This window comes from Pseudomonas lini (assembly GCF_001042905.1).
Taxonomy (GTDB): Bacteria; Pseudomonadota; Gammaproteobacteria; order Pseudomonadales; family Pseudomonadaceae; genus Aquipseudomonas; species Aquipseudomonas lini.
Window position 1 is genome coordinate 111,791 of sequence record NZ_JYLB01000007.1, and the last position, 56,256, is coordinate 168,046.

The following is a 56,256-nucleotide window of genomic DNA, read 5'->3' on the forward strand; positions in this document are numbered from 1 at the left end:
CGGCGAACAGCTGTATCGTGCCTGGACAGTGTTGTCCGGCCACCCTTACCACAAGTAGTTCTGCCCTCATGCCCCAGCCGATCCGTATCAAGGACCACGAAAAAGACGCCCGTCTGGTGCGTGGCCGCGTCGTGTTCGGGGCAATTGCAGTGGTGGCGCTGATTGGCGTGCTGATCGCTCGGCTGTATTTCCTTCAGGTGATCCAGTACGAGTACCACTCGACCCTGTCGGAAAACAACCGCGTCCATGTGCAGCCGATTCCGCCGACGCGCGGGTTGATCTTCGACCGCAATGGCGTGGTGGTGGCCGACAACCGGCCGAGCTTCAGCCTGAGCATGACCCGCGAACGCTCCGGTGACTGGCAGCAAGTGCTCGACGTGATCGTTGAAGTGCTGGAGCTGACGCCCGAGGACCGGGTGATCTTCGAAAAGCGCATGCGTCAGGGGCGCCGACCGTTTGAGCCGGTGCCAATCCTGTTCGAGCTGACCGAAGAGCAGATCGCCCGCATCGCGGTGAACCAGTTCCGCCTGCCTGGCGTGGAAGTGGTCGCGCAACTGGTGCGGCATTACCCGCAGGGCGCGCACTTTGCGCACTCGGTGGGTTACATGGGGCGGATCAACGAGAAAGAGCTGAAGACTCTGGATCCGGTGGGTTACAGCGGCACCCATCAAATTGGTAAAACCGGCATCGAGCGGTTCTACGAGCCCGAGCTGCACGGTCAGGTGGGTTACGAAGAAGTTGAGACCAACGCCCGCGGCCGCGTGCTGCGGGTACTCAAACGTACCGAACCGATTTCCGGCAAGGACATCGTCCTGAGCCTGGACATCAAATTGCAGGAGGCCGCCGAAGCCGCGCTTGGCGGTCGCCGTGGCGCGGTGGTGGCGCTGGACCCGAAAACCGGCGAAGTGCTGGCGATGGTCAGTCAGCCGAGTTTCGACCCGAACCTGTTCGTCACCGGCATCAGCTTCAAAGCCTATTCCGAGTTGCGCGATTCCATCGACCGGCCACTGTTCAACCGCGTGTTGCGTGGTCTGTACCCGCCGGGCTCGACGATTAAACCAGCGGTGGCGATTGCCGGTCTGGATGCGGGCGTGGTTACGGCGTCGACCCGGGTCTACGACCCCGGTTACTACCAACTGCCCAACTACGATCACAAATACCGTAACTGGAACCGTACCGGCGACGGCTACGTGGATCTGGACACGGCGATCATGCGCTCCAATGACACCTACTTTTATGACCTGGCCCACAAGCTGGGGATCGATCGGTTGTCGGCCTACATGAGTAAATTCGGCATTGGCCAGAAAGTCTCCCTCGACATGTTCGAAGAGTCGCCGGGGTTGATGCCGACCCGGGAATGGAAGCGCGCGACCCGTCGTCAAGCCTGGTATCCGGGCGAAACGCTGATTCTCGGGATCGGTCAGGGCTATATGCAGTCCACTCCGTTGCAGTTGGCGCAGGCCACGGCGCTGGTGGCCAACAAGGGTGTCTGGAATCGTCCGCATTTGGCCAAGACCCTCGAAGGCGCGAAGCCGGTGGACGAAAATCCAATGCCGGACATTATCCTGCGCGACCCGTCGGACTGGACCAAGGTCAACCACGGCATGCAGCAGGTGATGCACGGTGCCCGCGGCACCGCGCGTAAGGCCGCGATCGGTTCGCAATACCGGATCGCCGGCAAAAGTGGTACGGCTCAGGTGGTCGCGATCAAGCAGGGCGAGAAATACGACCGCTCCAAGGTTCAGGAGCGCCATCGCGACCACGCCTTGTTCGTTGGCTTCGCGCCGGCCGAAAACCCGAAAATCGTAGTGTCGGTGATGGTCGAGAATGGTGAGTCCGGCTCCGGTGTCGCCGCGCCTGTGGTGCGTCAAGTCATGGACGCCTGGCTCCTGGACCAGGACGGCCGACTGAAAGCCGAATACGCCAGCCCTATCAGTGCGGAGGCTACGGCCCGTGAAGAGTAATTTCGATCGCATCCTCTCCAGCGAGGATGTGATGCGTCGCCGTGCGACGCTGTTGCAACGCATGCACATCGACGGCCCGCTGCTGATCCTGCTGCTGACCCTCGCGGCCGGTAGCCTGTTCGTGCTGTATTCGGCCAGCGGCAAAAGCTGGGATCTGCTGGCCAAGCAAGCGACTTCCTTTGGCATCGGCCTGGTGTCGATGATCGTCATCGCCCAGTTCGAGCCGCGCTTCATGGCCCGCTGGGTGCCCGTCGGTTATGTGATCGGCGTGCTGTTGCTGGTGGTGGTGGACGTCATGGGCCACAACGCCATGGGTGCCACGCGCTGGATCAACATTCCCGGGGTGATCCGCTTCCAGCCCTCGGAGTTCATGAAGATCTTGATGCCGGCAACTATCGCCTGGTACCTGGCCAAGCGCTCCTTGCCGCCACAGCTCAAGCATGTGGGCGTCAGTCTGTTTCTGATCGGGTTGCCATTCATCTTGATCGTGCGCCAGCCCGACCTCGGCACTTCACTGCTTATTCTCGCCGGTGGCGCGTTCGTGCTGTTCATGGGCGGCCTGCGCTGGCGCTGGATTCTCAGCGTAATTGCTGCCGCCGTGCCGGTGTCTGTGGCCATGTGGTACTTCGTGATGCACGATTACCAAAAGCAGCGCGTCCTGACGTTCCTCGACCCGGAGAGCGATCCGCTGGGTACCGGCTGGAACATCATTCAGTCGAAAGCCGCCATTGGTTCCGGTGGCGTGTTCGGCAAAGGCTGGTTGCTTGGCACTCAGTCGCACCTGGACTTCCTGCCGGAAAGCCACACCGACTTCATTATTGCGGTGCTGGGCGAAGAATTCGGCCTGGTGGGCATCTGCGCACTGTTGCTGATTTACCTGCTGTTGATCGGTCGCGGACTGGTGATTACCGCCCAGGCGCAGACATTGTTCGGCAAATTGCTCGCGGGCAGCCTGACCATGACGTTTTTTGTTTACGTTTTCGTCAACATCGGTATGGTCAGTGGCCTGTTGCCGGTTGTGGGAGTGCCGTTGCCGTTCATTAGCTACGGAGGAACTTCGCTGGTGACGCTACTGTCAGCGTTTGGGGTTTTGATGTCGATCCATACCCATCGTAAGTGGATCGCACAGGTTTGAATAAGGTGAAGATTTCAATGCAAGTAATGCGTGGCTGGGCGACTCGATACGCACCGTGGGTCGGCCTGGTAAGCATCCTTGGTACCACGCAGCAAGCGTGGGCCGGCGATTACGAAGGCTCACCCCAGGTGGCCGAGTTCGTCGGTGAAATGACCCGCGACTATGGCTTTGCCGGCGAACAGCTGATGGGCGTGTTCCGCGAAGCCGAGCGCAAACAGTCGATTCTGGACGCGATCTCCAAGCCCGCCGAACGGGTTAAACAGTGGAAAGAATATCGCCCGATGTTCATCACCGACGCGCGCATCGCTCGTGGTGTGGACTTCTGGCGTCAGCACGAAGCGGTCCTGGCTCGCGCCGAGCAGGAATACGGCGTGCCGGCGCAGGTGATCGTCTCGATCATCGGCGTCGAGACCTTTTTTGGTCGAAATACCGGCAATTTCCGGGTAATCGATGCCTTGTCGACCCTGGGTTTCGACTATCCTCCCCGTGCCGAATTCTTCCGCAAGGAATTGCGTGAATTCCTGCTGCTGGCCCGCGAGGAGCAGGTCGACCCGTTGACCCTCAAAGGCTCCTACGCCGGAGCCATGGGTTTGCCGCAGTTCATGCCGAGCAGTTTTCGCGCTTATGCGGTGGATTTCGACGGTGACGGTCACATTAATATCTGGACCAACCCGGATGATGCCATCGGCAGCGTCGCCAGTTATTTCAAGCGTCACGGCTGGGTTGCCGGCGAACCTGTGGTCAGCCGCGCCGATGTGCGTGGCGATCAGGTAGACGAGGGTTTGACCGCCGGCATCGAGCCGACGAAAACCGTCGGGGAGTTGCGGGCGCTGGGCTGGTCGAGTCATGATGCGCTGCGCGATGATATGCCAGTCACGGCTTTCCGTCTGGAAGGTGACAATGGCCCTGAATACTGGATGGGCCTGACGAATTTTTACGCGATCACGCGTTATAACCGCAGCGTGATGTACGCCATGGCCGTACATCAACTGTCTGAACAGCTGGTCCAAGCACGGGGCGTCAAGTAATGCGGGCATTGCCTATGAATAAACCCCTGAAGCTCATGGCGTTCGCCGCGTTGACGGTCCTGGTCGCCAGTTGTTCGACCAGCCGCGCGCCGGCTCAGAAGTCTCCGACCGCCGTTCGTTCGGCACCTGGCCTGGATATCAACCGGGCTCACAAGGATGGCGCACCCTGGTGGGACGTCGACGTATCGCGTATCCCGGATGCCACGCCGACCCTGCACAGTGGTCCTTACAAAGCCAACCCGTACACCGTGCTGGGCAAGACTTATTTCCCGCAGCAGGAATCCAAGACCTACGTCGCGTCGGGCACGGCGTCCTGGTACGGCACCAAGTTCCACGGCCAGAACACCGCCAATGGCGAGGTGTACGACCTGTACGGCATGAGTGCCGCGCACAAGACCTTGCCACTGCCCAGTTACGTTCGGGTGACTAACCTGGACAACAACAAAACCGTGATCCTGCGGGTCAACGACCGTGGGCCGTTCTACTCTGACCGCATCATCGACTTGTCCTATGCTGCCGCCAAAAAGCTCGGCTATGCCGAAACCGGCACGGCGCGGGTCAAGGTCGAAGGCATCGACCCGCAGCAATGGTGGGCAGCCAAAGGCCGTCCGGCGCCCTTGATGCTTAATGAGCCGAAAGTCGCGCAAAATAGCGCCCCGGTGATTACGGCGTCGGCCGGCACCGTCGAACAATGGACGCCACCGCCGCAGCAACACGCCGCGGCCGTAGTGCCCGTGCAAATCGATGCAAAAAAAAACGCTTCTGTACCAGCCTCTGGCCAGTATCTGCAGGTGGGCGCGTTCGCCAACCCGGACGCTGCAGAACTCCTGAGATCGAAGCTCAGCGGGATGGTGAGCGCTCCGGTGTTCATCAGCTCGATCGTGCGTAACCAGCAGACATTGCATCGAGTGCGCCTGGGGCCGATCGGCTCGCCGGGTGAAATTCAGCAAGTGCAGAACAGCGTGCGGCTGGCCAATCTCGGTTCGCCGAGCCTGGTCAGCGCCGAGTAATACCTGGTTCTTGTTTGACGGTTCGCTTGCGGTTTTGGGGGGGGAACCGGGTTGTTGGCTCGTTGAAGAACAAAAGCCCGGCAAGGGTTGCAGAGTGAGCAACTGAACACGCGACAACTTTTTAGAGAGTTGTCTGATTAGTTTTGCCCTAGGGCAGTTTCCATTAGCGATTTCGAGAGACGGATGAACATCACCACCTTTGCCAAACGCCTGTGCCTGCTAGTCCCGCTGCTCCTCTCGCCTGCCGCATTCGCGGTCGAGATGATGCCGTCGCCACCGCAACTGGCCGCCAAAGCCTACGTACTCATGGACGCCAGCAGCGGCAACGTGCTGGTAGAGAACAACGGTGACCAGCGTCTGCCACCGGCCAGCCTGACCAAGCTGATGACCGCCTACATCGCGACCCTGGAAATCCGTCGTGGCCAGATTGGTGAAAACGATCCAGTGACCGTCAGCGAGAACGCCTGGCGTACCGGCGGTTCGCGGATGTTCATCAAGGTCGGCACGCAAGTGACTGTCAGCGACCTGCTGCACGGCATCATCATTCAGTCGGGCAACGACGCCAGTGTTGCGCTCGCCGAGCACATCGCCGGCAGCGAAGACGCATTCGCCGACATGATGAACAAAACCGTTGGCGATCTGGGCATGACCAACAGCCACTTCATGAACCCGACCGGCCTGCCGAACCCGGAGCACTACTCGTCGGCTCACGACATGGCCGTGCTGGCTCGCGCGATCATTCACGAAGACCCGGCTCACTACGCGATCTACTCGCAGAAAGAGTTCTTCTGGAACGGCATCAAGCAGCCTAACCGCAACCTGCTGCTGTGGCGTGACAAGACCGTCGACGGTCTGAAAACCGGTCACACCGACGAAGCCGGCTACTGCATGGTGTCTTCGGCTGTACGCGATGGCATGCGCCTGATCGCCGTGGTGTTCGGCACCAACAGCGAAGTGGCCCGTGCTGCCGAAACCCAGAAGCTGCTGACCTATGGTTTCCGCTTCTTCGAAACCCAGACCTTCTATCAGAAGGGCGCCGAGCTGGCTCAGGCACCTGTCTGGAAAGGCACGACCAATCAAGTCAAGGCCGGTCTGGCTCAAGACCTGACCATGACCCTGCCAAAAGGCCAGCTGAAAAAGCTCGCTGCCAGCATGACCATGACCCCACAACTGGTCGCGCCAATCGCCAAGGGCGATGTGATCGGTAAAGTCGAAGTGAAACTGGACGACAAGGTGGTGCACAGCGCCGACCTGATCGCTCTGGACGCGGTCGACGAGGGTGGTATCTTCCGCCGCATGTGGGATAGCATCCGTCTATTCTTCTACGGCTTGTTCAACTGAATTAGTGTGGACCTGCATGGCCTCGTTCCAATCCGGAGCGGGGCCATGTCCGTTGCCACGGCTTACGAGGCCGTTACGCCATGACAGACACTGAAGTAAAGGCGCCAAAAATCGAATTCCCCTGCGCGGATTACCCGATCAAGGTAATTGGCGACACAGGCGTGGGTTTCAAGGACAAGATCATCGCGATCCTTGAGAAACACGCGACCGTTGACCACAAAACCTTTGCCGAACGGCAGAGTACCAACGGCAAGTACACGACCATCCAGTTGCACATCATCGCCACCGGCCAGGAACAGCTGTACGACATCAACAGCGAGTTGCGGGCTACCGGTTTCGTGCACATGGTGCTGTGATGTCTGGCACGCTGGGCTTTCGCGAGCTCGGTCAGATGGCTTACGAGCCGGTCTGGCATGCCATGCAGCGCTTCACCAACGAGCGCGGCAGCGATGCCGCCGACGAAGTCTGGCTGGTGGAACACCCGCCGGTGTTCACCCAGGGCCAGGCCGGCAAGGCTGAACACCTGTTGCTGCCCGGGGATATTCCGGTGGTTAAGGTCGACCGCGGTGGTCAGGTGACTTATCACGGTCCCGGCCAATTGGTGGCCTACCTGTTGCTGGACGTGCGCAAGCTGGGGTTCGGCGTGCGCGACCTGGTCAGCCGCATGGAGCAATGCCTGATCGAGCTGCTGGCCAGCTACGGCGTGACCGCGGTGGCCAAGCCGGATGCGCCGGGTGTCTATGTCGATGGCGCGAAAATCGCTTCTCTGGGTCTGCGGATCCGCCACGGTTGCTCCTTTCATGGCCTGGCCTTGAACGTGGATATGAACCTGGAACCGTTTCGACGGATTAATCCCTGCGGCTACGCCGGGCTGGCGATGACCCAGCTGAGCGATCACGCAGGATCGATTGAATTTGCCGAGGTAAGTGCCCGGCTGCGCGCGCAGCTCGTCAAACACCTCGACTATGCTGAGCAGACGACCCTAACGGGCGGAATCGACTGATATGACTACTGATGCAGTGCAAACCATGATCCCGACGCTCGATGTCACCGAGCGTCCGGCCCCGCGTGCCAAGGTTGAAGCCGGCGTCAAGCTGCGCGGCGCCGAGAAGGTTGCACGCATCCCGGTGAAGATCATCCCGACCACTGAACTGCCGAAGAAACCCGACTGGATTCGCGTGCGCATCCCGGTTTCCCCGGAAGTCGATCGCATCAAGGCCCTGCTGCGTAAACACAAGCTGCACAGCGTGTGCGAAGAGGCGTCCTGCCCGAACCTGGGCGAGTGCTTCTCCGGCGGCACAGCGACCTTCATGATCATGGGTGACATCTGCACCCGTCGCTGCCCGTTCTGCGACGTTGGCCATGGTCGTCCGAAGCCACTGGACGTCAACGAGCCGGAAAGCCTGGCCATTGCCATCGCCGACCTGAAACTCAAGTACGTCGTCATCACTTCGGTAGACCGCGACGACCTGCGTGACGGCGGTGCCCAGCACTTTGCCGACTGCATCCGCGAAATCCGCAAACTGTCGCCGAACGTGCAGCTCGAAACCCTGGTCCCGGACTACCGTGGTCGCATGGACGTCGCGCTGGAAATCACCGCCGCCGAGCCGCCGGATGTGTTCAACCACAACCTGGAAACCGTACCGCGCCTGTACAAGGCTGCGCGTCCGGGTTCGGATTACCAGTGGTCGCTGACTCTGCTGCAACGTTTCAAGCAGATGATGCCGCACATTCCGACCAAGTCCGGTTTGATGCTGGGCCTAGGCGAAACCGACGAAGAAGTCATCGAAGTCATGAAGCGCATGCGCGAACACGACATCGACATGCTGACCCTGGGCCAGTACCTGCAACCGTCCCGCAGCCACTTGCCGGTCCAGCGCTTCGTGCACCCGGACACTTTCGCCTGGTTTGCCGAGGAAGGTTACAAGATGGGCTTCAAGAACGTCGCTTCCGGCCCGTTGGTACGTTCCTCGTACCACGCCGACGAGCAGGCGAAGCTGGTCAAGGCCGAGCTGATGTCGTCCTGATCTGCTGTGAAAAATGAAAAAACGCCCGCAAGGTTTTCAGCCTTGCGGGCGTTTTTTTGCCTTGCTCACGGCAATTACAGACTTTTCCTGCAACCTGCGGGGCGACGGACCCTCTTCTGTTTGTCCCCGTTCCTGACTACTGTGTATTGAAGCTTTTACACAGGGAGATTCATGGATGACCGCTCGACCGACCCACACCCTTTGTCCTCACGCCCCCGTTCCGGCCTTATCGTCGCAAGGGCTGATCGGCGTGATCGCGCCCGCCGGCCCCGCAGCACTGGATACCGACAAAGCCATTGCCTGGATGCGCGCTCGCGGCTATTCATTGCGGGTGTTTCCCGGCGTTTACCAGACAGATGGCTACCTGGCCGGCAGCGACGAGGTGCGGCTCAATGACTTGCACGCGGCATTCGCTGACAGCGAGGTCGACGCGATCATCTGTCTGCGTGGCGGTTACGGTACGCCACGTTTGCTCGATCGCATCGATTTCGAATTACTGCGCAACAACGCCAAGCCGTTCGTCGGCTACAGCGACGTCACTGCACTGCACTCGGCCATCAGTCGTTATGCAGGGTTCGTGACCTTCCATGGCCCGATGCTCAACGCTGACCTGCTGGGTGACAAGCAACAACCCACCGAGTTCTCGTTTTTCAACATGCTGCGCGGGCAGGTGAAGGCGGGCAGTGTGCTTTCTCACCCGGTGGCCTGGCCGTTGACCACAATCGAGCCCGGCATCGCTCATGGGCGTTTGCTGGGGGGCAATCTGTCGATGATCGCCGCGACCATGGGCACGCCTTACGAGATCGATGCCGAAGGCGTCATCCTGTTCATCGAGGACATCAACGAACCGCTGTATCGCATCGATCGGCTGCTGACTCATTTGCGTCTGGCCGGCACGCTGCACAAGCTGCGTGGGGTTCTGGTGGGGGATGTGGCGGGGGTTGATGCGATTGCGCTGGAGAGGTTGCTCAAGCAGACCTTTGCTCCTTTGCGCATACCCGTGCTGGCCGGATGGCGTAGCGGGCATTGTGATCCGAATTTGACGCTGCCGATGGGCGCGCTGGTCAGGCTGGATGCGGGGAACAAGGTGTTGGTGTTGGAGCAGGATGTGGTGATCGAGCGGTAGTTCGTTAGCGTCTGTTAGTCAGTCTTCGCGGGCAAGCCTCGCTCCTACAGGGGAACGTTGATCACGCAATCTCTGTAGGAGCGAGGCTTGCCCGCGAAGCTTTTAGCGGTTACGCAACCCTTCCAGCAACTTGTGCGTCGGATAACCATCTGCTGGCCAGCCAAACGACTGCTGGGCGCTGCGGATCGCTTTGCGGGTATTGGCGCCGATAATCCCGTCGGCGGTCCCTGCGTCGTAGTTCTGGGCGCTCAGCAGGTTTTGCAGTTCGATTCGCTCGGTACGGCTCAGCGGCAAGTCATCTTTTGGCCATAGACCGCTGATCAAGCCGCCGCCATTGAAACGCTCGGACAACAGACTCACGGCCAAGGCATAGGACGAAGAGTTGTTGTACTTGAGAATCGCGCGGAAGTTATCGAGAACCAGGAACGCCGGGCCGCGATAGCCGGCAGGCAGCAGCAGGGCGGCCGACAGGTGTTCGGAACCTGCTGGAACCTGGCCGCCATTGGGCAGGGTCACCCCCAGTTGCTGCCACTCGGTAACGCTCTTGCGAATCGTGCCATCGGCCAGGGCGTAATTGAAGCCGCTCGGCAATTGCGCTTCGAAGCCCCAGGGCTGGCCTTTCTGCCAGCCAGAGCTTTGCAGGTAGTGCGCGGTCGAGGCCAATGCATCTGCGGAGCTGTTCCAGATGTCGCGGCGGCCATCGCCGTCGAAGTCCACAGCGTGGGTATTGTAGGTGGTCGGAATGAACTGGGTCTGACCCATGGCGCCGGCCCAGGAACCGAGCATGTTCTCTGGTTCGATATCACCCTGCTGCAGGATTTGCAGGGCAGCGATCAGTTGCGCATGAGCAAAGCCCGGACGTCGACCTTCATAAGCCAGGGTCGCCAGGGAGTTGATCACCGACTTGCTGCCCTGGAACTGACCGAAGTTACTTTCCATGCCCCACACCGCGACCAATGCCTGGCGGTCGACGCCGTAGCGCTGCTCGATGCTTTGCAGGATGTCGGCGTACTGGCTGACCAGCGCCTGACCTTTGCGCACCCGTAGCGGCGACAGCGCCCCGTCGAGGTACTCCCACACCGGGCGAGTAAATTCCGGTTGGCTACGGTCGGCACGGATCACACTGTCGTCCACGCTGACATTGGCAAACGCACGGTCGAACAAGTCGGCGCGAATCCCGGCGGCGAGGGCGTCTTTGCGAAAACCCGCCTGCCATTCGGCAAAGGTCTGGGTAGGCTGGATGTCGAGATTCTCACCGGTTGGCACCACCGGCGGAATGATCGCGGGGGCCGTCGCAACGGTGCGGGTCTGAAGCGGTTGGGCGTCGGCGGCGGTGGGTTTTTCCGCACAGGCGACAAGCAGAACGAGGCTGGAGGCAGCTATCAGTTGGCGAAGGTGCCAACGACGGGAAAGACAAAGGGGCATGCACAGGTCCAGAGGATACGAATCAGGTGCAGACCTTAACATGCCTGTGGAATGAATCGGGCTACACAGGAATGGATTTTGAGGGCGCTGATCAGCCGGCTTGCCAAAATAGCGCCATTGTTCTATTGAAATCAACTGTCATTTATGACAGCTATCCGGGCTATGGTTTGGCGTATTTAATGAGTGTGACGACTTATTGGGCGGGCTTGCAAGTGTTGGCTCCGCTCTTATTAAGCACGTACCCATGAGGGCGCTGAAATGAAATGTGTACTGTGGATGTTGATAATTGGGTTGTTGGCTGGCTGTTCGTCACAGCATCATTCGGATACGAGCCTGCTGTCGGATGGAGCTGTAGTTGCCAGTGCTACAGAGTCTATCGATGCCAGTTCGACGGGGCCGCAAGTGGCCGCGGAGTTGACTCGGCGCTATCGAGACACCCGAATTAATTGTGGAAAGGAATCGATGCCGGCTTTTTTATGTTCAGGCATTTTATTACGGGGCACAGCACTCGCTGCGGGATTTGATGTATGGGATCCAAGTCCGACGGCGATCAGGACTGGAGGTACATCTTTTTCTTATGTCAGATCCGACTACAAAATGAAGCGTCTGGCGTTTACTTATAACAAGGGTCTTATCTTTTTTCCGATACTGAGCACGCCCGCGGGCAAGGCAAATATCGAAGTGCTGTGTTTCTTTCCGGTGGATGGTACATCAGATTCGCGCACCAATAATGGTTGTGGTGAAGTTCCAGGCTATCCAAGTAGCATTGCTTGCAATTCGCAAAATATTCGCACGGGTGAGCAATGGGCTGCGAACTATCGCAAATATGCGTCTACGGGGCACCACTTTCGCGCGGTATGCAGTTTTGATGTGAGAGATGCGGTTAACAATCTCTCCGGGCCGAACTTCTATCAAGGGATGATAGGAGGGCGTGCGATTTCGCCTATAACCTTTAATATTCCAAACGACGTAAAGCTTAAGACGTGGCAGGCGGGTCTGGCGAAGACATTACCGATTGAAGCGTTTTTTTATTATGTTCGGGATGGCAAATCCGGATTGGCGGACGTTCAGGTCGATCAGCGTCGATTCAAGGTGTTGACTGGGGTTGCGATCCCGATCATCAAAGTCACCATGCCTAGAACGCTTGAAGAAAGCACTACATTCGCCTATCTGGAGGCTGATCAAGCGGTCAACTGACGTTCATTTCAAGCGGCCAGAAAGCAAGAAGCCTCCCAGCTTTTAGACTGGAAGGCTTCGCGGCGGTAGCTGCCTTTGCCCTTGGTTGGCCGTTCCTGGCGGCTGCGGAACAGGGGTTGGGCGATGATGGATTTGGCCTTGTTGGGGCGTTTTTTGCTCATGGTGGTCTCCTGTAGAAGGGGGGAGTATACAGCGTTCTTTCAGTAGCGTAATCCACGCTTGATATGAGTTAGGGGTAACTCTGATTGCCTTGATATGCCTGGAACTGAATACGGATTTTTAGTGGTCGCCCGATGAAGCAGTACGGCTGATTTCATAACGACTATGCCGCATTAAGGATATTAATCATGAAGAAAATCATCTTGTTAGTTTGGGCCTTTCTGTTGGTTGCCTGTTCTACCCAGCGAGAAGAACAGGTGCCGCTTCAGAGCGTATCGAATGAAGAACAACTGGCCCCCTTGGCGCAAAGCCGAAATAATGGCGCTGCAGTCGCTGCCGATCTCAATGTCAAATGGAGTCAAACATCACGCAATTGTTTCAATAGTGAAACTGCACCTAGCTTTTTGTGTTCGGGTGTTGTGATTAGAGGAACAACTTATGGGGATGGCTACAATGTTTGGGATCCAAGTCCGGGTGGCGTGAAAAATGGATTTGTAGCATTTTCCTATATGCGCCAGGATTCAAAGTTTCCAGCTCTTTATGGCCATGCAAATAATGGTTATATAGCGACGCCGATTTCTGAATTGACTGCCGGGCAATTAAGATTTCAGTACCTTTGTTTTTTTCCAATAGATGGCGCGACAGAATGGCGTTCGGATAATGGCTGTGGGCAGCACAGTCTTCACGGTGCCATAAGCCGCTATTGTTCTTCGCAAGGTATTAGTAACGCGGATCAATTCGTGGCGCACTATATGGCTAATACACCGGTCCGGGAGCAGAAGCAATGTAGCTTCGACGTTCGTGACACATCGACTTATCAAACGGCAGCCTTGTTCCGTGAGGGATTACTGGCGATGCGAAGAATTCCTAAAAATAAAGTAAACGATGAAAATGAACTTGTGGTTCGGGTTTGGAATAAGCAGGCGCCTGCCAATATGCCCATAAAGTCATTTTTTTATACAGATGCATCAGGTTTGAATCAAGCGAAAAAGAACCAAAACTCTTACTACAGCCAAACCGGCGGAAAAATTGTGCCAATCGTAAAGCTGACAATTAACAGTTCAACTTGGGCTGCCTTGTTCAGCTACTCCGCTGCTGATCAGGTTTACCCTTGAGGCTTCGTGCATTCATCGGTTATCCGAACCCGTAGCGAGAGGTGGCCCCCCGGCGGTTGGCGTTACTCGGCTGGTAATGCCAATCGTTGGCCAGCCATCAAAAGTGAGAGTCGGCTCAGACTCATCCACGGCGAGCCCGCCGCCTGGCCCTTGATCTGCGCATCAATTCGCTGCGCTTCGAGCAACAACTGCGCCCAGCGTTGCGCCGAGTAGCGTTGCAGCGCCTTGCTCATCAGCGGTTTGCGTTTGTCCCAGATTGGCGGTCGGGCCTGGCTGAAGGCTTTGTCCAGTGGCACGCCCTGGCTGTATTGCAGCGAGAGGTTGGCCAGCAGGCGCAGCTCCCGGGCCAGCGCCCAGAGAATCACCGGCGGTTCGACGCCTTCGCCGCGCAACCCTTCGAGCATGCGCAGGGCGTGAGCAGCCTCGCCATTAAGAATCGCATCGGTCAGGCCGAAGACGTCGAAACGCGCACTGTCGGCCACTGCCGCTTGCACGGTTTCGACGGTGATCTGGCCACCCTCGGCCATCAGCTTGAGCTTTTCGATTTCCTGGGCGGCAGCCAGCAAGTTGCCCTCGACCCGAGCGGCGATCAGTTCGACGGCGTCCTGACTGGCGGAAAGCCCGGCCTGGGACAGGCGTTGGCGGATCCAGCTCGGCAACTGGTTGGTGTCCACTGGCCAGATCTGCACGAACTGGGTTTGCGGACCTTCGATCAGTGCCTTGCCCCACTTGGTCTTTTGCGCGCTGCCGTCAAGCTTGGGCAGGCTGATCAATAGCACCGTGTCTTCAGCCGGGCGCGAGCAATACTCGATGAATGCCGCGGCGCCTTTGTCACCGGGTTTGCCAGAGGGCAGACGCAGTTCCAGAAGACGTTTTTCAGCGAACAGCGACATGCTGGCGCCGGCCTGTAGCAGCGTACCCCAGTCGAAACTGGCGTCGGCGGCGAAGACCTGGCGTTCATCGAAACCTTGTTGGCGGGCAGCCGCGCGGATGGCGTCGGCGGCTTCCTGGCACAGCAGTGGGTCATCGCCACTGATGACGTAGACCGGCGCGAGGGCGCCTTGCAGGTGTTTACCGAGTTGGGCGGGGGCGAGTTTCATAAGAAGAGGCGAACGGGGCGCCTGAGCGCCCCGTAAGGCTTATTGCTGCGGCAGTTCGACAGGCGACTGACGCGGAGTTTCCGCTTCAGCCTTCTGCGCCGCTTCCAGTGCGTCGGCTTCAGCCTTGGCCCTGGCGTCTGCGGTCTGTTGCAGATGTTCCAGCTGAGTCGGGGTCAGCTGTTGCAGGCGCAGCATCATGCGTTGAACCAGTTCACGACGCATTTCCTTGCGGGCATCGTTGGCTTCCTGGTCAGAACCCACCAGGTTGTTGCCGTCATGGATGAAGACTTTCTGTACTTCGAGCTTGTCGCTCAGCAGTTGCAGGTTGCCTTGACCCCGGATGTCGTAGCTCAGCACCGTGCTCATCTGGTACTCGCCAGTACGACCGGCGCCCGCGTAACTGAGGATGCGCTGGCTTTCCTGCTCATCGGCCAGAAACAGCTTGTAAGGCGCGCCGCTGTAAACCTTGACACCACTGCTTTCCAGCACCTGACGCAGTTGCGTCACGGTTTCGCCGTAGGCATTGCGGGCACTCAGATCGAGTTCCTTGATCGCCAGTTCAGTGGTGCCGGTGCCGCGCAGCTGGAAACCGCAGGCGCTCAGCAGGACTGCAAGGCCCATCACCAGCAAATTGCGTTTGATCATCTTGTTGCTCCCCTTGAAACCATGTGGGCCGGTCAAGCGGCCCGAAAGGTTTTACTCGGCGCCAGGCATGACCTGGCGCCCGATCCAATTTAGCTGGCGACGATATTGACCAGTTTCCCGGGCACTACGATCACTTTGCGAATAGTCAGGCCATCGACGAAGCGCAGGACGTTTTCGTTGGCCCGTGCGGCAGCTTCGACTTCTTCGCGGCTGGCGCTGGCCGGCATTTCGATGTGGCCGCGCAATTTGCCATTCACTTGAATGACAAGCTGCAGGCTGTCCTGCACCAGGGCGTTTTCATCCAGTACTGGCCAACCGGCATCGATTACCGGGTCAGCATGGCCCAGTCGATGCCACAGTTCGTGGCTGATGTGCGGGGTGATCGGCGCCAGCAGCAGGACTACGGTTTCCAGACCTTCGTGAATCAGTGCGCGATCCTGTTCGGTGCCTTGCGCGGCTTTTTCCAGCACGTTCATCAGCGTCATCACTTGGGCGATGGCGGTGTTGAATTTGTGGTTCTGGCCGACGTCGTGGCTGGCCTGCTTGATGGCCTGGTGGATCGAACGGCGAATGGCTTTCTGCTCGTCATTGAGGCTGGCGACGTCCAGTTTGCCCGGCAGGCCCTGAGTGACGTGCGCTTGAGCCAGACGCCAGACGCGTTTGAGGAAGCGGTGCGAGCCCTCTACGCCGGAGTCGGACCATTCCGCGCTCATGTCTGGTGGCGAGGCGAACATCATGAACAGGCGGCAGGTGTCTGCGCCAAACTGGTCAATCATCGACTGTGGGTCGACGCCGTTGTTTTTTGACTTGGCCATCTTCTCGGTGCCACCGATTTCCACCGGCAGGCCGTCTGCGATCAGCTTGGCGCTAATAACCTTGGCCTTGCTGTCACGCTCAAGCTCCACGTCCGCCGGGTTGAACCAGGTGTAAGCACCATTGGCTTCGCGACGATAGTAAGTCTCGGCGATTACCATGCCCTGGGTCAGCAGGTTCTTGAACGGCTCGTTGGAACTCACCAGGCCTTCGTCGCGCATCAGCTTGTGGAAGAAACGCGCATAAAGCAGGTGAAGAATCGCGTGCTCGATACCGCCGATGTACTGATCCACCGGCAACCAATGGTCGGCCGCCGCTTTTTCTACCAGGCCACCTTCATAGTGCGGCGAGGCGTAGCGGGCATAGTACCAAGAGGACTCGACGAAGGTGTCCATGGTGTCGGTTTCACGCTTGGCAGGCTGACCACATTTCGGGCAGCTGCACTCGTAGAACTCGGGCATGCGCGCCAGTGGTGATCCGGCGCCGTCCGGTACGACGTCTTCCGGCAGCACGACTGGCAGTTGATCTTCCGGCACCGGCACATCACCGCAGGTGGTGCAGTGAATGATCGGGATCGGGCAGCCCCAGTAGCGCTGACGGCTGATGCCCCAGTCGCGCAGGCGGAACTGGGTGCGCGAGGCGCCAAGGCTCTTCTTGATCAGCGCAACTTCGATGGCGTCGAACGCGCCGGCGAAGTCCAGACCGTCGAATTCACCGGAGTTGATCAGCGTGCCATGCTCGCCGTAGGCGTCTTGCCACGGGGCCGGGTTGGTCTCGCCGGAGCTGGTGCGCACCACGGATTTGATCGGCAGGTTGTACTTGGTGGCGAACTCGAAATCACGTTCGTCGTGAGCCGGTACAGCCATTACCGCGCCATCGCCGTAATGCATCAGTACGTAGTTGGCGACCCATACCGGGAGTTTCTCACCGGTCAGCGGATGCTCGACGAGCAGCGAGGTTGGCAGACCTTTTTTCTCTTGAGTGGCGACGTCGGCTTCGGCGACGCTGCCGCCCTTGCATTCAGCGATGAACGCTTGCAGCTCAGGGTTGTTCTGTGCGGCCAGGGCAGCCAAATGGTGTTCGGCGGCCACGGCAACGTAGGTCGCGCCCATCAGGGTGTCTGGACGGGTGGTGAATACTTTCAGCGCGCCGGTTTCGCCGATGGAAGCGACGTCGTACGGGAACTGCACTTCCATGCCGCGGGATTTGCCGATCCAGTTGCGCTGCATGGTCTTGACCTGCTCAGGCCAGCCTGTCAGTTCGTCGAGGCTTTCCAGCAGCTCATCCGCGTAGGCGGTGATCTTGAAGTAGTACATCGGGATTTCGCGCTTTTCGATCAGCGCGCCGGAACGCCAGCCGCGACCGTCGATCACTTGCTCGTTGGCCAGAACGGTCTGGTCGACCGGGTCCCAGTTCACGGTGCCGCTTTTCTTGTAAATCACGCCTTTTTCGAACAGGCGAGTGAACAGCCATTGTTCCCAGCGGTAGTAATCGGGCTTGCAGGTGGTCACTTCACGCGACCAGTCCACCGCCAGGCCCAGGCTGCGCAGCTGGTTTTTCATGTAGGCGATGTTTTCGTAGGTCCACTTGGCGGGCGCTACGTTGTTCTTCATCGCGGCGTTTTCCGCCGGCATGCCGAAGGCGTCCCAACCCATGGGTTGCAGGACGTTCTTGCCTTGCATGCGCTGGTAGCGGGAGATCACGTCGCCGATGGTGTAGTTGCGCACGTGCCCCATGTGTAGCTTGCCGCTGGGGTAAGGGAACATCGACAGGCAGTAGAACGTCTCCTTGCCTGGCTGTTCACTGACTTCAAAGGACTTTTGCTCGTCCCAGAACGACTGGGCGGCGGCTTCGATTTCACGGGGCTGATATTGTTCGTGCATGGCTACTTTTGAACTGAATAGGGGTGGCCTAATCCTCTTCAATGCAACGCTGGGCGGTGATAACGCCAAATCGACGTTTCGGTGCCCAGGCGAGCTGGAAGTGGAGTTACAGGAAGCGCCGTAGCATACATGACCGCACTCTACCGAGGGAAACCCTGATTACACGCAAGGACGTGGCCAATACCCGCTCCGAGGGCCGTTGGTCGCGGCACTCAGCCGGTTTTTTCAGCGAGGCTAAGCTCTAAAAGGGGAGTGAGTCTTATCTTCAATGAGGTGATGGATGGTTGAGTCACAGCAAAAAGCTACAAAACCGGAGCTGTACGAAAGACTGATAGACCGTCTCGCAATGGCCTTGGATGTGGCCAAAACCGGCGGTCGGCTTCGCGATGAGCGTCCCCTGGAGCTGGAGCTGCGTGGTTTGAGTCCCGCAGAGTTTGAACTGGTCAAGGCCTATCTGGATCGTAGTGAGCGTGAAACGCACGGATGCTTGTCAGCAGCAATGAAGCAACTCGAGGCACCACGTTCGGCCAAGATCATCTGGCTCAAGGATAAGGCACCTGGCAAAGGCGCGGTAAAGGTCCGGTCTTTGCAATTCAAGTAAGGGCACTTGAAGCCATGGAATATGGTTTTTTGAAGCAAAGTCCTTCCACATTTGTTGTCGCATTGCGTCAACCCACCTAGGCTTCGGGCATCTATGGAGATGCCCGATGCCTTTTCGTTATTTCATTAAACAACTTCTACTGCCACCCGGCATTTTATTACTGTTGCTGGTACTTGCCTGGTGGTGGCGCCGCTCAAGACCGAGGCTGGCGGGGTTGTGTTTCATCCTGGGCGTGGGCGGCTTCTGGCTGATGAGCCTGCCGGTGGTGGTGGAGTGGAGTGCCAAGGCCTTGGAGCGCGAGCCGCCGCTGGCGCGCGAGGAATGGGCAACCTTGGGGCGGCGCGCCGATGCGATCGTGGTACTGGGTTCAGGGCGTGAGCGTGGCGACCCGGCTTGGGGCGCCGACCAGCCGACCGGCGTAGGCCTGGGGCGCGAGCGTTATGCCGCGCGCCTGGCCAAGGCGTCCGGTTTGCCGATTCTGACCAGTGGCGGGCTGCATTACGGAACGCCACCGACCGAAGCGAAGCTGATGGCGGACTCGTTGCTCGATGATTTCGGCGTGACGGTGCGCTGGCAGGAAGGGCGCAGCCGCACGACCTGGGAAAATGCGCAACTCAGCGCCCAGGTGTTGTTGCCGGAAGGGATCAAGCGGGTGGTGGTCGTGACTCAGGCCTGGCACATGCCGCGGGCAGTCTGGAGTTTTCAGCAGGCGGGATTTGAGGTGGTACCCGCGCCAGTGGGGTTTCTGGGCGTGGACAATGCCCGGCCGCTGGGCGGCTGGATGCCGGAATTCAAATCGATCTGGCAGAGCGGGCAGTTGATGAATGAGGCGGTGGGACAGATCGGGTATTCGTTGTTTTATCGCTGAAAAAGCAAAAGATCGCAGCCTTCGGCAGCTCCTACAGGGTGTACACATTCCCATGTAGGAGCTGCCGAAGGCTGCGATCTTTTTGCAGGCGGCGCGATACTCAAACGGTTTTCGCCATCCGGTTGGCCACTAACGCCCAGCCAAACAACAACACGCAAACAATGATCAACGGCCACGAACGCCATTCCAGGTACGGCGTCAGGTTGTGCATCGGCACCACTTCGCCATACAGGATGCCTTGTTCGAACTGCGGGATCTGTGCAGTGATCTGGCCAAACGGGTTGATCAGGCCGGTCACACCGTTATTGGTGGCGCGGATCATCCAGCGACCAGCCTCAAGTGCGCGCATCTGTGCCATCTGCAAATGTTGCAGCGGGCCGATCGAAGTACCGAACCAAGTGTCGTTGCTGATGGTCAGCAGCAAATCGCTACGGGCAGCGAGGCTCGCGGCGAATTCCGGGTAGACCACTTCGTAGCAGATGAATGGCGCAATCTGATAACCCTTGGCCTGCAGCAGCGCTTGATCGGCCGGGCCACGGGCAAAGTCGGACATCGGCAGGTCGAAGAAAGCGATCAGGCCGCGCAAGACTTCCTGCAATGGAACGTATTCGCCGAACGGCACCAGTTTCTGCTTCAGGTAAGTGCCATCGCCTTCACCAACAACGGTAATACCGTTGAAGAAGCGCTTCTCGTGATGGACTTCCTGGCGAATCGGCACGCCGGTAATCAGCGCGGATTTACGCTCGGCGGCGAAGCTTCCCATCATGTTCAGGTAGCCCTCGGCGGACTCCTTGAGCACCGGGACCGCCGTTTCCGGCCAGATCAGCAGGTCGACGCGTTTGGAGCTGAAACTCATGTCGCGGTACAGCGCCAGTTGCGCATTGAGCTGCGACGGATCCCACTTCATGCTTTGTTCGATGTTGCCTTGAATCGCCGCGACGCTCAGCGGCGCGCCCGAAGGGCTGGTCCAGTCATGCTCCTTAAGCGCCATGCCAGCCACCCAAGGGCCGGCCAGCAGCAACACGCCCGCGGCGATGAAGCCTTTACGGCCAGTGCGCACCAATCGTGCAGCGTTGTAGATCAGCGCAGCCGTCAGGGCCAGGGTGAAGGAAATCAGCCACATGCCGCCGACAGGCGCGAGCCCGGTCAGTGGACCATTGAGCTGGCTATAACCGGAATAGAGCCATGGGAAACCGGTAAGGAACCAGCCGCGAAAGGCTTCCTGACCCACCCACAACGCCGCAAATGCCAAGGCATCGGCCAGCGGCGCTTCGTTACGGCGCAGCCAGCGCGCCCAAATCCAGGCGGGCAGGGCAAAGAACCAGGCAATTGCGGCGGTGAAGAGCAGCATCAAGAAGCCGGCCAGCAGCACCGAGGCGCCGCCGAAGTTGTGAATGCTGTAGTAGATCCAGCTGGTGCCTGCGGCAAACAGGCCAAAACCGAAACACCAGCCACGGCCCAGGGCCTGACGGGGGTTCAGTTCACGCAAACCGGCATAAAAGAAACCGACCGCCAGCAATGCCAGCGGCCAGATATCGAATGGCGCCAGGGCCAGGGTGGTGAGTGCACCGGCCGCCACGGCCAGCAGGTTACCGGGCCAGCCGGGGCGGGTGATACGGAGCATTTCAGTCCTTAGAATTACCGGGCGATAGGTGTCAAACGCAGCAAATGAATCCGACGGCTGTCGGCGTTCAGGATGCGGAAGCGATAGGCGCCGATTTCAGTGATTTCATTGCGTTTTGGCAAGTGCCCGAACGCGCTCATCACCAAACCGCCGACGGTGTCGAACTCATCGTCGGAGAATTCGCTGTCGAAGAACTCGTTGAAGTTATCGATCGGCGTCAGGGCCTTGATCAGGAAGTCACCGCTGGGCAGCGGCTTGATGTAGCTGTCTTCTTCGACGTCGTGCTCGTCTTCGATGTCGCCGACGATCTGTTCCAGCACGTCTTCGATGGTCACCAGACCGGCCACGCCGCCGTATTCGTCAATGACGATGGCCATGTGGTTATGGTTGGCGCGAAACTCGCGCAGCAGCACATTCAGGCGCTTGGACTCGGGCACGAACGTGGCCGGGCGCAGCAGGTCCTTGATGTTGAAGCTGTCGCCGTTCTCCTTGAGGATCAACGGCAGCAAGTCCTTGGCCAGCAACACGCCCATCACGTCATCGTGGCTTTCACCGATCACCGGGTAGCGGGAGTGGGCCGAGTCGACCACGGCCGGCAGGAACTCGCGGGGTGTCTGGGTCGCCTTGATGCTGATCATCTGCGAGCGCGGGACCATGATGTCCCGTACTTGCAGGTCAGCAACCTGGATGGCGCCTTCGACGATGGCCAGCGCTTCGCTGTCCAGCAACTTGTTTTGATGTGCATCGCGCAGCAGCTCCAGCAGCTCCTGGCGGTTCTTCGGCTCGTGGGCAAAAGCCTGGGTGAGCTTACCCAGCCATGACTTCTGCCCGTTGCTCGATCGATCTTCGCTCATAGCGATTACTCTGAATCCTTTGTTGTTACGGTAGGGGATGTATCGGTTTCGTCGTCCGCATAAGGGTCAGGGTGACCCAACTCTGCAAGCAACGTTCGTTCCAGTGCTTCCATTTCTTCGGCTTCGTCATCATCTATATGGTCGTAACCAAGCAGATGCAAGCAGCCGTGAATGACCAGATGCGCCCAGTGGGCCTTTAATTCCTTGCCTTGTTCCGCCGCTTCGCGCTCGACCACTGCTACGCAGATCACCAGATCGCCGAGCAGGGGAATGTCGAGAAACTCATCCGGGACATCGGCCGGGAATGACAAAACGTTGGTGGCATAGTCTTTCTGCCGCCAGGTGAAGTTCAGTTCGCGGGCTTCCTCTTCGTCGACCAAACGGATGGTCATTTCGGAGTCGGCAGTACGCTGGCGCAGGGCCAGTTCGCACCATTGACGGAATTCGGCTTCGCTTGGGGCAGACGCTTCGGTAGCCAGTTGCAGATCAAGCTCAAGCATCGGGGCGAGTGTCCTTGGAAGATAACTTCGCCGGTTCGTCGGCCGCGCGATTTTCGAAGCGCTCATAGGCTTCGACGATGCGCTGCACCAGCGGATGGCGCACCACGTCCTTGGGCATGAAATGGGTGAAGCTGATACCCGGTACGTCTTTCAGCACCTCGATCACATGATGCAGCCCGGACTTGGTGCCTTTCGGCAGGTCGACCTGGGTGATGTCACCGGTGATGACCGCAGTGGAGCCAAAGCCGATACGGGTCAGGAACATCTTCATCTGCTCGACGGTGGTGTTCTGGCTTTCGTCGAGGATGATGAAGCTGTTATTCAGCGTACGACCGCGCATGTAGGCCAGCGGCGCAACTTCGATCACTTGACGCTCGATCAGCTTGGCGACGTATTCGAAACCGAGCATTTCGTAGAGCGCGTCATAGAGCGGGCGCAGGTACGGGTCGATTTTCTGGGACAGGTCGCCGGGCAGGAAACCGAGCTTTTCGCCCGCTTCAACCGCCGGACGCACCAGCAGAATGCGGCGGATCTGCTCGCGTTCCAGCGCGTCTACCGCGCAGGCAACGGCCAGATAGGTCTTGCCGGTACCGGCCGGGCCGATGCCGAAGTTGATATCGTTACCAAGGATTTCCTTCACGTAGCGCAGCTGATTCAAGCCGCGAGGGCGAATCATGCCTTTCTTGGTGCGCAAGGCGACGGACGGTTCGGCGGGGGAGTGGTTGTCCAATTCCTCGACGGCCGATTCCTGCAGGAACAGGTGAACCATGTCTGGCGACAGTTCGGTACCTTTGGTTTCCCGGTACAAGCGGCGCAGCAGGTTTTCCGCGGAGGTGGTGTGCTTGGGCTCGCCGATCAGTTCGAACTGGTTTCCACGGTTGCGGATCTCGATCGCGAGGCGCTGTTCGATCAAGCGCAGATGCTCGTCGAATTGCCCGCACAGATTGGCGAAGCGGCGAGCTTCAAAAGGCTCGAGGATGAAACGATGTGGTTCTATGGGTGCGTTCAAGGTCGTATTTAGCCGCCCTGGGGCAATTATGATGAATAAAGGATAGCGCCAGTCGCCTGGGTACGAAAGCTCTTATACGGACCAATGTTGAACACCGTCCCGTAGGAGCGAAGCTTGCTCGCGAAGGCGGCATTACAGACGACTCATATGTTGAATGTCAGTCTGCCTTCGCGGGCAAGCCTCGCTCCTACAGGTTTTGCGGTGTTATTGGATCAGCGAGCCCCGCAGCGAGTGCGGTTGCGCGGCATCGATATGCACGTCGGCGAACTGGCCGATCAGGGTCGGATTGTCGCAGCGGAAGTTGACGATACGGTTATTCTCGGTCCGGCCTTGCAGTTCGCCGGGGTCTTTTTTCGAATAATCGGTTACCAGAATCCGCTGAATGGAGCCCACCATTTGTCGGCTGATCTCGAAACCTTGCTGGTTCAGGCGATGTTGCAGGGCGTTCAGGCGTTCTTTTTTCAGTTCTTCCGGCGTTTCGTCGGCCAGATCGGCGGCCGGCGTGCCCGGGCGCTGGCTATAGACGAACGAGTAGGAAAAGTCGAAACCGACGTCTTCGATCAGCTTCATGGTTTGTTCGAAGTCTTTCTCGGTCTCACCCGGGAAACCGACGATAAAGTCAGAACTGATGCAGATCCCCGGCACGGCGGCCCGCAACTTGCGCAGTTTGGATTTGTACTCCAGCGCGGTGTGGTTGCGTTTCATCGCCGCGAGGATCCGGTCGGAACCCGATTGCACCGGCAAATGCAGGTGTTTCACCAGCTCCGGCACGTCGGCGTGGGCCTGGATCAGGCTGTCGGAGAATTCCAGCGGGTGCGAGGTGGTGTAGCGAATGCGATCGATGCCATCGACAGCGGCCACTACGCGGATCAATTCCGCCAGATCAGCCAGACGACCATCGTGGGTAGTCCCGCGATAACCGTTGACGTTCTGCCCCAGCAAGGTCACTTCGCGCACGCCGTTTTCGGCCAGGTGAATGATCTCGGCAATCACGTCGTCGAACGGTCGGCTGACTTCTTCACCGCGCGTATATGGCACTACGCAGAAGGTGCAGTACTTGCTGCAGCCTTCCATGACCGACACGTAAGCGCTCGGCCCGTCGATGCGTGGCTCGGGCAAGTGGTCGAATTTTTCGATTTCCGGGAACGAGACGTCGACTTGCGGCAGTTTGGTCAGGCGCGCGGCGTCGATCATTTCCGGCAGGCGGTGCAGGGTCTGCGGGCCGAATACCACGTCCACGTACGGAGCGCGATCACGGATGGCCGCGCCTTCCTGGCTGGCCACGCAACCGCCGACGGCGATGACCATGTCAGGATTAGCCAGCTTCAATTCGCGCCAGCGGCCCAGCTGGGAATACACCCGGTCCTGGGCGCGTTCGCGGATCGAGCACGTGTTGAGCAGGATCACGTCGGCGTCTTCTGCGCGAGCGGTGACTTCCAGGGCCTGATGTTCACCCAGCAGATCGACCATGCGCGAGCTGTCGTACTCGTTCATCTGGCAACCGTGGGTTTCGATGTAAAGCTTCTTGGCCATGGACAGAGTCATCACGTGATTCAAAGAACCGCGCATTATAGGGAACATGCACCAAGGTTCCTACCGTTGCGCGTCCGGCGGCTATGCTATAGTTCGCGCCCTCATTTTTATCCCCGATGTGTTACCCGCCCACCATGACCAAACGTGAAGCTCCAATCTACAAGGTGATTTTCCTCAACCAAGGCCAGGTGTACGAAATGTATGCCAAGCAGATCTATCAAAGTGATCTGTGGGGCTTCCTGGAAGTGGAAGAGTTCGTCTTTGGCGAGCGCACGCAAGTGGTCGTCGATCCGAGCGAAGAGAAGCTCAAGGCTCAGTTCGAAGGCGTTGTGCGCAGTTTTGTGCCGATGCATTCGATTGTGCGCATCGACGAGGTCGAGCGCCTCGGCACCCCGAAAATCAGCGAAGCCCGTGGCGCGGTCGGCAATGTCATGCCGTTTCCGATGCCGATGCCTGAGAAGTAGTCTTCGAGACCGGGTGCTCCCTTCGCGGGCAAGCCTCGCTCCTACAGGCCAGCGCTGCCCTTGTAGGAGCGAGGCTTGCCCGCGAAGAGGCCAGAAAGACCAACGCAGAATTTAAGGCAGTGGCGAAAACGGCGTACGCCCATCGGCGCTTTGCAATTCCATCAGGTATTTACGGAAAATTTGCCCCAGCACCTGGGTCGCGACTTCCAGATCTTCGCGGGGCATTTTTTCGGCGACTTCGTCGGCGGTGTCCAGTGCCTCTTCGGCACCGTTGACCGCGGCCATTTTCAGCACGATATACGCCTGAACGTTATTGGCCGGTACGCCTTCGCCGTGGAAGAACATGGTGCCGAGTTTGAATTGCGCCTGGGCGTGGCCTTGCAGCGAGGCCTTTTCGAAGTAGCTCAGGGCTTGATTGAGGTCGCGCGGCGCGTTTTTGCCGTCGTAGTAGAACTCACCCAACTCGTATTGCGCTTGCGCATCCCCTTCATCCGACGCTTTCTGACAGGCGGCGAGCGCTTGTGTCAGGTCTTGCGGCTGAGTATTGAGGGTGCAGCGACCCATCGCCGGGATCAACAACGAGTTGCCGCCTGCTTGTGCGAGCGCGAGCAGGGGCTGAAGGAGCAACAGGCAGCCCAATGCAAGGGTGCGGCCGGTGCGGTTCATGGGAATCGACTTACCTCTGAGGGGCGCGTGGACCCATCGAGGGATCCAATAAGCGCGCATTATGAAATAAGCGGGGCCAACCTTACAAAGTCTTTACTCGTTTTTCTGCTGCGCGGGGAATATATCGCCCAATTTGCGGGGAATTATTGGCAGATGAGTAGGAAAAAGGACGCGAATGTAGGTGAAAGCTGACGCTGGCAATAGCCAACGTCAGCGTCGCTGCTTTATTTCAGTGCGGCGAATGCACGCTCGGCGGCGTCCAGCGTCAGTTTCAACTCTGTTTCGCCGTGGGCGATCGAGGTGAAGCCGGCTTCGAAGGCGCTTGGCGCCAGGTACACACCACCTTCGAGCATCAGGTGGAAGAAACGCCGGAACAGGCCGGCATCACTGGCCATCACATCATCGAAGGTCACAATGTCGTCGGCGCCGCTGAAGTACAGACCGAACATGCCGCCCGCCTGAGTGGTCACGAACGGAATGCCGGCGGCATCGGCGCGCTGTTGCAGGCCATCGAGCAGGCGGCTGGTGTAGTCGCTCAACTCGGCGTGGAAACCAGGACGACTGATCAGGCGCAGAGTGGTCAGGCCAGCCGCCATCGCCAGCGGATTACCCGACAACGTGCCGGCCTGGTAGACCGGCCCCAGTGGTGCGATCTGCTCCATGATCTTGCGTTTGCCACCAAAGCAGCCAACCGGCATGCCGCCACCGATGATCTTGCCGAAGGTGCTCAGGTCCGGCGTTACGCCGTAATGGGCTTGGGCGCCACCGAGGGCGACACGGAAACCGGTCATCACTTCGTCGAAAATCAACACCACGCCGTGCTTGTCGCACAGGGTCCGCAGGCCTTCGAGGAAGCCCGGTGCCGGCGGTACGCAGTTCATGTTGCCGGCGACGGGCTCGACAATGATGCAGGCCACGTCCTGGCCGACTTCGGCGAGCATGGTTTCTACCGCGTCGATGTCGTTGAACGGCAGCGTCAGGGTGTGTTTGGCGAACGCCGCCGGTACACCGGCCGAGCTCGGCACGCCTTGGGTCAAGGCGCCGGAACCGGCCTTGACCAGCAGGCTGTCGGAGTGACCGTGGTAGCAACCTTCGAATTTGATGATGCTGTCACGGCCGGTAAAGCCACGGGCCAGACGGATAGCACTCATGGTTGCTTCGGTGCCGGAGCTGACCATGCGCACCATCTCCATCGACGGCACGATCGAGCAGACCAGATCGGCCATTTCGGTTTCCATCGCGGTCGGGGCGCCGTAGGACAGGCCGTGTTCCAACTGTTTGCGCACCGCGTCCAGCACGTCCGGATGGCTGTGGCCGAGAATCATCGGCCCCCAGGAACCGACGTAATCCACATAACGCTTGTCGTCTTCGTCGGTGACGTAGGCGCCTTCGGCATGTTTGAAGAACAACGGCGTGCCGCCAACGCTCTTGAACGCGCGAACAGGCGAGTTCACGCCTCCGGGAATGTGTTTCTGGGCATTGGCAAACAGGGTTTCGGAACGAGACATGATCGGGCTCTCAGAAAATCAGGATTTGAATAATTCATTAAAGGCGCGGGCGCGGCGCGTCACTTCAGCCGTACTCTCGGCGCCAAACAGGCCATGCACCACCGCCAGCAGATCGACCCCGTGGGCCACCAGTGGCGCAGCGTTGTCCAGAGTAATGCCGCCGATTGCGCAGATCGGCAGGTGCAGTTTGCTGCGGGCCTGATCAAGCAGTTCGAGGCTGCAGGCCGGTGCGCCGGGCTTGGTGTTGGAATTGAAGAAGCGGCCAAAGGCGACGTAGCTGGCGCCTTCTTTGGCGGCTTGTTCGGCGAGTTCGAGTTGCGCATGGCAGGTCGAACCAATGATTGCCTGACGACCGAGCAGTGCGCGAACCGGCATCAGCGGGCCATCGGTCTGCCCCAGGTGCACGCCGACGTTCAGGCGCGCAGCCAATTCTGCATCGTCGTTGATGATCAGTTGGGTCTTGTAGCGTTCGCACAAATCGCGCAGGGCTTCGGCCTCACGCAGGCGGCGAGCCTCGTCGCTGCTCTTGTCACGGTATTGCAGCAGAGTGACGCCGCCTTCGAGCGCCGCCTCCACGTACGAAAGAAATTTCCCGGCCAGTAACTGGCTGTCGGTAATGGCGTACAGGCCACGTAGTTTCATCGGACAAGCCTCACCGCAATACTAATAAAAAGTTACGAACAGAAGTCCAGTGGCAAGCGGCGCGGCACGAACTGGCCTTTGCCCAGCTGCTCCGCATCACGCAAGGTGCGCCAAGTGTAGTCAAGCGCGCTCTTTACGGCACTGGCGAGATGTTCGCCCTGGGCCAGGCGACCGGCGAGGGCGCTGGCCAGCGTGCAACCGGAACCGTGATAGCTGCCGGGCAAGCGCTGGCAGGTAAAGGTTTCGCGGCGACCGTCGCGGCTGTACAGGCGATTGTGTATTTCGTGTTCGTCGCCATGACCGCCGGTGATCAGCAGGTGTTTGACGAACGGCAGGAGTTTTTCAGCGCACTCGTCCGCGGTGCCTTCGGGCAGTTCGGCGAGGATGCGGGCTTCGGGAAGGTTGGGGGTGGCAATGATCGAAAGCGGCAGCAGGCGTTCGCGCATGGCGTAGCCGACTTCGTCCTTGCCCAGTCGTCCGCCGCCACCGGCGCGCAGCACCGGGTCGCAGACCACCGGCAAATGCGGGTGCGCTGAAAGCAGTTCAACCACGGTGTCGACCATTTCCAGGGAACCGAGCATGCCCAGTTTGACGGCGGCGACTTCGGAGTCGTTGAGCACGGCGTTGGCCTGGGCCAACACCCACTCGCGATCGAGAACGCGGAAGTCAGTGACGTTGACGGTGTCTTGCACGGTCAGGGCGGTGACGGCCGGAGCCGCATGACAACCCTGAGCGAGCAGGGCTTCGATATCTGCCTGCAAGCCGGCGCCACCACTAGGGTCGTGGCCGGAGAGACAGAGGACAACGGGGCGAGAGCTGTAGATATTCATGGTGCGCGAGCTTACCACCAAACATGTTTTTTCGGGTGTTGTGGCAGGCATCGCGGCCGATACATCGTGGTGAGGGGGCTTGCCCCCTAGCCACAAGTAATCGCTACGCGCTGAGGCATTGTCACAACCTGACCAAGCCAACAGCTCTAACTCAATGTATAGCGCTGGAACGCCCGTGCTAGAGCCATTGTGGGAAAAATTTCAATGGTGTTCAATGGCCATCAACGGCTATGCTAGAGTGGATCCAAACCAATAACAGGTAATACCGGTTTTACGTCTACTCAAAAGGAATGGGGGGCTTCCTGACACAACCGGACAGGCCACGCTGGGGCTTAAATGCGCTATTTGCTGATGTTGCTGTTGTGCTTGCCCCTCCTGGCGAGCGCCGTCGAATTCGACGAGTTCACCCAGAGCCTTCCCCTGGGCCGAACGATGCAGGTTTATGAAGACGCGGGCGGTCAGGCGACCATCGCCGATGTCCGTGCGCAAGCGGCGGCCGGGCGCTTCAAATCCCACGATAAAGCCACCCTGAACGCCGGTTATTCGCGTTCGGCGTTCTGGCTGAAAATCGACTTGCAGTACCGCCCGACCAACCCGTCGGCGCAACGGACCTGGTTGCTGGAGTTGGCCTATCCGCCCCTCGATCACCTTGATCTGTACTTGGCCGATGCTGGCGGTGACTATCAGTTGGTCCGACAGACCGGCGATGCGTTGCCGTTCGCCACTCGCGAGATCCGCCAGAACAACTATCTGTTCGATCTGAGCTTCGCGCCCGAACAGGCGCAAACTGTGTACCTGCGCCTGCAAAGCGAAGGGTCGGTTCAGGCACCTGTCACCTTGTGGTCGAGCACCGCTTACCTCGAACAGCAGCCGGTCCGCCTCTATGTGCTGGGGCTGATTTACGGTGTGTTGCTGGGGATGCTGGTCTACAACCTGTTCATCTTCCTCAGCGTGCGCGACACCAGCTACCTCTATTACATCGTCTATATCGCCTCGTTCGGCTTGTATCAGCTGTCGGTGAATGGCGCGGCCGTGGAGTATTTCTGGCCGAACAATCCGTGGTGGGCCAACGCCGCGACGCCGTTCTTCATCGGCTGTTCAGGATTGTTCGGCAGCCAGTTCGCCCGCAGCTTTTTGCAGACGGCCACCCTCAGTCGCTGGCTCGACCGTTTGCTGCTGGCGTTGATTGCGTTCAGTGCGCTGGTGGTCGGGTTGTCATTGATGACCAGTTACGCCCTGGCCCTGCGTCTGGCAACGCTGCTGGCATTGGTCTTTACCGTAGTGATTTTCGCCGCCGGGATTTTCGCCTGGTGGCGTGGCCTGCGGGTCGCACGGTATTTCATCATCGCCTGGTCGGCGTTCCTGCTCGGTGGCGTCGTCAATACCCTGATGGTGCTGGGTTATTTACCCAACGTATTCCTGACCATGTACGCCAGCCAGATCGGCTCGGCGATCGAAGTGGCGCTGCTGTCCCTGGCCCTGGCCGATCGCATCAACGCCATGCGCGAGCAACAGGCCCAGACGTTGTTCGATGCCGGTCAAAAACTCGAAGTGCTGAACCAGCAACTGGCTCACAGTAACAAGCTCAAGGACGAATTCCTCGCGACCCTGACCCACGAACTGCGCACGCCCATGAACGGTGTGATCGGTTCGCTGGAGTTGATGCAGACCGTCGAGATGAACCCTGAGCTGGAGCAATATCAGCAGACGGCTGCAGGTTCGGCACGGGACATGATGCGCATGGTCAATGGCATCCTCACCCTGACCGAATTGCAGGCCGGCAAGCTCAAGGCCTATCCGGACGTGTTCAGTTTGCGCAGTGTGGTCGAGGCCTTGCGCCTGCAGTTCGATGGCAATGCGTCGAGCAAGTCGCTGGACTTCAAGGTCGAGGTTGCACCGGGGCTCCCGGACCGCTTGCACGGCGACAGTGACAAGTTGACGCAATGCCTGGAATGCCTGCTGGATAACGCGATCAAATTCACCCGGGTCGGCGGGCTGGCGTTACGGGTGACGGGCAAACCGGTGGAGTCCGATCGGCTGGCGCTGTCCTTTGCGGTGATCGACACCGGCATTGGCTTTACCGATTTGGGGGCGGCAACGCTGTATCAGCGCTTCTTCCAGCTCGACGGCTCGATGACCCGTGAATACGGTGGCCTGGGCGTTGGCCTGGCCATTTGTCGGCAACTGGTCGAATTGCTCGGCGGGCGCCTGAGCCACCGCTCGGAACCGGGGCGTGGTAGTCGCTTTCAACTGGACGTTGAATTTGAGCTGCCGGTGGTGGAATCTGCGCCTTCGATTATCCGGCAAACCACGCACTTGCGTTTGCCCCAGGACTGCATGGTGTTGCTGGTCGATGACAACAGCATCAATCAATTGGTGATGCGTGGCATGTTGCTCAAACTTGGGTTCCGGGTACTCACCGCCGACAGCGGCGTCGCTGCGCTCGATCACTTGCAGCGTGAAGCCGTTGACGCGGTGCTGCTCGACTGTCAGCTGCCGCCTCTGGACGGCGCCTCGATCTGCTGTCGGATCCGCGCCTTGCCAGGTTGTGCCGAATTACCCGTGTTCATGATTGCCCTGAGTGCGGACCGGGCCTATTGCCCGAGCGACACCTTGGTCGACTACTTGAGCAAGCCGGTGAAATTCGAGGACTTGCAGGCGGCGCTCTATCGGCGGGTGCTCTGTCCAGGGCAGGGCGAAAGCGCCGACAGTTAGGCAGATATGCCACTTTGTTCAACCTCGGGGCGGTGCTTAACTGAAAGTCCCTTGGCTGACCAAAGGAGCCCTGTCATGAACCTGCATCAGTTCGCCGAAACCCACGAAGTCACCAACCAGCCACCGTCGCTGGACGGTACCAACCTCTATCGCATCGACCTGCCTTTGCAGGAGTGGTCGCGGCGTTTCGATGCCGGTTGGGCCGAGTCGCGGATTGACGCTTACGGCGCATTGGCCGGCGGGTCGCTGATGGAGGCGGGGTTTGCGGCCAATCAGAACAAACCGGTGTTCGTCAGCCATGACCGTTACGGCCATCGCATCGATCTGGTGGAATTTCACCCGGCCTACCACGAGTTGATGCGTGCGGCGGTAGAGCATGGCCTGACAGGCTTACCCTGGACCGATCCGCAACCGGGCGCCCACGTTGCCCGCGCGTCCATGACCTATTTGCACAGTCAGGCTGAAGCCGGCAGCGGTTGCCCGCTGACCATGACCTTCGCCAGCGTCCCGGCGATGCGCCTGCAACCGAATCTGGCCGACCAATGGTTGCCGAAAATCCTCGCCACCGAATACGACTCACGCAACGTCGGCATGGCCCACAAGGCCGGGGTCACCATCGGCATGGCCATGACCGAGAAGCAGGGCGGCACCGACGTGCGGGCCAACACCACCAAGGCTTATCCGGTTGGCGCCAGTGGGCCCGGTCAGGCGTATGAACTGGTGGGCCACAAGTGGTTCTGCTCGGCGCCGATGTGCGACGCCTTCCTGACCCTGGCCCAGACCGACAAAGGCTTGACCTGTTTTCTGCTGCCGCGTCATCGCCCGGACGACACACGCAATCAGTTCTACATCCAGCGGCTGAAGAACAAACTCGGCAACTGGTCCAATGCCTCCAGCGAAGTGGAGTTCCGTGGCGCCCTGGCCTGGATGGTCGGCGAAGAGGGCCGGGGCGTTCCGACCATCATCGAAATGGTTGCCATGACCCGCTTCGATTGCATGGTCGGCTCCAGTGCGCTGATGCGCCAGGCGCTGACCCAGGCCAGTCATCACTGCGCCCACCGCAAGGTAGGCGGCAAGCTGCTCAGCGAACAACCCTTGATGCAAAACGTACTGGCCGACCTGGCCCTGGAAAGCGAAGCTGCGTTGGCCTTGAGTTTGCGCATGGGCCGGGCGCTGGATCATCTGGATGACGACCGCGAAGCGAAATTCGCCCGACTGGTGACGGCGGTGGGCAAGTACTGGATCTGCAAACGCGCGCCCGCGATGATCAATGAGGCTGCCGAGTGCATGGGCGGCGCCGGTTATGTTGAAGAAAGCATCTTGCCGCGGCTGTACCGTGAGGCCCCGGTCAACTCGACGTGGGAAGGTTCCGGCAACGTGCAATGCCTCGACGTGTTGCGCGCGCTGTCGAAAGAGCCGGGTGTGCTTGATGTGTTGTTCAGCGAGTTGGGTGACGGTCATGGCGACAAACGCCTGGCTGCGCACATCAGCCAGTTGCAGGCAGCATTCAAGGATACCGACGACATTCAATACCGCGCCCGCCAGCTTACCGAAGACATTGCTTTGGGGCTTCAGGCCAAGCTGTTGCTGGAGGCGGGGAATGCGGCGGTTAGTGATGCTTTCATCGCCAGTCGCCTGGGTTCGGCCGGTCGGGTGTATGGAACGTTGCCTCGCGGGCTGGATGTGGAAGCGATTGTGGCCCGGTCGACTCCGCAAGGGTTTTGACGACGCCTTTGTGATCGACACTGAGCCAATGTGGGAGCGGGCTTGCTCGCGAAGAGGCCATTTCAGCCAACATTGATGTTGGCTGACAGACTGCTTTCGCGAGCAAGCCCGCTCCCACATTGGATCGATGGTGAACACAGCATTTGTGTTGCCACCACTGTTCCCGTGAAGCGACGATGCAGGCAAGATGAAGGTCTGCAAGTCAGAACACAGGAAGCTGATCGTGACCGAAGCGTTTATTGTCGTTCAAACCGCCGAGCAAGCCGTGGATCGGCTTGCTGCCTTGCACGAGCGTGCAACCACAGCGCTGAATCAGGCGCTCAAGCGTTATCTCAAGGATCGCGTCGAGCCGGACGCGGAGCAGCGTGCTCTGTTTCGTTACCCCGAGTTGCGTCTGACCTACCTTTGCCAGGGCGAAGTCCCACAGACCACTCGCGCCTATGCCAAGGTCCAGTTACCGGGAACTTACAGCGTCACCGTCACCCATCCCCGTGCCTTCCGCAAATACCTGCTGGAACAACTCGTTCCGTTGATGCACGACTTCACCGTGACCGTGGAAGTCGGCGTCAGTCAGCAGAACATTCCTTACCCGTACGTGGTCGAGCAGGGCGATGAACTGGCCGGCTCCGGCGTCACGGCGGCGGTGCTGGCGCGAGTGTTCCCGAGTACGGATTTGTCGGCCGCGACCGATGGCATCGCCGATGGCTTGTACGATTGGGAAAACACCGACCCGCTGCCGCTGGCCCTGTTCGACGCCGCGCGGGTGGACTTCTCCCTGCGCCGACTGGTGCACTACACCGGCAGCGACTGGCGCCATGTGCAGCCATGGATTCTGCTGACCAACTACCACCGCTACGTCGACCAGTTCATCGTTCATGGTCTTGAGCAACTGCGCAACGATCCGCGTTTTGTGCGCATGGTGTTGCCGGGCAACGTGATCATCGAAAAGGGCATGGACCACGGCGAGGCGTCAGCGATTGCCGCGGGCGTGGTCTGGCATCGTTACCAGATGCCGGCCTATCACCTGATCGCCAGCGACGGCCATGGCGTGACCCTGGTGAACATCGGCGTCGGCCCGTCCAACGCCAAGAACATCACCGACCACTTGGCGGTGCTGCGTCCGCATTGCTGGCTGATGATTGGCCACTGTGGCGGCTTGCGTCAGTCGCAGACCATTGGCGACTACGTGCTGGCCCACGCTTACATGCGCCGCGACGGGATTCTTGACCGGGTTGTGCCGCCGAACATTCCGATTCCGGCCCTGGCCGAAGTGCAGATGGCGCTGCAGCAAGCGGCGGCGAACATCACCGGTGAGAAGGGCGATGAGTTGAAGAAGCGCCTGCGTACCGGCACCGTGTTGACCTACGACGACCGTAACTGGGAACTGCGCTGGGCGCAGGAGCGTCCGTTGATCAACCTGTCCCGCGCCGTGGCGGTGGACATGGAAAGCGGCACCATCGCTGCGCAGGGTTACCGCTTGCGGGTGCCATACGGCACGTTGCTCTGTGTGTCGGATAAACCGCTGCACAGCGAAATCAAACTGCCGGGCTCGGCCAACGCCTTCTATGAACGCGCGGTCAGCCAGCACTTGAAGATCGGCATCGAAGCGGTGGATCTGTTGCGCACCGAACTCAACTCGCTGCACTCGCGCAAACTGCGCAGCTTCGACGAACCGCCGTTCCGCTAACGGTTTGTCATGGTCATTTGGCGGTCAGGGCACTAGCATTAGCAGCCCTGACCGTTAGATGTTCCTTTTCCCATGTCTCGTCCTCCACGTCCCGTTTCCCGCCGCCCTGGCGTGAAGCCTGCGCCATCCTCTTCAGCTCCGCGCCGTGTCGCCAAAGCGCCGCCGGCCGAGCCGAAACTGATTCTGTTCAACAAACCTTTCGATGTGCTGACGCAATTCAGCGACGGCGAAGGGCGGGCGACGCTCAAGGATTTCATCGAGATTCCGGGGATTTACCCGGCAGGACGGCTGGACCGCGACAGTGAAGGCTTGCTGTTGCTGACCAATGACGGCCAGCTTCAGGCGCGAATTGCCGACCCGAAACACAAACTGGCCAAGACTTACTGGGTACAAGTGGAAGGTGAGCCAAGCGCTGAGCAGTTGCAGCGCTTGCGTGATGGCGTCGAGCTGAACGACGGCATGACGTTGCCGGCCGAAGCGCGACAGCTGGATGAGCCTGAGCTGTGGCCACGTAACCCGCCAGTGCGCTTTCGTAAAAGCGTGCCGACCCGTTGGCTGGAGCTGGTGATTCGCGAAGGCCGCAACCGTCAGGTACGGCGCATGACCGCGGCGGTCGGCTTGCCGACGTTGCGTCTGGTGCGGGTCAGAATCGGTGACTGGTCGATCGAAGGGCTCGATCAGGGCCAGTGGAAGGAAGTGCCGGCGCGCTTATAGAGTGCCGGATTCAATCATGCCGATGACCACGCTTTTGACCACGAAGGCGGCCACGCCCAGCCCCAGTACGAAGAACAGAATGAACGAGCCGAAGCGCCCGGCCTTGGATTTTTTCGCCAGATCCCAGACGATAAAACCCATGAAAATGATCAGAATGCTGACCAGACCAGTCATCATCCACTCTTCGAGTACTGCAGGATCCATCGAACATCTCCAGCGTGGGTGGGGCTAAAAGGCGCTGGAGTATACGCCATGGGGGATTGGCGAGGCATTGACCTGCGGCAGTGTGCCGCAGCTATTCGTCGCCCAGCGCACTCTTGTAGGAGTTGTCGAGTGAAACGAGGCTGCGATCTTTTGATTTTGCTTTTTAAAAACAAGATCAAAAGATCGCAGCCTCGTTTCACTCGACAGCTCCTACATAGCTCCTACAGAAGCGCGTCTCAGCTGCGTAGATGGGTTAGAGGCAATTCAGTGCTGTTGAGCACCTGATTCAACACAAAACTCGACCGCACGCTGGTCACCCCTTCAATCCGGGTGAGATGCCCCAGCAGCAGTTTCTGATAGTGATCCATGTCCGGCACCACTACCTTGAGCTGATAATCCGCATCCATCCCCGTCACCAGGCTGCATTCCAGTACCTGCGGCAAGGTGCGAATGGCGGCTTCGAAGTTCTCGAAACGCTCGGGAGTATGGCGGTCCATGCCGATCAGCACGTAGGCGGTCAGGCTCAGGCCGAGCATCTTGCGGTCCAACAGGGCGACCTGACGGGTGATGTAACCGTCGTCTTCCAGTTGCTTGACCCGCCGCGAGCAAGGCGAAGGCGACAGGCCGATGCGTTCGGCCAGCTCCTGATTGGAAATACGCGCGTCGCGCTGTAATTCAGCCAAAATGCTCAGGTCGTATCGGTCGAGTTTGCTCATCAATCAGGCCTTTGTCATAACTATTGCGGCGGATTATCTATCTTGAGGTAAAAATTGCGCAAGTGATGTTTATTTGAGCAATCTTCGCAATCCTCTGTCGTCGCCCCGGGCCTATTCTTATCACCAGAATCACTGCTCGGACAAACAGTCCAGTGCGGCTCGCCCAATCAGGCCAGCTGCGGTCGCCACCCCCACCGGGGATGTGTCGGCCCCCGAGCTACACACTGTCCAGAAGACGGCGTGAGGTGAGCCGACGTCATAAGCGTCGAGCACGGACGAAGTTCTCAAGGGGAGGCCGACGGGTCTCCCTTTTTTATTGGCCGCAATTTATCGGCGCGCCCTCAATAAATAAGTTGCGTGACTGATAACCTGTTGCAGAACCGGCCTGCGCTTTCCCAGTCTTACGTACAGGCCCTAACCCGCAGTGAGGAAAAGCATGAAGTCGCGCATCTGGCGTTTGGCCGGTGTTGGTTTGCTGTGTGTGAGTGTCACTGCGCAATCGCTTGCCGATGAGCCGCAAATGCGTGGGCCTGATGATGGGCAACGTGGGCCGGATCATCAGGGGCGCGGCCAGGGTCATGACGGTAACAATCAGCCACGCCGGCAGAACAACGAAATCATTCGTGGCGACAACAGCCGCCAGTTCGAGCTCCACGACCAGAATCAGGGCGGCGAGCGGCAGAACCGTCCGTCGCACGATCCCAATGTTCAGGGCCGACCGCCGCAACAACCCAGTAACAAACTGCCGATCCAGGGCCGGCCCGACACCGTGCGCCAGACCCAGGAACCCCGGCGTGGCTACTATCAGGACGAACCGCGGCGCAACAATGACAACCGGAATTGGCAGACTGGCGGTCAGGGCTCACGTCATGATGATCGTCGCTGGCCCGGTCGCCCGGATGGGCGCGGCAATGGCTGGGGCCCCGGCCCGCAGTATCGTCCGGGGTACGTGATCGATCGCTTCCCGGAGCGCAATTACCGCGTGCCGTATCGTGGCCAGGATTATTTCTATTCCGGTGGTTACTGGTATCGCCCGCAAGGCCCCCGTTATGTGGTGGTTCAACCGCCTCGCGGGATTCGTGTCCGCTACTTGCCCGATTACGCCCGTGAAGTGTGGATCGGCGGGGCACTGTTGTTCCTGGCGGCCGGCGCGTATTACGCCTACCAGGCGAGCACGCAGGAGTACGTCGTGGTCGAACCCCCCGTGCAGCCGCAACCGGTGAGCAGTGGTTATGACGTGGTGGCGTATCCGGCCAACGGCCAGTCGCCAGAGGAGGTCAGTCGGGACGGTTACGAGTGCTATCGCTGGGCCGTGGAACAGAGCGGCTTCGATCCGCGTGCCGTCACCTATCAACCGGCCCCGTCGGTGGTGCAAGTTTACCGACAGGCCCAGGGCAACTGCCTGAGCAGTCGCGGTTATCAGGTGAGTTACTGAGCCCTGGCGGCTTTCACCACTTCCTGCGGGTCGGCGTGCACCAGCACTTCGGCTCGCGGGTAGGCGGTGTGAATCGCATCGGCGGCTTGATCGCTGATGCCGTGGGCGACTGACAGCGTCAGCTCCCCCGGCAATTCCAGGTGCAACTGCACGAACCACTGGTTACCGGAAATTCGTGTGCGCAGGTCATGGGCGCCTAAAACTCCCGGTACGCTGCAGGCCAGTTCAAGCATGTGCTGGCTGACATCCGGCGGCAGCTCTTCATCCATCAGCACCGCAAAACTTTCCCGGGCGATATGAATGGCGCTCCAGAGGATGTAGGCGGCAATCCCCAATCCGAACCAAGGGTCGACTTGATGCCAGCCGAAACCGGCCAGCACCAGCGCCACCAAAATGCTGCCGTTGAGCAGCAGATCTGAGCGGTAATGCAAGGAGTCGGCGCTCACGGCGTTGGAACCGGTTGCCTTGATTACCCGATGCTGCAACATCAGCAGGGCCACGGTCAGGGCGAGGGAAAACACAATCACCCCGATGCTGAGCCAAGCTGCGCCTATCGGCTCCGGATGTTTCAACCGTTCGATCGCCTGCAAGGCAATCAGCACCGCACTGCCGCCAATGAACAGCGCCTGAGCCATGCCCGCCAATGATTCGGCCTTGCCATGCCCGTAACGATGATCGTCGTCGGCCGGGCGCAAGGCGTAATGCACGGCCAAAAGATTGAGCAGCGAGCTGACGCCATCGAGTGCCGAGTCGGTCAGCCCGGCGAGCATGCTCACCGAACCACTCAGCCACCAGGCGATGGCTTTGGCGACGATCAATATGCACGCCACCGCCACCGAGGCGCGCGTCGCCAGCCGCAGCAGGCGGGCGTGTTCGGTACTGGTGGTCATAGGTGCGGCGTTTCCTTTAAGTGTCCCTTCGAACGCATGAATTATGCGGCCGGTTGCAGGCCGAACATGGCCAGTTGCTGGGCGCTGCCCTTGTGCTGGATCAGACGTGGATCGTCCAGTGGGAAGCTGCGGCCCAATTCAGTTTCGAGAATAGTCTGCAACTTGTGATTATCGACCTTGCCGTCGACACCGATGGCTTCCTTGAGTTTTTCCGGGGCCACCTGAGCGGTCCGGCCGGGCTCGAAGTAAATGGCGCCCGTGGCGAAGTCCACCGCAAAGGCGATCAGGCCGGGGATGATGTAAAACAGCAGACCCACGGCATCCAGCGCGGCGATGGCCGGGTCGATCTTGCCGTCGATCTGACCGCGACGATCCGGGTAGAAAATCGAGCCGCAGGCGGTGATTTGGGTCAGCAAGGTCGCGACCAGTACACCGCCGATCAAGCGAAAGGGAGCACGCATGTGAAATCTCCTGAGTTATCTGGAAACGAAGGGGCGTCTGTATGAATTAGGACCGCGACAAACGCCGAGCAGTTCGCCGTTATACTCGTGGCTCTGTTTTGGAGCCAGCATGATTTCTTTGCCGATTGATGAAGTTTTACCCGCCCTGCGTGAAGCCCTCGCTACACGCCACGAAGCCGTGCTCGAAGCACCGCCCGGCGCCGGTAAAACTACCCGCGTGCCTTTGGCCTTGCTCAATGAGCCGTGGCTGGCCGGGCAGACCATTCTGATGCTGGAACCACGCCGGTTGGCAGCGCGGGCGGCGGCGGAGCGCTTGGCCAGTGAACTGGGCGAGAAGGTTGGCGAAACCGTTGGCTACCGGATTCGTCTCGACAGCAAAGTAGGCCCCAACACTCGGATCGAAGTGGTTACCGAAGGCATCCTCACCCGACGCTTGCAGGATGATCCGGCGCTGGAGGGCGTGGGCTTGCTGATCTTTGACGAATTCCACGAACGCAGTCTCGACGCCGACCTGGCGTTGGCCCTGAGCCTGAATGGCCGGGAGCTGTTTCGTGACGATCAGCCGCTGAAAATTCTGTTGATGTCGGCAACGCTGGAAGGTGAACGCCTGGCCGGGTTGCTTGATGATGCGCCGATCCTGCGCAGCGAAGGTCGCATGTACCCGGTGGCAATGCGTTGGGGCCGGCCGTTTCAACCGGGTGAATTTATCGAGCCCAGGGTGGTGCAGACCATCCTCGACGCGCTGAACGACGAGACCGGTAGCCTTCTGGTGTTCCTGCCGGGGCAGGCGGAAATCCGTCGGGTGCATCAGCAGCTTGCCGATGCACTGGGCGATAGCACACAGGTTTTGCTTTGCCCGTTGCACGGTGAACTGGACTTGGCGGCGCAACGCGCGGCGATCGATCCGGCCCCCGCCGGCAAACGCAAAGTGGTGCTGGCCACCAACATCGCCGAGACCAGCCTGACCATCAACGGTGTGCGCGTGGTGATCGATGCGGGGTTGGCGCGTGTGCCGCGTTTCGATCCGGGCAGCGGCATGGCCCGCCTCGATACTCAGCGTATTTCCAAAGCCAGCGCCACGCAGCGCGCGGGCCGGGCAGGGCGATTGGAACCGGGCGTGTGTTATCGGTTGTGGTCGCAGGATCAGCACGAGCAACTGGCTGCCTACGCCAGTGCGGAAATCCTCTCGGCGGACCTTGCCGGGCTGGCCTTGCAACTGGGTCGTTGGGGCGTGACACCGGGTCAGTTGGTTTGGCTGGATATCCCGCCCGCAGCGGCTTATGCACAGGCTCAGGATCTGCTTGAGCGTTTGGGCGCGCTGGAGGGGGACGCGCTGACCCGACACGGTCAGGCCATGGCCGAACTGCCGGCTCACCCACGGATCGCGCATTTGCTGTTGCGCGGTCAGGCGCTCGGCTTGGCCGACATGGCCTGCGATGTCGCGGCACTGCTCGGCGAGCGAGATATTTTGCGTGGCGCCGGGGCGGATCTGCACAGCCGACTGGTGCTGTTGTCCGGCGAAGAACGGGCCGCACGCGGCGCTCAGGGGGGTGTTCAACGGGCCCGGCAACTGGCGCGGCAGTATCGCGGTTATCTGCGGGGCAAAGCGTCGGAGCCGGTCAGCGATCCTGAGCATCCGCGCTGGCTTGGCGCGTTGCTGGCGTTGGCTTATCCCGATCGGGTCGCCCAACAGCGGCGGGCCGGTGGGGCGGAATATCGATTGGCTAATGGTCGTGCGGCACTGTTTGCCGAAGCGGACAGCTTGATGAAGCAACCGTGGCTGGTGATCGCCGATCTGGGCAGTCGTCAGGGCCAGCGTGAGGAACGGATTTATCTGGCGACGGATTTCGATCCGGCGTTGTTCGATTCGGTGCTGGCCGAGCAGGTGCGTTGCGTCGATCAACTGGATTGGGATGAGCGCGAAGGCGTGCTGCGGGCCGAGCGTCAGCGCAAGGTTGGCGAATTGATTCTTAGCCGTGAGCCGCTGACCGGGCTCGACGAAAGCGCCCGCAGTCAGGCGCTGGTGAACCTGGTGCGGCGCAAAGGTCTGGAGCTGTTGCCGTGGACTCCGGAACTGCGTCAGTGGCAGGCACGAGTTGCGTTATTGCGGCAGTTGGACCTTGGCAGCAAGGGTGAGAGTGAGTGGCCGGATGTCAGCGACACCGCTCTGCTCAAAAGTCTCGAACACTGGTTGATGCCCTATCTGGGGAAAGTCTCGCGCCTCAGTCACTTCGCTAACCTGGACTTGTCGAGCATTGTTCACAACTTGTTGCCGTGGCCGCTGCCGCAACGGCTCGACGAACTGGCGCCGCATCACCTGAGCGTGCCTTCGGGTTCATCGATCCGTTTGGATTACAGCGAGCAGCCGCCGATTCTGGCGGTGCGGTTGCAGGAGTTGTTCGGCCTGGCCGAGACCCCGCGGATTGCCGGTGGGCGGCAGGTGGTCAAGCTTCATCTGCTGTCCCCGGCGCGGCGGCCGGTGCAGGTGACGCAGGACCTGGCGAACTTCTGGCGCAGTACGTATGCCGAGGTGAAGAAGGATTTGAAGGGTCGTTATCCGAAGCACTACTGGCCGGATGATCCGCTGGTGGCCGAGGCGACGGCGCGGATCAAGCCTCGTAAAAGCTGAAGATCAAAAGATCGCAGCCTTCGGCAGCTCCTACATTGGAATGCGATCCCTTGTAGGAACTGCCGAAGGCTGCGATTTTTTTCACTAACGCCGCAAATCTAAGGCGCGGCCGGCAACAGAAACCGTGCAATCACCGGCAAGTGATCGGAAATCCGTAACGTATCGTCCTGCCGCACCCGCGCTTCGACCCGTTTGAGGTGCGGGCTGTAAAACAGGTAGTCAACAGTCCGGTCCGGGCCATTCAAGCCTGGATCATTCGGGTAATGCGTCAGCCATTGCGCCCGGTCGATACCGCTGGCTTCGTTGTTGGTGGGGATCATCGGGTATTTGTCCCACAGCACATGCAGCGCGCTGTCGGCGGAGTAGGGCGTGCGTTGTTCAGCGGGCAGGCGTCGATACTGGCCCAGCGGCAACAGGTTGAAGTCGCCACCGATCAGCCACGGCGTGCCGCGGCTTTCATACTTGTCGAGGACCTTGGCCACGGCCGTCACCTGGCGTTGCAAGGTTTCGTCGAGCGCGGTGGTGGCACGTTCCAGATGGGTGTTGAACACGGCCATTTGGCCGCCGTTGCTCAATGGCAGGTGAGTGACCAGCAAGGCGTTTTTCGGCTCGAACTGACGGCTGATGAAATGGGTCGGTGCGACCGGTAATTGCAGGCGTTCGGCGTGTTCGATCTGGTAGCGGCTCAGGGTTGCCAATTGCCGGCCAACGCTTCCGTAGATGTGCGGTTCAGGCACGAAGTCGGCTTTCCAGTCGAAGGTTTGAGCGCTGCACGGATACAGGTCGGTGACTCGATCCTGAAGCAATTTGAACTGGTTCTGGTAGTCACTGGCCTTGGCGTCGTCATCGAGCTCCTGCAACAGCACGATGTCCGGTTGCTCGTCGCGAATCACCCGCGCCACTTCGTCGAGGCTGAAGGCCATGTCTTCAGGTGTAGGACGCTCGTCGTTCCCCGCGGCCAGGTCGTTCCAGAACACGTAGCGCTTGCCTGCCAGATACTGGACGTTCCAGGTCATCACCTTCAGTGCCTGGCCGGGCACCAGCGTCGGCGCCTGGGCGTTACAACTGATTGACAGCACTTCCTTGGCCTGGGGGCGCCAGGTCAGGTTGTAGATCAGCAATGCAATCAGGCCAATGGCAATCAGCAAGCACAGCAGGGTGTAGCGCAGTAGACGGGTCATGGCTCGGCTTATAGCGTTACAAAATTGACCCCGAGCATAACCGAGAGCAGCGCCCAGGCCCAAGGGTAGAGCGCTCAGAGCGCTCCGTCAGCTTTCTCGGGTGCATCGGCGATCAGCATGAACAAACGGAACACCACCACGCTGGTGAACAGCTGCAGAAAGCTGTGGGCGCTGTCGATCAGCAGCGAGATCACCGGGTTCTGCGGATCAGGGTAAACCGCCAGCGTCGCCCCCTTGAGTACCCACAGCGGGGCCATCACGCACAAAATGCACACCAGAATCCGCAGGAAGTTTCCGCGGGTCAGGCGCAGGCTTTCCTTCATCGCCGCCAGCGGTGCCAGGCCGCGCAGCACCAGCAGGTATTCGCCGAACGCCAGCGTCACCATCAACCAGATGCCCGGCAGGAAATACAGCGACAGGCCGATCAGGATCAGCAGTGTATTGAGGGCGGTCAGCAGGGCGAAACGCGGCCACAGGGTCGCGGAGGTCGCCAGCAAATCGCGGGTGCGCGGCGATTCGCCACGGCTGCGGGCATCGAGAAACAGGATCAGCGCGGCGGTGTACAGCGGATACACCAGCAGGCCGACCAATACACTGATGCCGGGGAAGCCGTCAGGCTCGGTGGAGTGGTCGACCACTTGTTGCAGCAGCGCCTCGAAAATCACCAGCGGCAGGCACAGCTGCACGATCTGGCGCAGATTGCGCTTGAAGAAATACAAAGAGTCACGCAGTACTTCGAACGGATTCATCAGTCGGTATCGCAGGTTGAAAGCAGTGCCTCACTTTAACCGATGAACCCCTTTGGGACGCAAACGTAAACGTTCGGTAAAGGTCATTGAAACATCCTGTATCAGCCCCATTACTGGTGAGCACCTTATCCACCGTGGATGAGGGCGACGATTTTCCCGGCAATCTATGAGGTCGCCATGAACAGCGAAGAACAAACCCTGATCGATGGACTGTTTTCCCGGCTGCAACAGGCCGAAACGGATTCAGCCCCGCGCGACGCCCAGGCCGAAGCGCGGATCAAGGAGCACCTGACTCGCCAGCCAGCGGCGGGCTATTTCATGACCCAGGCGATTCTGGTGCAAGAGGCAGCCATCAAGAGCCTCGACGAACAGAACAAACAACTCACCCAACAAGCCCAGCAATTGCAGGCTGAACTGCAATCGGCCAAGGCTCAGACGGCGGCCCCGGCGCCGAGCGGCGGTGGCTTTTTGTCGAGCATCTTCGGTGGTAGCTCCCGTGATCCGCAGCCTGCGCCGACTCAAAGCGCAGCTCCGTCGAATGGCGGCTGGCGTGAACCGGGGCGGCCGTCGTTCAACTCGCAGCCGCCACAGCAAAACTTCGGTGCGCCGCCTCAACAGAACTACGCCCCGCAACAACCGGTCGGCAGTGGTTTCCTCGGCGGCGCGTTGAAAACTGCAGCGGGTGTGGCCGGTGGCGTGATGCTGGCGCAAGGCATCAGCAGCCTGTTCCAACACAATCAGCAGCCGGAAGTGGTTGAAGTCATCAAGGAACAACCGGCTCAGGTCAACGATCAGAGCGACAGCGGCAATGATCAGCGCGTGGCTGACAACTCCAGCGACGAAGGCGGATTCGCCGACGCTGATTACAACGATGACAGCTCATCGTTCTTCGGTGGCGATGACGACTCCTTCGTCTGATACATCTGTGGCGAGGGAGCAAGCTCCCTCGCCACATGGCCGATTATTCGCGGAACAATCCTTTGGGCTGGCATACTGGGCAACTTTTCAGGCCCTGGTGCCTGAACCTGCCCGCGCTTCGGCACGCTAATGAGGATGTACGGTGAAAAAAATCGCAGTGTTCGCCGATGTCCAGAACCTCTATTACACCGTGCGTCAGGCTTATGGTTGCCACTTCAACTACGCCGCGCTGTGGGCTGACGTCAGTAAAGAAGGGCAGATCGTCGAGGCCTATGCCTATGCGATCGATCGTGGCGACAGCAAGCAGCAGCAGTTTCAGCAGATCCTGCGCAATCTCGGCTTCATCGTGAAGCTCAAGCCCTACATCCAGCGCAGCGACGGTTCGGCCAAAGGCGACTGGGACGTGGGCATCACCCTCGACATCATGGACGCCGCCGACCATGTCGACGAAGTGGTGCTGGCCTCCGGTGATGGTGATTTCGACATGCTGCTGGAACGCATCATCAGCAAGCACGGCGTGCAAGCGGTGGCCTATGGTGTGCCCGGTCTCACCGCCAATTCGCTGATCCGCGCCGCCAGCCGTTACGTGCCGATCGAAGGCGCGCTGCTGCTCAAGAATTGATTTTTACGGAGTTGAAACAGGTTTGGAACGCATAGCAGTCATCGACTTTGAAACCACCGGACTCTCCCCGAGCAGCAGCTGTCGGGCCACGGAAATTGCCGTGGTGATTCTTGAACAGGGGCGCATCGTCGAGCGTTATCAAAGCCTGATGAACGCCGGCGTGCGAGTGCCGGCCTTTATCGAGCAACTCACCGGCATCAGCAACGCCATGCTGCGCACCGCGCCCTCGGCCGAGCAGGTGATGAACGAGGTCAATGAATTCGTCGGCATCACACCGCTGCTGGCGCACAACGCTGCGTTCGACCAGAAGTTCTGGGACTACGAGCTCGGACGAATCAAGCGCACACGCTTGCAGAACTTTGCCTGCTCACTGTTACTCGCCCGCCGCCTGATGCCCGCCGCGCCGGACCACAAACTCGGCACCCTCACCACGTTCGCCAGCCTGCCCAATACCGGCAAGGCTCACCGGGCCATGGCCGATGCCGAAATGGCGGCCAACCTGACGGCGCACTTGGCTGAAGAGTTGCGGCGCAAGCATGGGTTGCGGGAGTTGTCCCATGATCTGCTCGTCAGTTTGCAGAAAGTGCCGGCGGCGAAGATCAATGAGCATTTGAAGCGGTATCGTGGGTTCTGACAGAAACACCACTGAACCCCTGTAGGAGCTGTCGAGTGAAACGAGGCTGCGATCTTTTGACTTTTAAGATCAAGATCAAAAGATCGCAGCCTCGTTTCACTCGACAGCTCCTACAAGAGAACTATTTGCCATTCCCTTCCAACTGCCCCAACGGCACACGCTTTTCAATGGCGCTGGACAGCACGATCGAGGTCTTGCTGAACCCGAACGTGGCGATCCGGTTGATCAACTCTTCCAGCTCCGGCATCGAGCCCACCGCCGCTTGCATGATCACGCAGGGGTCGCCGGTGACGCGATGGCATTCGGTGAGTTGTGGGATTTTGATCAGTTCGTCGTAGGTTTTCTGGTTGCCGTGCTGATTCAGGCGCAGTTCGATGACGCACTGGATCGGTAGGCCGAGTTTGGCCATGTCGACTTTCGCCTGGTAGCCGGTGATCACCCCGCAGGTCTCAAGTTTGGCCACGCGCTCGGCCACCGCCGGAGCGGACAGGTTCACCTTGCGCGCCAGCTCGGCGTAGGACGCACGACCGTTTTCCAACAGGGCGCTGAGGAGCATGCGGTCGTATTTGTCCATCATGGCATTCCTGAAAAAAGGCTGACTTTCGAAAGCACGGTTTATAGCGCTGAACTCCGTGTTTTGAAAAGTGTACTGGCGCTATAAACAGGTTTTGTAACTTATTTTCTGCCGTTGGCCTTTCTAGAATAGCTGCTCTCTTTGTCTTGTTCTCGAGCTGCCCATGCCTGGCATACGCCGTTTTTCCTTACCGCTGATCGCTGCTTTTTTCGCGCTGTACGTGATTTGGGGATCGACCTACCTGGTGATTCGCATCGGCGTGCAGTACTGGCCGCCGTTGTTGCTCGCCGGTATCCGCTTCGTGATCGCCGGGACGTTGATGTACGCGTTCCTGCGTTGGCGCGGGGCACCTGCACCGACGTGGGCGCAATGGAAAGCGGCGGGGATCATCGGGATTTTACTGCTGACCTTCGGTAACGGTGCGGTGAGTGTCGCCGAGCATACGGGCGTGGCCTCCGGCGTTGCGGCGTTGGCGGTGGCGACGGTGCCGCTGTTTACCTTGCTGTGTGGATATTTCTGGGGGGCGCGTAATACCCGTCTCGAATGGGCCGGGATTGTGCTCGGGCTGATCGGCATCGCCATGCTCAACCTCGGTTCCAACCTGCAATCGAGCCCATTGGGCGCGGCGTTGCTGGTGTTCGCGGCGGCGTCCTGGGCTTTCGGTTCGGTGTGGAGCAAACACTTGCCGTTGCCGCAGGGCGCGATGGCAAGTGCCGTGGAAATGCTGGTGGGCGGCGTGGTGTTGTTGATCGGCAGCGCGGTGAGTGGCGAGCATCTGGAGGCCATGCCGCCGATCGAAGGTTGGGCCGCATTGGCCTATCTGACGTTCTTCGGTTCGATCATTGCCTTCAACGCCTACATGTACCTGCTGAAACACGTGCGTCCGGCGGCGGCCACCAGTTATGCCTACGTCAACCCGGCGGTGGCGGTGTTGCTGGGTATCGTATTTGTTGGCGAGACCATCGGTATCGAAGAAGCGCTGGCCATGACAGTGATCATCAGTGCCGTGGTGTTGATCGGGTTGCCGCAGTGGCGCCGAGGTGCCAATCGGCCTGCGGTAGTGGTGCCGACAGAATCCCGCGCGAATTAGGGTAAACTGCGCGCCATTGCACACTCTTTGCACAATCGCGCTGAATTTTCCTACGGTACTCCCATGACTTTCGCCACCCTTGGCCTGATCGAACCTTTGCTGCGCGCTCTCGAGACGCTCGGCTACCAGACCCCTACGCCGGTGCAGACACAAGCGATTCCGGCGGTGCTGGCCGGTCGTGACCTGATGGCCGCAGCCCAGACCGGCACCGGCAAGACCGCCGGTTTCGCCTTGCCGCTGCTGCAATTGCTGGCCATGGAAGGGCCGAAAGTCAGCGCCAACTCCGTGCGCGCACTGATCCTGGTGCCGACCCGCGAACTGGCCGAGCAGGTTCACGAAAGCGTGCGTCAGTACGCCGAGAACCTGCCGTTGAGCACGTACGCGGTGTACGGCGGCGTCAGCATCAACCCGCAAATGATGAAGCTGCGCAAAGGCGTCGACCTGTTGGTGGCGACTCCGGGTCGCTTGCTCGACCTGTTCCGTCAGAACGCGCTCAAGTTCAACCAGTTGCAAACCCTGGTACTGGACGAAGCCGATCGTATGCTCGATCTGGGCTTTTCCGAAGAGCTGGGGAACATCTACAAAGCGCTGCCGAAGAAACGTCAGACGCTGTTGTTCTCCGCGACCTTCTCCGACGCCATCCGCACGCTGGCCGGGCAAATGCTCAACGACCCGCTGAGCATCGAAGTCAGCCCGCGCAACGTCGCTGCCAACACCGTCAAGCAATGGGTGGTGACGGTGGACAAGAAACGCAAGTCGGAGCTGTTCGTTCACTTGATGCGCAAGGGCAAGTGGAAGCAGGTGCTGGTGTTTGCCAAGACCCGTAACGGCGTAGATGCACTGGTGGAAAAACTCCAGGGCCTGGGCATCAATGCCGACGGCATTCACGGCGACAAACCTCAGGCGACCCGTCAGCGGGCACTGGATCGTTTCAAGGCCAGTGAAGTGCAGATCCTTGTAGCTACTGACGTGGCAGCGCGTGGTCTGGATATCGAAGATTTGCCATTGGTGGTCAATTTCGACCTGCCGATCGTGGCAGAGGACTACATCCACCGTATCGGTCGCACCGGTCGTGCGGGCGCAACCGGGCAGGCTATTTCGCTGGTGTGCGCCGATGAGGTGAATCAGCTGTCAGCCATCGAGATGTTGACCCGTCAGACGTTGACTCGCCAAATGGAACAGGACTTCGAGCCTGAGCACCGCGTGCCGGATACTGATGCCAGCGGTCAGGTTGTCAAGAAGCCGAAAAAACCGAAGAAGCCAAAAACTTCGAGTGGCGGCAAGCGCAATTTGGGCAAGTGGGTTGAGAGCGGGGATGCTTCGGCGCCGGAGCCTTCGATCAAGCCTGTGCGTAAAGTGCCAGTGTTTAATACCGGGCCGCGTAAGCGTAAGCCTTGATCCTCTGAGGATCGTTCCCACGCTCTGCGTGGGAACGCCTCAATGGACGCTCTGCGTCCGCTTCGGTAGGGACGCGGAGCGTCCCGGGCTGCATTCCCACGCAGAGCGTGGGAACGATCAGTGTCGGTGTTTCAACCACTCCACCACCCCCAACCCAGCCGCTCGACCACTGGCGAAACACGCGGTCAGCAGATAGCCGCCGGTCGGCGCTTCCCAATCGAGCATTTCACCCGCGCAGAACACGCCGGGCAGTTGCTTGAGCATCAAACGTTCATCCATCGACTCGAACATCACGCCCCCCGCGCTGCTGATGGCCTCGTCCAATGGCCGGGTTTTCACCAGCGTCAGCGGCAATGCCTTGATCGCTTTGGCCAGCAATGCCGGATCGGTAAAGTAGTCGGCCGGTGTCAGTTCGCGCAGCAACGCCGCTTTCACGCCATCAAGCCCCAGCTGACTGTGCAGGTGTTTGGACATGGAACGAGAGCCACGCGGTTTACTCAGCGCAGTTTGAATTTTATCCACAGGCTTGCCCGGCAACAGATCGAGATGAATGGTTGCCGAGCCATGTTGATTGATCGCTTCGCGGATCGGTGCCGACAAGGCGTAGATCAAACTGCCTTCAATTCCCGTGGCAGTGATCACGCATTCTCCGAGTCGCGGCACGTCGTCATTGAGGCCAATGGCGATGTTTTTCAGCGGGGCACCTGCGAATTTGCTGACCATCAGTTCGCTCCAAGCCTGCACCTCGAAGCCGCAATTGCTCGGTTGCAATGGCGCCAGTCCTACACCGCGCTGTTCCAGCGGCAGCATCCAGGCACCGTCCGAACCGAGACGCGACCAACTGCCGCCGCCGAGGGCCAGTAAGGTCGCATCCACTTGAACGTGTTTTTCGCCTTCGGGACTGTCGATGCGCAAGTCACCGTTGTCATCCCAACCGAGCCAGCGATGGCGGGTGTGGATAACTACGCCGGCATCGCGCAGGCGTTTGAGCCAGGCACGTAACAGGGGCGCGGCTTTCATGTCTGTGGGAAACACCCGGCCGGAGCTGCCGACAAAGGTTTCGATGCCCAGATCATGAATCCATTGGCACAAGGCGTCGGCGCCGAAGGACCGTAACAGCGGTGCAATCTGCGGCGCCCGTTCGGCATAGCGTGAGAGAAACGCCGGGTAGGCTTCGGAATGGGTGATGTTCATGCCGCCGACGCCGGCGAGGAGGAATTTTCGCCCCACTGAAGGCATGCCGTCGTACAGGTCGACTTTGATCCCGGACTGGCTCAGCACTTCAGCCGCCATCAAACCGGCAGGGCCGCCGCCGATGATGGCGACGCGAGGGGGGAGGGAAGTGGAGGGCTGGGTCATGGAATGCGCTGCGGTTTGGCGGAATGAAGCCGGGCATTCTATCAGCCCCGATCAATGTGGGAGCGGGCTTGCTCGCGAAAGCGGTGGGTCAGTCGATATCAATGTTGATTGTTAAATCGCCTTCGCGAGCAAGCCCGCTCCCACATTTGATCTTCGGTGTTCTCAAAAGGCTGGTTAAAAAACAACCACCGTTCTGAAGCCTACACCCCGCATGGCCTGCAGCCCCTTTCACTCAGGTTATCCACAGGCGGTTCCACAGGCATTGTGGGTAAAGACCCATAGATCAATGACAACCTGATGACTGCCAGACTCGTTGGGCGCTGTGATGGAGGATTCCATGGCGGCGCGCCAAAGCCTTGCGGTCCTTGCTGTAGCCGCCGCCGATCACGCCGACCACCGGAATATCCCGGCCCAGGCAATGACGCATCACGCTTTCATCGCGAGCGGCGACGCCTTCGTCTGTCAGCTTCAGATAACCCAAGGCGTCGTCCTTATGCACGTCGACACCGGCGTCGTACAGCACCAGGTCCGGTTGGTAGAGCGGCAGCAAATAGTTGAGCGCGTCGTCCACCACTTTCAGGTAATCGGCATCGCCCATGCCCATCGGCAACGGAATGTCCCAATCACTTTCGGCTTTGCGTGCAGGAAAATTCTTTTCGCAGTGCAGGGAAACGGTCACTGCCTCCGGAGTGTTGTGCAGGATTCGTGCAGTCCCGTCGCCCTGATGCACATCGCAGTCGAAGATCAGCACGCGATTTACTCGGCCACTTTCCAGCAGGTAATGGCTGATCACCGCCAGGTCATTGAAGATGCAGAACCCGGCGGGATGATCGTAATGCGCGTGGTGAGTGCCACCAGCCAGGTGACAAGCCAAACCATGCTCCAGTGCCTGTTCGGCCGCCAGCAGCGAGCCACCGACCGCCCGCACCGTGCGCCGGGCCAGCGCTTCGCTCCAGGGCAAGCCGAGGCGTCGCTGGTCTTCGCGGGACAATTCGCCGCCCATGTAGCGTTCGATATACGCAGGGTCATGGGCGAGGGCGAGAATCTCTGGCGGGCAGAGGTCCGGGCGCAGCAAGTCGGTGTCGCGGGTCAGGCCACTGTCCACCAGGTGATCGCGCAGCAGGCGAAACTTGTCCATGGGGAAGCGGTGATCCGCCGGGAATTCGGGGCTGTAGTCTTCGTGGTAGATCAATGGCAGGGGCATGGCTGATTTATACAGGAAGGCATGTAGGAATGAGTGAAGGATCCTAGGGGCTGTATGAAAACTCGCCGAGCGGCGATCAGGCAAGGCAAAAACAGGCGAGGACGCGGAGTTTAGGGGACCTAAATGAGCATTCCGAGCCTGTTATTAACGCAGCATGATCGTCGCGCAGGCAGTTTTCGTGCAGTGCCTACCAGCGATGTAGACTTGCGGGATAGGAAAGGGGGATGAGATGGAGCCGATACTGGAACTCGAAAGCGCACGACTGTTGTTACGGCAGTGGCGTGACGAGGATTTACCAGCGTTTGCGGCGATGTGCGCCGATCCACAAGTGATGCGTTATTTTCCGGCCCCCTTGAGTCGACTGGAAAGTGCCTCGTTGATCGGGCGGATTCGCGGGCATTTTGCCGAGCATGGTTTCGGCCTCTGGGCACTGGAGCGCAAAGACACCGGGGCATTCATCGGCTTTACCGGCCTCGGCGTGGTCGGCTTCGATGCGCCATTCACGCCGGCCATCGAAATCGGCTGGCGCCTGGCACGCGAGCACTGGGGCTTGGGTTATGCCAGTGAGGCGGCGTGGACCGCTCTGCGCTGCGGGTTTGATCGGTTGGCGCTGCAAGAGGTCGTCGCATTCACCACCAAGACCAATCTGCCATCCGAGAAAGTCATGCAAGCAATCGGCATGCACCATGCCCCTGCCGATGACTTCGAGCACCCGCGGCTTGCAGCCGATCATCCGCTGCGCCCGCACGTGTTGTACCGCATCACCCGTGAGCAATGGCTGCAAACCTTGCATGGATAAGCAGGCGCGGACGTTTACAATGGCCCTCATGTTGAACCGGGCCATAAACTGAATCGACCGCCGCAGCCAAGACTGCGCGGCATTGCGTTGTGTGAGGAGAGTCTGAATGAGCCAAGTGTTGGAAGATCTGGTAGACCTGCTGACCCTGGAACCGATCGAAGAAAACCTGTTCCGTGGCCGCAGCCAGGACCTGGGTTTTCGTCAGCTGTTCGGTGGCCAGGTACTTGGCCAGTCCCTGTCGGCGGCCAGTCAGACCGTCGAGCCGGCGCGCCATGTGCATTCGATGCACGGTTATTTCCTACGCCCGGGCGATGCCAAATTGCCGGTGGTGTATCAGGTCGACCGGGTGCGCGATGGCGGCAGTTTCAGCACGCGCCGGGTGACGGCGATCCAGAAGGGCAATCCGATTTTCACCTGCAGCGCCTCGTTCCAGTACGACGAAGAAGGCTTTGAGCACCAGACTGAGATGCCGAAAGTGGTCGGCCCGGAAAACCTGCCGTCGGAGCTGGAACTCACTCAGCAGCGCGCGCACCTGATCCCTGAGCACATGCGTGAAAAACTGTTGTGCCCGAAACCGATCGAAGTCCGGCCGGTGACCGAAAAAGACCCCTACAACCCTCAACCTGCCGACCCAGTCAAATACGTCTGGTTCCGCGCCGACGGTGCCTTGGCCGACACCCCGGCGTTGCACAAATACCTGCTGGCCTACGCTTCGGACTTCGGCCTGCTGACCACCTCGATGCTGCCCCACGGCAAATCCGTCTGGCAGAAAGACATGCAGGTCGCCAGCCTTGATCACGCCTTGTGGTTCCACGCCGACCTGCGCGCTGATGACTGGTTGCTGTATGCCATGGACAGCCCATGGGCCGGCAATTCGCGCGGATTCTCCCGTGGCAGCGTGTTTAACCGTGCCGGGCAACTGGTGGCTTCGGTCACTCAGGAAGGCTTGATTCGTCATCGCAAGGATTGGGCATGAGCCTGGCTGAGGTGCGGCACTGGGTGTTCGACATGGACGGCACCCTGACGGTGGCGGTGCATGACTTCGCGGCGATTCGCATGGCGTTGGCGATTCCCGCCGAAGACGACATCCTCACCCACCTCGCGGCACTGCCGGCCGATGAAGCCGCGGCCAAACACGCGTGGCTGCTGGAGCACGAGCGGGATCTGGCGTTGGGTTCGAAGCCGGCGCCGGGCGCGGTGGAACTGGTGCGTGAGTTGGCCGGGCGCGGTTATCGTCTGGGCATTCTCACGCGCAATGCTCGCGAGCTGGCGCATGTCACGCTGGAGGCGATTGGCCTGGCGGACTGCTTTGCGGCAGAGGATGTACTGGGCCGCGATGAAGCACCGCCCAAGCCGCATCCTGGTGGGTTGCTGAAGCTGGCCGAAGCCTGGAAAGTGCAGGCGAGCGAAATGGTGATGGTTGGTGATTACCGCTTCGATCTGGATTGCGGGCGTGCGGCGGGGACGCGGACGGTGTTGGTGAATCTGCCGGATAATCCGTGGCCGGAGTTGACTGATTGGCATGCTGCCGATTGCGTGGCGTTGCGGCAGATGCTTTTGGCTTGAGGGCCTCTTCGCGGGCAAGCCTCGCTCCTACAGAATGGCGGTGGGAGCAAGGAACGCGACATTACCTGTAGGAGCGAGGCTTGCCCGCGAAGGCGTCAGATCAGACACCAAAAAAACTCACTGACCAAACAACACCTTCTGCCCCTCTGGCGATGTAAACATCCCATCACCATCATGCCCGACCCCGGGCACTTCGATCAGTTGCTGACTCAACCCTTGAGAATGGCGTCGCTTCAGATAATTGAAATAATTGCGCCCACGAATCAGTCGAGAAGCACCTTGGGCTTTGGCTTCACAACTTTTATCCAGCGCCGGATGATTCGGGTCGATGTCCTGCTGCCCGAGTAAATAAACGATGTCACGTTTGACGTAGTTTTCTTCAAGTTGCGCAGGTGTTTGCCCATCGGCATAAGCGGGCAGCTCCGCCAGCCCGTACTTCCATCGATTGAAATTCGGACACTTCGCATGACTGAACGCCACCGGCCGTTGCTCATTGAAGTAGGCATATGAGGAAGGGTTGGCGATCACATAGCGCACTTTCACTCCCTCCGTCTCGAGGGCTGGCTGAGGGTGACCCAGCAAGGCATAACGCTGAACCACCTGAGCGCCGCCGGAGTGACCGGCGATGACGATTTGCTTCACGTCCGGAAACTGTCGCCGATCGCCCAGTCGAGCGATGATTTCGTCGAGCGCCGCATAGGAACTCAGCGTAAACGGCGCGGTGGATAAGCCGCCGGCCATCCAGTCATTGCCTTGCCAGCGTAAAACGCTGTCAGGCACCGTATGGCTCGCAATGTCGGTTTCGTTGAGAAACTGCGGTGCGAGCACCAACGTGTTCGCGCTTTGCCCGGCCTGCTCGGCTGCGTGTTCGGCGCTTTGGCGGTAGGTTTCAGCATTGCGCAATCGACCATGGACGACGATCAGCACGCGTTCGATTTTCGCCGGCGTCGGGCCAATGCTCACCGCGATTTCCCCGGCGCTCAGCAACAAGCGCCCGGAACTGATCGCCTTGACCCCTTGCTCGGCAGCCTGGGTGCTTGCGCAGGTAATTAACAAAGTTAGCAGCCACTTACGCATCACAGATTCTTCGCGGCAAAGGTATCGCACTCGCCAACTTGGCCTTGTGCGAACCCGGCCTTGAACCAGCGCACTCGCTGGGCCGAAGTGCCGTGGGTGAAGGAGTCCGGCACCACGCGGCCCTGACCTTGCTGTTGCAAGCGGTCGTCGCCGATGGCGTTGGCGGCGTTCAAGGCTTCTTCGATGTCACCGGGTTCCAGCCAGTTCAGACGTTTTTGCGCATTGTTGGCCCAGACGCCGGCCAGGCAATCGGCCTGCAGTTCCTGGCGCACCAGCAAACCGTTGTCGCCTTCCATCTGCCGGCCCTGTTGGCGAGCGGTTTGAATCTTCGCTGAAACGCCGAGCAAGGTCTGCACGTGGTGCCCGATTTCGTGAGCGATCACGTAGGCCTGGGCGAAGTCGCCCGCGGCGGAAAAGCGTTGAGACATCTCTTGGAAGAAACTCATGTCCAGGTAGACCTTCTGGTCAGCCGGGCAATAGAAGGGACCGGTTGCTGAAGTCGCCAGGCCGCAGGCCGAGTTGACGCGGTTGCTGAACAGCACCAGGGTCGGATCTTTATATTGCCGATCGGCCTGCTGGAAAATCTGGCGCCAGGTGTCTTCGGTATCGCCGAGGATCGAGCGCACGAATTCGGCCCCTTCATCATTGGCCGGTGGCGCCTTGCGGGTTTGTGTGGGGGCCGGGGCTGACTGTTCGCTCATTTGCCCGGTCAGTTGGCCGAGGATCTGCAGCGGGTCCTGGCCGGTGATCCAGCCGATCCCGACGATCAACAGGATCGCCGTCAGGCTCAGGCCCTTGCCTCCACCGAAGCGCATCCCACCGCCCCCACCATCGCCACGTGC

At 59.7% G+C, this 56,256-nt stretch carries 54 protein-coding genes (2 of these 54 only partly in view); 29 read left to right on the top strand and 25 right to left on the bottom strand.

Annotated features, from left to right (window positions below; genetic code table 11):
* The 10 genes from rlmH to TU81_RS21135 all read left to right on the top strand — a co-directional run.
* Nucleotides 1–58, top strand: the 3' portion of a protein-coding gene (gene rlmH / locus TU81_RS21090; protein ID WP_003185785.1) for a 23S rRNA (pseudouridine(1915)-N(3))-methyltransferase RlmH. 410 nt of this gene lie to the left of the window's left edge; only the last 58 of its 468 coding nucleotides appear in the window; its start codon lies off the left edge, out of view; its stop codon occupies nt 56–58.
* Nucleotides 59–68: 10 nt separating this feature from the next.
* Nucleotides 69–1,964, top strand: a complete 1,896-nt coding sequence (gene mrdA / locus TU81_RS21095) for a penicillin-binding protein 2 (RefSeq protein WP_048396440.1) — start codon at nt 69–71, stop codon at nt 1,962–1,964.
* A gap of 31 nt (nt 1,965–1,995) precedes the next feature.
* Complete coding sequence (gene rodA / locus TU81_RS21100) at nt 1,996–3,099, top strand: rod shape-determining protein RodA (protein ID WP_048396506.1); 1,104 nt, start codon at nt 1,996–1,998, stop codon at nt 3,097–3,099.
* Between the two features lie 17 nt (nt 3,100–3,116).
* Entirely contained in the window at nt 3,117–4,127 is a 1,011-nt protein-coding gene (gene mltB, locus TU81_RS21105; RefSeq protein ID WP_048396441.1) for a lytic murein transglycosylase B, read from the top strand.
* Nucleotides 4,127–5,137 (top strand): septal ring lytic transglycosylase RlpA family protein, encoded by a 1,011-nt coding sequence (locus TU81_RS21110; RefSeq protein WP_038981381.1) that lies wholly within the window; start codon nt 4,127–4,129, stop codon nt 5,135–5,137. Before mltB ends, TU81_RS21110 begins: the two co-directional genes overlap by 1 nt.
* 183 nt (nt 5,138–5,320) lie before the next feature.
* Nucleotides 5,321–6,478, top strand: a complete 1,158-nt coding sequence (locus TU81_RS21115) for a D-alanyl-D-alanine carboxypeptidase family protein (RefSeq protein WP_038981382.1) — start codon at nt 5,321–5,323, stop codon at nt 6,476–6,478.
* 80 nt (nt 6,479–6,558) lie between these two features.
* Nucleotides 6,559–6,834 carry a DUF493 domain-containing protein gene (locus tag TU81_RS21120; protein ID WP_038981383.1) on the top strand — a complete coding sequence of 92 codons (276 nt, stop codon included), beginning with the start codon at nt 6,559–6,561 and terminating at the stop codon, nt 6,832–6,834.
* Nucleotides 6,834–7,481, top strand: a complete 648-nt coding sequence (gene lipB / locus TU81_RS21125) for a lipoyl(octanoyl) transferase LipB (RefSeq protein WP_038981384.1) — start codon at nt 6,834–6,836, stop codon at nt 7,479–7,481. The genes TU81_RS21120 and lipB overlap by 1 nt, the downstream gene beginning before the upstream one ends.
* A gap of 1 nt (nt 7,482) precedes the next feature.
* Nucleotides 7,483–8,505 (top strand): lipoyl synthase, encoded by a 1,023-nt coding sequence (gene lipA / locus TU81_RS21130; protein WP_007946663.1) that lies wholly within the window; start codon nt 7,483–7,485, stop codon nt 8,503–8,505.
* A 175-nt stretch (nt 8,506–8,680) separates the two neighbouring features.
* Nucleotides 8,681–9,631, top strand: coding sequence for a S66 peptidase family protein (locus TU81_RS21135; RefSeq protein WP_048396442.1), 951 nt, complete (start codon nt 8,681–8,683; stop codon nt 9,629–9,631).
* Nucleotides 9,632–9,733: 102 nt separating this feature from the next.
* On the opposite strand, the gene TU81_RS21140 is transcribed toward TU81_RS21135, so the two are convergent.
* A complete protein-coding gene (locus TU81_RS21140; RefSeq protein ID WP_038981386.1) occupies nt 9,734–11,056 on the bottom strand; it encodes a lytic murein transglycosylase in 1,323 nt (440 codons plus the stop codon).
* Between the two features lie 258 nt (nt 11,057–11,314).
* Between TU81_RS21140 and TU81_RS30350 the strand changes: the two genes are divergently transcribed.
* Nucleotides 11,315–12,253: a halovibrin HvnA gene (locus TU81_RS30350; RefSeq protein ID WP_151152245.1), complete on the top strand. Its 939-nt coding sequence runs from the start codon at nt 11,315–11,317 to the stop codon at nt 12,251–12,253.
* Between the two features lie 8 nt (nt 12,254–12,261).
* On the opposite strand, the gene arfA is transcribed toward TU81_RS30350, so the two are convergent.
* Entirely contained in the window at nt 12,262–12,414 is a 153-nt protein-coding gene (gene arfA / locus TU81_RS21150) for an alternative ribosome rescue factor ArfA (RefSeq protein WP_048396443.1), read from the bottom strand.
* A 186-nt stretch (nt 12,415–12,600) separates the two neighbouring features.
* Here arfA and TU81_RS29755 point away from each other — a divergent pair, with 186 nt between their 5' ends.
* Entirely contained in the window at nt 12,601–13,527 is a 927-nt protein-coding gene (locus TU81_RS29755) for a hypothetical protein (protein ID WP_082157863.1), read from the top strand.
* 62 nt (nt 13,528–13,589) lie between these two features.
* Here TU81_RS29755 and holA read toward each other — a convergent pair whose 3' ends face one another.
* The 3 genes from holA to leuS form a co-directional block, all read right to left on the bottom strand.
* Entirely contained in the window at nt 13,590–14,627 is a 1,038-nt protein-coding gene (gene holA, locus TU81_RS21155) for a DNA polymerase III subunit delta (RefSeq protein ID WP_048396444.1), read from the bottom strand.
* A gap of 39 nt (nt 14,628–14,666) precedes the next feature.
* Nucleotides 14,667–15,272, bottom strand: a complete 606-nt coding sequence (locus tag TU81_RS21160) for an LPS-assembly lipoprotein LptE (RefSeq protein ID WP_048396445.1) — start codon at nt 15,270–15,272, stop codon at nt 14,667–14,669.
* Nucleotides 15,273–15,361: 89 nt separating this feature from the next.
* Nucleotides 15,362–17,968: a leucine--tRNA ligase gene (gene leuS, locus TU81_RS21165; RefSeq protein WP_048396446.1), complete on the bottom strand. Its 2,607-nt coding sequence runs from the start codon at nt 17,966–17,968 to the stop codon at nt 15,362–15,364.
* Between the two features lie 280 nt (nt 17,969–18,248).
* Here leuS and TU81_RS21170 point away from each other — a divergent pair, with 280 nt between their 5' ends.
* Nucleotides 18,249–18,569: a hypothetical protein gene (locus tag TU81_RS21170; protein ID WP_038981390.1), complete on the top strand. Its 321-nt coding sequence runs from the start codon at nt 18,249–18,251 to the stop codon at nt 18,567–18,569.
* A 106-nt stretch (nt 18,570–18,675) separates the two neighbouring features.
* Nucleotides 18,676–19,437, top strand: coding sequence for a YdcF family protein (locus tag TU81_RS21175; protein WP_038981391.1), 762 nt, complete (start codon nt 18,676–18,678; stop codon nt 19,435–19,437).
* A 100-nt stretch (nt 19,438–19,537) separates the two neighbouring features.
* Here the strand turns inward: TU81_RS21175 and lnt are convergent, their stop codons facing one another.
* The 5 genes from lnt to miaB all read right to left on the bottom strand — a co-directional run bounded on the left by lnt (nt 19,538) and on the right by miaB (nt 24,957).
* The gene (gene lnt / locus TU81_RS21180) at nt 19,538–21,061 is read right to left on the bottom strand and encodes an apolipoprotein N-acyltransferase (RefSeq protein ID WP_048396447.1); all 1,524 of its coding nucleotides are present in this window, start codon (nt 21,059–21,061) and stop codon (nt 19,538–19,540) included.
* 14 nt (nt 21,062–21,075) lie between these two features.
* Nucleotides 21,076–21,915: an HlyC/CorC family transporter gene (locus TU81_RS21185; RefSeq protein ID WP_007894419.1), complete on the bottom strand. Its 840-nt coding sequence runs from the start codon at nt 21,913–21,915 to the stop codon at nt 21,076–21,078.
* Between the two features lie 5 nt (nt 21,916–21,920).
* A complete protein-coding gene (gene ybeY / locus TU81_RS21190) occupies nt 21,921–22,415 on the bottom strand; it encodes an rRNA maturation RNase YbeY (RefSeq protein WP_038981393.1) in 495 nt (164 codons plus the stop codon).
* On the bottom strand, nt 22,408–23,424 hold the full coding sequence (locus TU81_RS21195; protein WP_038981394.1) for a PhoH family protein: 1,017 nt from the start codon (nt 23,422–23,424) through the stop codon (nt 22,408–22,410). Before TU81_RS21195 ends, ybeY begins: the two co-directional genes overlap by 8 nt.
* Nucleotides 23,425–23,628: 204 nt before the next feature.
* Nucleotides 23,629–24,957, bottom strand: a complete 1,329-nt coding sequence (miaB, locus tag TU81_RS21200) for a tRNA (N6-isopentenyl adenosine(37)-C2)-methylthiotransferase MiaB (RefSeq protein ID WP_038983596.1) — start codon at nt 24,955–24,957, stop codon at nt 23,629–23,631.
* Nucleotides 24,958–25,091: 134 nt separating this feature from the next.
* On the opposite strand from miaB, the gene TU81_RS21205 reads away from it, so the two are divergent.
* Entirely contained in the window at nt 25,092–25,421 is a 330-nt protein-coding gene (locus TU81_RS21205) for a DUF1820 family protein (RefSeq protein ID WP_007894425.1), read from the top strand.
* Between the two features lie 111 nt (nt 25,422–25,532).
* Here the strand turns inward: TU81_RS21205 and TU81_RS21210 are convergent, their stop codons facing one another.
* The 4 genes from TU81_RS21210 to TU81_RS21225 form a co-directional block, all read right to left on the bottom strand.
* The gene (locus TU81_RS21210) at nt 25,533–26,087 is read right to left on the bottom strand and encodes a tetratricopeptide repeat protein (RefSeq protein ID WP_008070087.1); all 555 of its coding nucleotides are present in this window, start codon (nt 26,085–26,087) and stop codon (nt 25,533–25,535) included.
* A 224-nt stretch (nt 26,088–26,311) separates the two neighbouring features.
* Nucleotides 26,312–27,595, bottom strand: coding sequence for a glutamate-1-semialdehyde 2,1-aminomutase (gene hemL / locus TU81_RS21215; RefSeq protein ID WP_038981395.1), 1,284 nt, complete (start codon nt 27,593–27,595; stop codon nt 26,312–26,314).
* A gap of 18 nt (nt 27,596–27,613) precedes the next feature.
* Nucleotides 27,614–28,237: a thiamine phosphate synthase gene (gene thiE, locus TU81_RS21220; RefSeq protein ID WP_008012634.1), complete on the bottom strand. Its 624-nt coding sequence runs from the start codon at nt 28,235–28,237 to the stop codon at nt 27,614–27,616.
* A gap of 32 nt (nt 28,238–28,269) precedes the next feature.
* Entirely contained in the window at nt 28,270–29,067 is a 798-nt protein-coding gene (locus tag TU81_RS21225; protein ID WP_008012635.1) for a hydroxymethylpyrimidine/phosphomethylpyrimidine kinase, read from the bottom strand.
* A 336-nt stretch (nt 29,068–29,403) separates the two neighbouring features.
* On the opposite strand from TU81_RS21225, the gene TU81_RS21230 reads away from it, so the two are divergent.
* The 4 genes from TU81_RS21230 (at nt 29,404) to TU81_RS21245 (ending at nt 35,908) form a co-directional block, all read left to right on the top strand.
* A complete protein-coding gene (locus TU81_RS21230) occupies nt 29,404–31,782 on the top strand; it encodes a hybrid sensor histidine kinase/response regulator (RefSeq protein ID WP_048396448.1) in 2,379 nt (792 codons plus the stop codon).
* A gap of 75 nt (nt 31,783–31,857) precedes the next feature.
* Nucleotides 31,858–33,507 (top strand): acyl-CoA dehydrogenase family protein, encoded by a 1,650-nt coding sequence (locus TU81_RS21235; RefSeq protein ID WP_048396449.1) that lies wholly within the window; start codon nt 31,858–31,860, stop codon nt 33,505–33,507.
* Between the two features lie 187 nt (nt 33,508–33,694).
* Entirely contained in the window at nt 33,695–35,194 is a 1,500-nt protein-coding gene (gene amn / locus TU81_RS21240; RefSeq protein WP_161794734.1) for an AMP nucleosidase, read from the top strand.
* 72 nt (nt 35,195–35,266) lie between these two features.
* Nucleotides 35,267–35,908, top strand: coding sequence for a pseudouridine synthase (locus tag TU81_RS21245; RefSeq protein ID WP_048396450.1), 642 nt, complete (start codon nt 35,267–35,269; stop codon nt 35,906–35,908).
* On the opposite strand, the gene TU81_RS21250 is transcribed toward TU81_RS21245, so the two are convergent.
* On the bottom strand, nt 35,903–36,112 hold the full coding sequence (locus TU81_RS21250; protein ID WP_038981401.1) for a DUF2788 domain-containing protein: 210 nt from the start codon (nt 36,110–36,112) through the stop codon (nt 35,903–35,905). The two genes, TU81_RS21245 and TU81_RS21250, sit on opposite strands and share 6 nt — an antisense overlap.
* A gap of 236 nt (nt 36,113–36,348) precedes the next feature.
* The gene (locus tag TU81_RS21255; protein ID WP_007894448.1) at nt 36,349–36,828 is read right to left on the bottom strand and encodes an Lrp/AsnC family transcriptional regulator; all 480 of its coding nucleotides are present in this window, start codon (nt 36,826–36,828) and stop codon (nt 36,349–36,351) included.
* A gap of 436 nt (nt 36,829–37,264) precedes the next feature.
* Here TU81_RS21255 and TU81_RS21260 point away from each other — a divergent pair, with 436 nt between their 5' ends.
* The gene (locus TU81_RS21260) at nt 37,265–38,263 is read left to right on the top strand and encodes a DUF6515 family protein (RefSeq protein ID WP_048396451.1); all 999 of its coding nucleotides are present in this window, start codon (nt 37,265–37,267) and stop codon (nt 38,261–38,263) included.
* On the opposite strand, the gene TU81_RS21265 is transcribed toward TU81_RS21260, so the two are convergent.
* A complete protein-coding gene (locus TU81_RS21265; protein ID WP_038981405.1) occupies nt 38,257–39,153 on the bottom strand; it encodes a cation diffusion facilitator family transporter in 897 nt (298 codons plus the stop codon). The two genes, TU81_RS21260 and TU81_RS21265, sit on opposite strands and share 7 nt — an antisense overlap.
* Before the next feature lie 41 nt (nt 39,154–39,194).
* Entirely contained in the window at nt 39,195–39,614 is a 420-nt protein-coding gene (locus TU81_RS21270) for a hypothetical protein (RefSeq protein ID WP_038981408.1), read from the bottom strand.
* 109 nt (nt 39,615–39,723) lie between these two features.
* Here TU81_RS21270 and hrpB point away from each other — a divergent pair, with 109 nt between their 5' ends.
* A complete protein-coding gene (gene hrpB / locus TU81_RS21275) occupies nt 39,724–42,243 on the top strand; it encodes an ATP-dependent helicase HrpB (RefSeq protein WP_048396452.1) in 2,520 nt (839 codons plus the stop codon).
* Nucleotides 42,244–42,341: 98 nt separating this feature from the next.
* Here the strand turns inward: hrpB and TU81_RS21280 are convergent, their stop codons facing one another.
* Nucleotides 42,342–43,424: an endonuclease/exonuclease/phosphatase family protein gene (locus TU81_RS21280; RefSeq protein WP_048396453.1), complete on the bottom strand. Its 1,083-nt coding sequence runs from the start codon at nt 43,422–43,424 to the stop codon at nt 42,342–42,344.
* Between the two features lie 74 nt (nt 43,425–43,498).
* The gene (locus TU81_RS21285) at nt 43,499–44,173 is read right to left on the bottom strand and encodes a YciC family protein (RefSeq protein ID WP_038981414.1); all 675 of its coding nucleotides are present in this window, start codon (nt 44,171–44,173) and stop codon (nt 43,499–43,501) included.
* A gap of 177 nt (nt 44,174–44,350) precedes the next feature.
* Between TU81_RS21285 and TU81_RS21290 the strand changes: the two genes are divergently transcribed.
* The 3 genes from TU81_RS21290 to TU81_RS21300 all read left to right on the top strand — a co-directional run bounded on the left by TU81_RS21290 (nt 44,351) and on the right by TU81_RS21300 (nt 46,347).
* Nucleotides 44,351–45,091, top strand: coding sequence for a DUF2076 domain-containing protein (locus TU81_RS21290; protein ID WP_048396454.1), 741 nt, complete (start codon nt 44,351–44,353; stop codon nt 45,089–45,091).
* Nucleotides 45,092–45,233: 142 nt separating this feature from the next.
* Entirely contained in the window at nt 45,234–45,713 is a 480-nt protein-coding gene (locus tag TU81_RS21295) for a LabA-like NYN domain-containing protein (RefSeq protein ID WP_030129509.1), read from the top strand.
* A gap of 22 nt (nt 45,714–45,735) precedes the next feature.
* Nucleotides 45,736–46,347 (top strand): 3'-5' exonuclease, encoded by a 612-nt coding sequence (locus TU81_RS21300; protein WP_007895390.1) that lies wholly within the window; start codon nt 45,736–45,738, stop codon nt 46,345–46,347.
* A gap of 121 nt (nt 46,348–46,468) precedes the next feature.
* Here TU81_RS21300 and TU81_RS21305 read toward each other — a convergent pair whose 3' ends face one another.
* Nucleotides 46,469–46,921: an Lrp/AsnC family transcriptional regulator gene (locus TU81_RS21305; RefSeq protein ID WP_038981418.1), complete on the bottom strand. Its 453-nt coding sequence runs from the start codon at nt 46,919–46,921 to the stop codon at nt 46,469–46,471.
* A gap of 163 nt (nt 46,922–47,084) precedes the next feature.
* Here TU81_RS21305 and yedA point away from each other — a divergent pair, with 163 nt between their 5' ends.
* Together yedA and TU81_RS21315 are read left to right on the top strand one after the other, a co-directional pair.
* Nucleotides 47,085–48,011, top strand: coding sequence for a drug/metabolite exporter YedA (gene yedA, locus TU81_RS21310; protein WP_038981419.1), 927 nt, complete (start codon nt 47,085–47,087; stop codon nt 48,009–48,011).
* 63 nt (nt 48,012–48,074) lie between these two features.
* On the top strand, nt 48,075–49,409 hold the full coding sequence (locus TU81_RS21315) for a DEAD/DEAH box helicase (protein ID WP_038981420.1): 1,335 nt from the start codon (nt 48,075–48,077) through the stop codon (nt 49,407–49,409).
* A gap of 117 nt (nt 49,410–49,526) precedes the next feature.
* Here TU81_RS21315 and TU81_RS21320 read toward each other — a convergent pair whose 3' ends face one another.
* Both TU81_RS21320 and TU81_RS21325 read right to left on the bottom strand, forming a co-directional pair.
* The gene (locus TU81_RS21320) at nt 49,527–50,768 is read right to left on the bottom strand and encodes a TIGR03862 family flavoprotein (RefSeq protein WP_048396455.1); all 1,242 of its coding nucleotides are present in this window, start codon (nt 50,766–50,768) and stop codon (nt 49,527–49,529) included.
* Nucleotides 50,769–51,051: 283 nt separating this feature from the next.
* Entirely contained in the window at nt 51,052–51,972 is a 921-nt protein-coding gene (locus tag TU81_RS21325; protein ID WP_038981422.1) for a histone deacetylase family protein, read from the bottom strand.
* Between the two features lie 229 nt (nt 51,973–52,201).
* On the opposite strand from TU81_RS21325, the gene TU81_RS21330 reads away from it, so the two are divergent.
* The 3 genes from TU81_RS21330 to TU81_RS21340 all read left to right on the top strand — a co-directional run bounded on the left by TU81_RS21330 (nt 52,202) and on the right by TU81_RS21340 (nt 54,337).
* Complete coding sequence (locus tag TU81_RS21330; RefSeq protein WP_038981423.1) at nt 52,202–52,771, top strand: GNAT family N-acetyltransferase; 570 nt, start codon at nt 52,202–52,204, stop codon at nt 52,769–52,771.
* Between the two features lie 106 nt (nt 52,772–52,877).
* Nucleotides 52,878–53,747 carry an acyl-CoA thioesterase II gene (gene tesB, locus TU81_RS21335; protein WP_048396456.1) on the top strand — a complete coding sequence of 290 codons (870 nt, stop codon included), beginning with the start codon at nt 52,878–52,880 and terminating at the stop codon, nt 53,745–53,747.
* On the top strand, nt 53,744–54,337 hold the full coding sequence (locus tag TU81_RS21340) for an HAD family hydrolase (protein WP_048396457.1): 594 nt from the start codon (nt 53,744–53,746) through the stop codon (nt 54,335–54,337). The genes tesB and TU81_RS21340 overlap by 4 nt, the downstream gene beginning before the upstream one ends.
* A 117-nt stretch (nt 54,338–54,454) precedes the next feature.
* Here TU81_RS21340 and TU81_RS21345 read toward each other — a convergent pair whose 3' ends face one another.
* Both TU81_RS21345 and ypfJ read right to left on the bottom strand, forming a co-directional pair.
* Nucleotides 54,455–55,414, bottom strand: a complete 960-nt coding sequence (locus TU81_RS21345; RefSeq protein ID WP_048396458.1) for an alpha/beta fold hydrolase — start codon at nt 55,412–55,414, stop codon at nt 54,455–54,457.
* A protein-coding gene (ypfJ, locus tag TU81_RS21350) for a KPN_02809 family neutral zinc metallopeptidase (protein WP_038981429.1) crosses the window boundary here: on the bottom strand, nt 55,414–56,256 show its 3' portion. 42 nt of this gene lie beyond the right edge of the window; 843 of the gene's 885 nt are visible here — the last part of the coding sequence; its start codon lies beyond the right edge, outside the window — the gene reads right to left on this strand; it ends in the stop codon at nt 55,414–55,416. The genes TU81_RS21345 and ypfJ overlap by 1 nt, the downstream gene beginning before the upstream one ends.

Bases quoted from the DNA above. Each gene is read 5' to 3' on its own strand.
- TU81_RS21225 (WP_008012635.1), bottom strand. From the start codon at position 29,067: ATGAATATCTACAGCTCTCGCCCCGTTGTCCTCTGTCTCTCCGGCCAC.
- rodA (WP_048396506.1), top strand. From the start codon at position 1,996: ATGCGTCGCCGTGCGACGCTGTTGCAACGCATGCACATCGACGGCCCG.
- thiE (WP_008012634.1), bottom strand. From the start codon at position 28,237: ATGAAACTACGTGGCCTGTACGCCATTACCGACAGCCAGTTACTGGCC.
- TU81_RS21265 (WP_038981405.1), bottom strand. From the start codon at position 39,153: ATGACCACCAGTACCGAACACGCCCGCCTGCTGCGGCTGGCGACGCGC.
- TU81_RS21255 (WP_007894448.1), bottom strand. From the start codon at position 36,828: ATGAGCAAACTCGACCGATACGACCTGAGCATTTTGGCTGAATTACAG.
- TU81_RS21140 (WP_038981386.1), bottom strand. From the start codon at position 11,056: ATGCCCCTTTGTCTTTCCCGTCGTTGGCACCTTCGCCAACTGATAGCT.
- mltB (WP_048396441.1), top strand. From the start codon at position 3,117: ATGCAAGTAATGCGTGGCTGGGCGACTCGATACGCACCGTGGGTCGGC.
- hemL (WP_038981395.1), bottom strand. From the start codon at position 27,595: ATGTCTCGTTCCGAAACCCTGTTTGCCAATGCCCAGAAACACATTCCC.
- TU81_RS21160 (WP_048396445.1), bottom strand. From the start codon at position 15,272: ATGATCAAACGCAATTTGCTGGTGATGGGCCTTGCAGTCCTGCTGAGC.
- leuS (WP_048396446.1), bottom strand. From the start codon at position 17,968: ATGCACGAACAATATCAGCCCCGTGAAATCGAAGCCGCCGCCCAGTCG.
- tesB (WP_048396456.1), top strand. From the start codon at position 52,878: ATGAGCCAAGTGTTGGAAGATCTGGTAGACCTGCTGACCCTGGAACCG.
- amn (WP_161794734.1), top strand. From the start codon at position 33,695: ATGAAGGTCTGCAAGTCAGAACACAGGAAGCTGATCGTGACCGAAGCG.
- TU81_RS21175 (WP_038981391.1), top strand. From the start codon at position 18,676: ATGCCTTTTCGTTATTTCATTAAACAACTTCTACTGCCACCCGGCATT.
- lnt (WP_048396447.1), bottom strand. From the start codon at position 21,061: ATGCTCCGTATCACCCGCCCCGGCTGGCCCGGTAACCTGCTGGCCGTG.
- lipA (WP_007946663.1), top strand. From the start codon at position 7,483: ATGACTACTGATGCAGTGCAAACCATGATCCCGACGCTCGATGTCACC.
- TU81_RS21120 (WP_038981383.1), top strand. From the start codon at position 6,559: ATGACAGACACTGAAGTAAAGGCGCCAAAAATCGAATTCCCCTGCGCG.
- TU81_RS21305 (WP_038981418.1), bottom strand. From the start codon at position 46,921: ATGGACAAATACGACCGCATGCTCCTCAGCGCCCTGTTGGAAAACGGT.
- TU81_RS21135 (WP_048396442.1), top strand. From the start codon at position 8,681: ATGACCGCTCGACCGACCCACACCCTTTGTCCTCACGCCCCCGTTCCG.
- TU81_RS21290 (WP_048396454.1), top strand. From the start codon at position 44,351: ATGAACAGCGAAGAACAAACCCTGATCGATGGACTGTTTTCCCGGCTG.
- TU81_RS21110 (WP_038981381.1), top strand. From the start codon at position 4,127: ATGCGGGCATTGCCTATGAATAAACCCCTGAAGCTCATGGCGTTCGCC.
- hrpB (WP_048396452.1), top strand. From the start codon at position 39,724: ATGATTTCTTTGCCGATTGATGAAGTTTTACCCGCCCTGCGTGAAGCC.
- TU81_RS21270 (WP_038981408.1), bottom strand. From the start codon at position 39,614: ATGCGTGCTCCCTTTCGCTTGATCGGCGGTGTACTGGTCGCGACCTTG.
- TU81_RS21115 (WP_038981382.1), top strand. From the start codon at position 5,321: ATGAACATCACCACCTTTGCCAAACGCCTGTGCCTGCTAGTCCCGCTG.
- TU81_RS21250 (WP_038981401.1), bottom strand. From the start codon at position 36,112: ATGGATCCTGCAGTACTCGAAGAGTGGATGATGACTGGTCTGGTCAGC.
- TU81_RS21235 (WP_048396449.1), top strand. From the start codon at position 31,858: ATGAACCTGCATCAGTTCGCCGAAACCCACGAAGTCACCAACCAGCCA.
- TU81_RS21260 (WP_048396451.1), top strand. From the start codon at position 37,265: ATGAAGTCGCGCATCTGGCGTTTGGCCGGTGTTGGTTTGCTGTGTGTG.
- mrdA (WP_048396440.1), top strand. From the start codon at position 69: ATGCCCCAGCCGATCCGTATCAAGGACCACGAAAAAGACGCCCGTCTG.
- TU81_RS21320 (WP_048396455.1), bottom strand. From the start codon at position 50,768: ATGACCCAGCCCTCCACTTCCCTCCCCCCTCGCGTCGCCATCATCGGC.
- holA (WP_048396444.1), bottom strand. From the start codon at position 14,627: ATGAAACTCGCCCCCGCCCAACTCGGTAAACACCTGCAAGGCGCCCTC.
- TU81_RS21245 (WP_048396450.1), top strand. From the start codon at position 35,267: ATGTCTCGTCCTCCACGTCCCGTTTCCCGCCGCCCTGGCGTGAAGCCT.
- TU81_RS21340 (WP_048396457.1), top strand. From the start codon at position 53,744: ATGAGCCTGGCTGAGGTGCGGCACTGGGTGTTCGACATGGACGGCACC.
- TU81_RS21315 (WP_038981420.1), top strand. From the start codon at position 48,075: ATGACTTTCGCCACCCTTGGCCTGATCGAACCTTTGCTGCGCGCTCTC.
- lipB (WP_038981384.1), top strand. From the start codon at position 6,834: ATGTCTGGCACGCTGGGCTTTCGCGAGCTCGGTCAGATGGCTTACGAG.
- TU81_RS21170 (WP_038981390.1), top strand. From the start codon at position 18,249: ATGGTTGAGTCACAGCAAAAAGCTACAAAACCGGAGCTGTACGAAAGA.
- TU81_RS21230 (WP_048396448.1), top strand. From the start codon at position 29,404: ATGCGCTATTTGCTGATGTTGCTGTTGTGCTTGCCCCTCCTGGCGAGC.
- TU81_RS21210 (WP_008070087.1), bottom strand. From the start codon at position 26,087: ATGAACCGCACCGGCCGCACCCTTGCATTGGGCTGCCTGTTGCTCCTT.
- TU81_RS21345 (WP_048396458.1), bottom strand. From the start codon at position 55,414: ATGCGTAAGTGGCTGCTAACTTTGTTAATTACCTGCGCAAGCACCCAG.
- miaB (WP_038983596.1), bottom strand. From the start codon at position 24,957: ATGGCCAAGAAGCTTTACATCGAAACCCACGGTTGCCAGATGAACGAG.
- TU81_RS21285 (WP_038981414.1), bottom strand. From the start codon at position 44,173: ATGAATCCGTTCGAAGTACTGCGTGACTCTTTGTATTTCTTCAAGCGC.
- TU81_RS21205 (WP_007894425.1), top strand. From the start codon at position 25,092: ATGACCAAACGTGAAGCTCCAATCTACAAGGTGATTTTCCTCAACCAA.
- TU81_RS21330 (WP_038981423.1), top strand. From the start codon at position 52,202: ATGGAGCCGATACTGGAACTCGAAAGCGCACGACTGTTGTTACGGCAG.
- TU81_RS21325 (WP_038981422.1), bottom strand. From the start codon at position 51,972: ATGCCCCTGCCATTGATCTACCACGAAGACTACAGCCCCGAATTCCCG.
- arfA (WP_048396443.1), bottom strand. From the start codon at position 12,414: ATGAGCAAAAAACGCCCCAACAAGGCCAAATCCATCATCGCCCAACCC.
- ybeY (WP_038981393.1), bottom strand. From the start codon at position 22,415: ATGCTTGAGCTTGATCTGCAACTGGCTACCGAAGCGTCTGCCCCAAGC.
- TU81_RS21185 (WP_007894419.1), bottom strand. From the start codon at position 21,915: ATGAGCGAAGATCGATCGAGCAACGGGCAGAAGTCATGGCTGGGTAAG.
- TU81_RS21280 (WP_048396453.1), bottom strand. From the start codon at position 43,424: ATGACCCGTCTACTGCGCTACACCCTGCTGTGCTTGCTGATTGCCATT.
- TU81_RS29755 (WP_082157863.1), top strand. From the start codon at position 12,601: ATGAAGAAAATCATCTTGTTAGTTTGGGCCTTTCTGTTGGTTGCCTGT.
- TU81_RS30350 (WP_151152245.1), top strand. From the start codon at position 11,315: ATGAAATGTGTACTGTGGATGTTGATAATTGGGTTGTTGGCTGGCTGT.
- yedA (WP_038981419.1), top strand. From the start codon at position 47,085: ATGCCTGGCATACGCCGTTTTTCCTTACCGCTGATCGCTGCTTTTTTC.